At 66.3% G+C, this 56666-nt stretch carries 48 protein-coding genes and 1 pseudogene (1 of these 49 running past the window's edge); 28 read left to right on the top strand and 21 right to left on the bottom strand.

Annotated elements, in window-relative coordinates:
* Both POR01S_RS21810 and POR01S_RS21805 read right to left on the bottom strand, forming a co-directional pair.
* Positions 1-840, bottom strand: partial view of a peptidylprolyl isomerase gene (locus POR01S_RS21810; protein WP_027597518.1) — the 5' portion only. Its footprint begins 456 nt before the window's first position; the window shows 840 of its 1296 coding nt (coding positions 1-840); its start codon is at positions 838-840; the stop codon falls past the left edge of the window.
* Positions 821-3625 (bottom strand): LPS-assembly protein LptD, encoded by a 2805-nt coding sequence (locus POR01S_RS21805; RefSeq protein WP_027597519.1) that lies wholly within the window; start codon positions 3623-3625, stop codon positions 821-823. The genes POR01S_RS21810 and POR01S_RS21805 overlap by 20 nt, the downstream gene beginning before the upstream one ends.
* Positions 3626-3744: 119 nt before the next feature.
* Here POR01S_RS21805 and POR01S_RS21800 point away from each other — a divergent pair, with 119 nt between their 5' ends.
* Genes POR01S_RS21800 through POR01S_RS21790 form a run of 3 tightly spaced genes read left to right on the top strand, consistent with a single transcriptional unit; the run spans position 3745 to position 6190 of the window.
* A complete protein-coding gene (locus POR01S_RS21800; RefSeq protein WP_042138318.1) occupies positions 3745-4767 on the top strand; it encodes an aminoglycoside phosphotransferase family protein in 1023 nt (340 codons plus the stop codon).
* Positions 4764-5429 carry an N-acetylmuramate alpha-1-phosphate uridylyltransferase MurU gene (gene murU, locus POR01S_RS21795; RefSeq protein ID WP_027600732.1) on the top strand — a complete coding sequence of 222 codons (666 nt, stop codon included), beginning with the start codon at positions 4764-4766 and terminating at the stop codon, positions 5427-5429. The genes POR01S_RS21800 and murU overlap by 4 nt, the downstream gene beginning before the upstream one ends.
* Complete coding sequence (locus POR01S_RS21790; protein ID WP_027600733.1) at positions 5426-6190, top strand: DnaJ domain-containing protein; 765 nt, start codon at positions 5426-5428, stop codon at positions 6188-6190. Before murU ends, POR01S_RS21790 begins: the two co-directional genes overlap by 4 nt.
* Here POR01S_RS21790 and POR01S_RS21785 read toward each other — a convergent pair.
* Positions 6165-7175, bottom strand: coding sequence for a DUF3530 family protein (locus POR01S_RS21785; protein WP_042138317.1), 1011 nt, complete (start codon positions 7173-7175; stop codon positions 6165-6167). The two genes, POR01S_RS21790 and POR01S_RS21785, sit on opposite strands and share 26 nt — an antisense overlap.
* A gap of 138 nt (positions 7176-7313) precedes the next feature.
* Between POR01S_RS21785 and rpe the strand changes: the two genes are divergently transcribed.
* The 7 genes and pseudogenes from rpe (at position 7314) to POR01S_RS21750 (ending at position 14917) form a co-directional block, all read left to right on the top strand.
* Positions 7314-7991: a ribulose-phosphate 3-epimerase gene (gene rpe, locus POR01S_RS21780; RefSeq protein ID WP_027600735.1), complete on the top strand. Its 678-nt coding sequence runs from the start codon at positions 7314-7316 to the stop codon at positions 7989-7991.
* A pseudogene (locus POR01S_RS21775) lies at positions 7988-8837 on the top strand (phosphoglycolate phosphatase). Before rpe ends, POR01S_RS21775 begins: the two are co-directional and overlap by 4 nt.
* A gap of 72 nt (positions 8838-8909) precedes the next feature.
* Positions 8910-10388 carry an anthranilate synthase component I gene (gene trpE, locus POR01S_RS21770; protein WP_027600736.1) on the top strand — a complete coding sequence of 493 codons (1479 nt, stop codon included), beginning with the start codon at positions 8910-8912 and terminating at the stop codon, positions 10386-10388.
* Positions 10389-10398: 10 nt separating this feature from the next.
* Positions 10399-10992 (top strand): anthranilate synthase component II, encoded by a 594-nt coding sequence (locus POR01S_RS21765; RefSeq protein ID WP_027597527.1) that lies wholly within the window; start codon positions 10399-10401, stop codon positions 10990-10992.
* The gene (gene trpD / locus POR01S_RS21760; protein WP_027600737.1) at positions 10993-12042 is read left to right on the top strand and encodes an anthranilate phosphoribosyltransferase; all 1050 of its coding nucleotides are present in this window, start codon (positions 10993-10995) and stop codon (positions 12040-12042) included. It abuts the gene before it with no gap.
* Entirely contained in the window at positions 12039-12866 is an 828-nt protein-coding gene (trpC, locus tag POR01S_RS21755) for an indole-3-glycerol phosphate synthase TrpC (protein WP_007159725.1), read from the top strand. Before trpD ends, trpC begins: the two co-directional genes overlap by 4 nt.
* Positions 12867-13135: 269 nt before the next feature.
* Positions 13136-14917, top strand: coding sequence for a BCCT family transporter (locus POR01S_RS21750; protein WP_042138315.1), 1782 nt, complete (start codon positions 13136-13138; stop codon positions 14915-14917).
* 58 nt (positions 14918-14975) lie between these two features.
* Here POR01S_RS21750 and crp read toward each other — a convergent pair whose 3' ends face one another.
* Positions 14976-15620, bottom strand: a complete 645-nt coding sequence (crp, locus tag POR01S_RS21745; RefSeq protein WP_027597530.1) for a cAMP-activated global transcriptional regulator CRP — start codon at positions 15618-15620, stop codon at positions 14976-14978.
* A 209-nt stretch (positions 15621-15829) separates the two neighbouring features.
* On the opposite strand from crp, the gene POR01S_RS21740 reads away from it, so the two are divergent.
* Together POR01S_RS21740 and speD are read left to right on the top strand one after the other, a co-directional pair.
* On the top strand, positions 15830-16252 hold the full coding sequence (locus POR01S_RS21740; protein WP_007159722.1) for an OsmC family protein: 423 nt from the start codon (positions 15830-15832) through the stop codon (positions 16250-16252).
* Positions 16253-16516: 264 nt separating this feature from the next.
* Complete coding sequence (gene speD, locus POR01S_RS21735) at positions 16517-17311, top strand: adenosylmethionine decarboxylase (RefSeq protein WP_007159721.1); 795 nt, start codon at positions 16517-16519, stop codon at positions 17309-17311.
* A gap of 55 nt (positions 17312-17366) precedes the next feature.
* On the opposite strand, the gene POR01S_RS21730 is transcribed toward speD, so the two are convergent.
* The 3 genes from POR01S_RS21730 to POR01S_RS21720 all read right to left on the bottom strand — a co-directional run bounded on the left by POR01S_RS21730 (position 17367) and on the right by POR01S_RS21720 (position 22615).
* Complete coding sequence (locus POR01S_RS21730; protein WP_042138313.1) at positions 17367-18626, bottom strand: cation:proton antiporter; 1260 nt, start codon at positions 18624-18626, stop codon at positions 17367-17369.
* Positions 18627-18828: 202 nt separating this feature from the next.
* Complete coding sequence (locus tag POR01S_RS21725) at positions 18829-19020, bottom strand: hypothetical protein (RefSeq protein ID WP_027597532.1); 192 nt, start codon at positions 19018-19020, stop codon at positions 18829-18831.
* An 88-nt stretch (positions 19021-19108) separates the two neighbouring features.
* Entirely contained in the window at positions 19109-22615 is a 3507-nt protein-coding gene (locus tag POR01S_RS21720) for a bifunctional diguanylate cyclase/phosphodiesterase (protein WP_042138310.1), read from the bottom strand.
* Between the two features lie 368 nt (positions 22616-22983).
* On the opposite strand from POR01S_RS21720, the gene POR01S_RS21715 reads away from it, so the two are divergent.
* Together POR01S_RS21715 and POR01S_RS21710 are read left to right on the top strand one after the other, a co-directional pair.
* Positions 22984-23343: a BON domain-containing protein gene (locus tag POR01S_RS21715; RefSeq protein ID WP_007159717.1), complete on the top strand. Its 360-nt coding sequence runs from the start codon at positions 22984-22986 to the stop codon at positions 23341-23343.
* 78 nt (positions 23344-23421) lie between these two features.
* Positions 23422-23874: a PA2169 family four-helix-bundle protein gene (locus tag POR01S_RS21710; protein ID WP_007159716.1), complete on the top strand. Its 453-nt coding sequence runs from the start codon at positions 23422-23424 to the stop codon at positions 23872-23874.
* A 54-nt stretch (positions 23875-23928) separates the two neighbouring features.
* Here POR01S_RS21710 and acs read toward each other — a convergent pair whose 3' ends face one another.
* From acs to POR01S_RS23750, 9 genes are all read right to left on the bottom strand, one after another.
* Positions 23929-25872, bottom strand: a complete 1944-nt coding sequence (gene acs, locus POR01S_RS21705) for an acetate--CoA ligase (RefSeq protein ID WP_027600742.1) — start codon at positions 25870-25872, stop codon at positions 23929-23931.
* A gap of 125 nt (positions 25873-25997) precedes the next feature.
* Complete coding sequence (gene pgi / locus POR01S_RS21700) at positions 25998-27662, bottom strand: glucose-6-phosphate isomerase (protein ID WP_042138308.1); 1665 nt, start codon at positions 27660-27662, stop codon at positions 25998-26000.
* Positions 27663-27843: 181 nt separating this feature from the next.
* Positions 27844-28701 (bottom strand): pantoate--beta-alanine ligase, encoded by an 858-nt coding sequence (gene panC, locus POR01S_RS21695; RefSeq protein WP_042138306.1) that lies wholly within the window; start codon positions 28699-28701, stop codon positions 27844-27846.
* Entirely contained in the window at positions 28698-29498 is an 801-nt protein-coding gene (panB, locus tag POR01S_RS21690; RefSeq protein WP_007159712.1) for a 3-methyl-2-oxobutanoate hydroxymethyltransferase, read from the bottom strand. The genes panC and panB overlap by 4 nt, the downstream gene beginning before the upstream one ends.
* A 129-nt stretch (positions 29499-29627) precedes the next feature.
* Positions 29628-30128: a 2-amino-4-hydroxy-6-hydroxymethyldihydropteridine diphosphokinase gene (gene folK, locus POR01S_RS21685; RefSeq protein WP_042138304.1), complete on the bottom strand. Its 501-nt coding sequence runs from the start codon at positions 30126-30128 to the stop codon at positions 29628-29630.
* Positions 30128-31519, bottom strand: coding sequence for a polynucleotide adenylyltransferase PcnB (locus POR01S_RS21680; protein WP_027597539.1), 1392 nt, complete (start codon positions 31517-31519; stop codon positions 30128-30130). Before POR01S_RS21680 ends, folK begins: the two co-directional genes overlap by 1 nt.
* Positions 31520-32217: 698 nt before the next feature.
* Complete coding sequence (locus POR01S_RS21675) at positions 32218-33636, bottom strand: sigma-54-dependent transcriptional regulator (RefSeq protein ID WP_042138302.1); 1419 nt, start codon at positions 33634-33636, stop codon at positions 32218-32220.
* Between the two features lie 115 nt (positions 33637-33751).
* Positions 33752-36700 (bottom strand): sensor histidine kinase, encoded by a 2949-nt coding sequence (locus POR01S_RS21670; protein WP_042138300.1) that lies wholly within the window; start codon positions 36698-36700, stop codon positions 33752-33754.
* Positions 36684-36860, bottom strand: a complete 177-nt coding sequence (locus POR01S_RS23750; protein WP_007159707.1) for a hypothetical protein — start codon at positions 36858-36860, stop codon at positions 36684-36686. Before POR01S_RS23750 ends, POR01S_RS21670 begins: the two co-directional genes overlap by 17 nt.
* A gap of 104 nt (positions 36861-36964) precedes the next feature.
* Here POR01S_RS23750 and POR01S_RS21660 point away from each other — a divergent pair, with 104 nt between their 5' ends.
* A complete protein-coding gene (locus POR01S_RS21660) occupies positions 36965-37381 on the top strand; it encodes a VOC family protein (RefSeq protein ID WP_027597541.1) in 417 nt (138 codons plus the stop codon).
* On the opposite strand, the gene gluQRS is transcribed toward POR01S_RS21660, so the two are convergent.
* Together gluQRS and dksA are read right to left on the bottom strand one after the other, a co-directional pair.
* A complete protein-coding gene (gene gluQRS / locus POR01S_RS21655; RefSeq protein ID WP_042138298.1) occupies positions 37378-38268 on the bottom strand; it encodes a tRNA glutamyl-Q(34) synthetase GluQRS in 891 nt (296 codons plus the stop codon). The two genes, POR01S_RS21660 and gluQRS, sit on opposite strands and share 4 nt — an antisense overlap.
* 84 nt (positions 38269-38352) lie before the next feature.
* Positions 38353-38796: an RNA polymerase-binding protein DksA gene (gene dksA, locus POR01S_RS21650; protein ID WP_007159704.1), complete on the bottom strand. Its 444-nt coding sequence runs from the start codon at positions 38794-38796 to the stop codon at positions 38353-38355.
* 291 nt (positions 38797-39087) lie between these two features.
* Between dksA and POR01S_RS21645 the strand changes: the two genes are divergently transcribed.
* From POR01S_RS21645 to deoA, 6 genes are all read left to right on the top strand, one after another.
* The gene (locus POR01S_RS21645; protein ID WP_042138296.1) at positions 39088-40263 is read left to right on the top strand and encodes a pyridoxal phosphate-dependent aminotransferase; all 1176 of its coding nucleotides are present in this window, start codon (positions 39088-39090) and stop codon (positions 40261-40263) included.
* Positions 40260-40985, top strand: a complete 726-nt coding sequence (gene sfsA, locus POR01S_RS21640) for a DNA/RNA nuclease SfsA (RefSeq protein ID WP_042138294.1) — start codon at positions 40260-40262, stop codon at positions 40983-40985. Before POR01S_RS21645 ends, sfsA begins: the two co-directional genes overlap by 4 nt.
* An 87-nt stretch (positions 40986-41072) precedes the next feature.
* On the top strand, positions 41073-42335 hold the full coding sequence (locus POR01S_RS21635) for a NupC/NupG family nucleoside CNT transporter (RefSeq protein WP_007159701.1): 1263 nt from the start codon (positions 41073-41075) through the stop codon (positions 42333-42335).
* 151 nt (positions 42336-42486) lie between these two features.
* Entirely contained in the window at positions 42487-43422 is a 936-nt protein-coding gene (locus POR01S_RS21630; protein ID WP_042138292.1) for a nucleoside-specific channel-forming protein Tsx, read from the top strand.
* 13 nt (positions 43423-43435) lie between these two features.
* Positions 43436-43849, top strand: a complete 414-nt coding sequence (locus POR01S_RS21625; RefSeq protein WP_007159699.1) for a cytidine deaminase — start codon at positions 43436-43438, stop codon at positions 43847-43849.
* Positions 43850-43860: 11 nt separating this feature from the next.
* Positions 43861-45171, top strand: a complete 1311-nt coding sequence (gene deoA / locus POR01S_RS21620; RefSeq protein WP_042138289.1) for a thymidine phosphorylase — start codon at positions 43861-43863, stop codon at positions 45169-45171.
* Between the two features lie 179 nt (positions 45172-45350).
* Here the strand turns inward: deoA and POR01S_RS21615 are convergent, their stop codons facing one another.
* Positions 45351-46163: a cyclic nucleotide-binding domain-containing protein gene (locus tag POR01S_RS21615; protein WP_027597548.1), complete on the bottom strand. Its 813-nt coding sequence runs from the start codon at positions 46161-46163 to the stop codon at positions 45351-45353.
* A gap of 130 nt (positions 46164-46293) precedes the next feature.
* A complete protein-coding gene (locus POR01S_RS21610) occupies positions 46294-47841 on the bottom strand; it encodes a bifunctional aminoglycoside phosphotransferase/ATP-binding protein (protein ID WP_042138288.1) in 1548 nt (515 codons plus the stop codon).
* A 153-nt stretch (positions 47842-47994) separates the two neighbouring features.
* On the opposite strand from POR01S_RS21610, the gene mrcB reads away from it, so the two are divergent.
* From mrcB to POR01S_RS21595, 3 genes are read left to right on the top strand one after another with little or no spacing between them, the layout of a single operon-like run.
* The gene (gene mrcB / locus POR01S_RS21605; RefSeq protein ID WP_027597550.1) at positions 47995-50337 is read left to right on the top strand and encodes a penicillin-binding protein 1B; all 2343 of its coding nucleotides are present in this window, start codon (positions 47995-47997) and stop codon (positions 50335-50337) included.
* Positions 50338-50372: 35 nt separating this feature from the next.
* Positions 50373-51125: a tetratricopeptide repeat protein gene (locus POR01S_RS21600; protein WP_037007511.1), complete on the top strand. Its 753-nt coding sequence runs from the start codon at positions 50373-50375 to the stop codon at positions 51123-51125.
* Positions 51125-51451, top strand: a complete 327-nt coding sequence (locus tag POR01S_RS21595; RefSeq protein WP_042138285.1) for a YqcC family protein — start codon at positions 51125-51127, stop codon at positions 51449-51451. The genes POR01S_RS21600 and POR01S_RS21595 overlap by 1 nt, the downstream gene beginning before the upstream one ends.
* 1 nt (position 51452) lies before the next feature.
* On the opposite strand, the gene POR01S_RS21590 is transcribed toward POR01S_RS21595, so the two are convergent.
* Positions 51453-51917 carry a DUF4124 domain-containing protein gene (locus POR01S_RS21590; RefSeq protein WP_007159692.1) on the bottom strand — a complete coding sequence of 155 codons (465 nt, stop codon included), beginning with the start codon at positions 51915-51917 and terminating at the stop codon, positions 51453-51455.
* A gap of 398 nt (positions 51918-52315) precedes the next feature.
* Here POR01S_RS21590 and POR01S_RS21585 point away from each other — a divergent pair, with 398 nt between their 5' ends.
* The 4 genes from POR01S_RS21585 to pssA all read left to right on the top strand — a co-directional run bounded on the left by POR01S_RS21585 (position 52316) and on the right by pssA (position 56597).
* Positions 52316-54040, top strand: a complete 1725-nt coding sequence (locus tag POR01S_RS21585) for an acetolactate synthase 3 large subunit (protein ID WP_027597553.1) — start codon at positions 52316-52318, stop codon at positions 54038-54040.
* Between the two features lie 2 nt (positions 54041-54042).
* Entirely contained in the window at positions 54043-54534 is a 492-nt protein-coding gene (gene ilvN, locus POR01S_RS21580) for an acetolactate synthase small subunit (RefSeq protein WP_007159690.1), read from the top strand.
* A gap of 26 nt (positions 54535-54560) precedes the next feature.
* Positions 54561-55577 (top strand): ketol-acid reductoisomerase, encoded by a 1017-nt coding sequence (gene ilvC / locus POR01S_RS21575; RefSeq protein ID WP_007159689.1) that lies wholly within the window; start codon positions 54561-54563, stop codon positions 55575-55577.
* A gap of 165 nt (positions 55578-55742) precedes the next feature.
* On the top strand, positions 55743-56597 hold the full coding sequence (pssA, locus tag POR01S_RS21570; RefSeq protein WP_007159688.1) for a CDP-diacylglycerol--serine O-phosphatidyltransferase: 855 nt from the start codon (positions 55743-55745) through the stop codon (positions 56595-56597).
* Positions 56598-56666 lie beyond the last annotated feature (69 nt).

Here is a 56666-nt window from a genome sequence, read left to right as displayed (position 1 = left end):
GCGCTTCTCTTCCACCTTGAGGATCACGAAGCCGCCAGGTACGCGCACGGGCTGGGTGATGCCACCGACGCCGACACTGCCGATCAGGCGGTCGAAGGGCGGGGGCAGTTGGGCAGCCTTGCGCCAGCCGATCTCGCCGCCGTCGAGGGCGTTGTCCCCGGCCGAGCGGGCGATGGCCAGCTGGTTGAAGTCGGCGCCCTGACGCAGCTGGTTGTAGGTGTCCTGGGCCTGGCGCGCGGCGGCGTCGAGACCGGCATTGCCGGCGTTGTCGGCCACCGGGATCAGGATGTTGGCCAGCCGGTATTCTTCGGACAGCTGCAGCTTGCCCAGGTCCGAGGCGAGGAAGTTCTGCACCTCCTGCTGGGTGACCTGCACGCGCTGACCGACCTGGCGCTGGCGCACCCGGCTGATCATCATCTCGCGACGGACCTGCTCGCGCGCGGCATCGTAGGAGAGACCGTCGCGGGCCAGGGCCTGACGGAATTCGGCCACGCTCAGGCCATTGCGCTGGGCGATGGTGGCGACGGCCTGATTGAGTTCCTCGTCGGAGATCTTCACGCCCATGCGGCCGGCCAGCTGCATCTGGATGTCTTCCAGGATCAGCCGCTCGAGCACCTGCTGGCGCAATTCGCTTTCCGGCGGCGCCGCGGCGCCGCGGCGGGTGATGTTCTGCTTGACCTCGTTGAGTCGCTGATCGAGCTGGCTCTGCATGACCACGTCGTTGTCGACGATGGCCACGACCTTGTCCAGCGGTACCACGGCAGCCTGAGCCAGGGGGGTGAGGGCGAGCGCCGCGCCCAGGGCGAGCGGGCGCAGGGCGTTACATAGCTTGGTCTTCACGTTCACGATAGCCTTGAATGCCTCTGTCCAGGAAGCCTTCGGTCTTGCCGCCGAAGACGTTGCCGAGTCCCTTGAGCACGATCTGCAGGAAGATCCCGCGATCGGCTTCGGAGCTCTGGGCGGTGTAGAAGACGTCGTCTTCGCTCTTGAGCCAGTAGCGGCTGATCAGGCGCAGCTTCCAGCAGCAGTTGTCGTACTCGAAGCCACCGAAGGCTTCCAGGGTACGGCTCTTGTTGTAGTCGAACTGCCAGCGGGCGATGGCGGACCACTGGGGCACGATCGGCCAGATGAAGGAGATGTCGTGCTGGTCGACCTTGTAGTCGTCGCTGTTGTAGGTGAAGCGGCCGAAGTTCGGATCGAACACCCGGACGTTGTCACGATAGCGATAGCCGACGTTGAGGATCTTGCCCGGCTCGGCTTCCGGCTGGTAGTGGAACATGACGCTGCCGGAGTCGGTCTGGTGCAGGGTCGGATCCCAGTTGAACTCGCCGTTCACGCGCCAGTCGCGGTTGAAGCGATACATGCCAGCCAGGGCATAGGGCGAACGCGAGGTGGTGGCCTGGGGATTGTCGATGTTCTGACCCAGGCTGCGGGCATAGGCCAGGTCGTCCTTGGTCAGGCCGGGCAGCTGGACATCGCGGTCACGGAAGTAGAACAGCTGGCCGAAGCTGACGTTGGCGCGCTCGAAGCCGTTGGGCTCGATGAAGCGGCTGGTGGCACCCAGGGCCAGCTGGTTGGCGTCGCCGATGCGGTCGCGACCGGTGAAGCGGTTGTCGCGCCACAGCGAGCTGTAGCTGAAGGTGTATTCGCCGGTATCGAACACTGGCAGATCGTCTTGGTCGCGATAGGGTACATAGAGGTACTTGGCGCGGGGTTCCAGGGTCTGCTTGCCGCCTTCGCCGAACAGATTCGAGGTGCGGTCGAAGTAGAGGCCGCTGTCGAGACTGAAGATCGGCACCGAACGGGTCGGGCTGTCGTTGAAGCTGGTCACGCTGGAACCGGCCGAGGCGCGACGACCACCGCCGACCAGCGGCGAATTCAGGTCGTTCTGACCGGTGCTGTCCAGGTCGAGGTCGTAGCGCGTGTAGGCATAGCGCACCGACGGCGTCAGGAAGCCCCAGGACGCGGTCATCGGGCGGGCGATGCCCGGCTCGACATGGTAGCGATTGCCTTCGGCGCGGGTCAGGCCGAAGAGATTGACGTCCGGGCGGTTGCGCACGTTGGTGCGATTGCCGTTGTCGTCCAGGTCGAAGTAGGTGTTGTCGTCGAAGCTGCGGGTGAAGCGCACCGCCTCGGTGTCGTAGGTGAAGTCCAGGCCGCCCGGGTTGTAGGGCAGGGCGCCGGTCAGGGTCAGCTGCGGCAGGCGGTTGTAGGGCGTCACGTCGGAGACCGTGGCCAGCTGGTAGGCCTGGGCGTTGAGGCCGGCGACAAAGGTGTCGCCACGGTAGGTCAGGCGGCCCTGCTGGTTGACGTAGGTCGGCTTGTTGATGCCGAGGTCGGTGTCCAGGTCCTGGAAGTAGTAGGGATCGCTGATGCGGGTGTAGTCGACCTCGGCCATCAGGCGCGAATCCAGGCCGCTGCGGTTCTTCCAGCCGTACAGCCAGCGGTTGTCGGTGGCTTCCGGTTCGCCCTCGTGCTCCGGATCGGTGTCCTTGAGGTAGGAACCGTAGACCTCGCCTTCGCTGCTGCGGGTCAGGTAGCGGAAGTCACCCTCGGTCTGCAGGCCATGCTTGGCCATGTAGCGCGGATAGAGGGTGGCGTCATAGTTGGGCGCCAGGTTGAAGTAGTAGGGCGTGGTGATCGCGAAGCCGGTGTCGCTGGAGGTGCTGATCGAGGGCGCCAGGAAACCGGACTGCCGACGGTCGTCGATCGGGAAGTAGATGAAGGGCGTATAGAGGACCGGAATGTCCTTGACCCGCAGCGTCGCGTTGGTCGCATAACCCAGGCCGGTGGCCGGGTTCAGGGTCACGGTGTTGCCCTTGACCTGCCAGGCGTTGCTGCCCGGTTCGCAGGTGGTGTAGGTGCCATCCTTGAGGCGGATGATGGCGTCGTCGCCACGCTTGGCATAGAGCGCGCTGCCGCGGGCGCGGCTCTGGTGCATGACGAATTCGGCGTTGTCGACCTGGACCTGGCCGTTGTCCAGCTGCAGATCGGCCTTGTCGCCGACCATCAGCAGGCCATTGTCGCGGAATTTGACGTTGCCCTTGAGCTCGCCGCGATTCTCCAGCTGGTGCAGGTTGGCTTCCTGGGATTCCACCTGCATGCCGCCCTGCCGCAGTACCACGTCGCCGGCCAGGGTGGCGACCTGCTGCTCCTGCTCGTAGCGCGAGGCCTTGGCCGAGACGTAGGTCGGGGCCTTGGACGTCGGGGTGTCGTCGTACATGCCCGGGCGCTGCGGCTCGACATAGGCGCCACTGCAGTAGGGGCCGGTCTCGGCCAGCTGGGCCGGGGTCAGCTGATCGCGCGGGACCCAGTCCAGGTGGCTGTAGTCGGCGCTGCGGGACTTGAGGGCACGACCCTTGCTCTCGGTCACCAGCACGGCATCGTCGCCCTTGCGTGCGGCCGGCTCGGCGGCGACGCCCTGGGTCTCGCCCTTGCTGGGACGGGGCGGGATGGCCGCGGTCGGTGCCTGGGTGTTGCACGACCAGCCACCACCGGCGCCGGCACTGCAGCTGAACTGCTCGGCGGGTGCGGCGATAAGGGCGGTGACGGGCTGCATGGCGAGCAGGCTGCCGGTTACCAAGAGGGGGAATTTTCTGCGAAACGCGGGGGTTTTCACGGCCATCCTTAAAGTCGTCCTGCACGCCGGCCATTAAGGGGCCGCGGCCTCTCGATGGGCTCAAAAAGATAGCGGATAATAAAACATGACCTGCGCATCGGCTAGGGCCGGGGGATCCGCTGTAAATGACTGAAGATGTTCGCTTAAACCAGATAGAAGACTGGCTGACCACCGTTCTACCGGAAATTTTCCGGGAGCAGGCCTGGGGTGAGGTGCCCGTGGGCAGCCTGACCGCGGCCAGCAGCGATGCCAGCTTTCGCCGTTATTTCCGCTGGGCGGGCGAGGGCCGCAGCTTGATCGTGATGGATGCGCCGCCGCCACAGGAGGACTGCCGTCCGTTCATCCAGGTGGCCGCGCTGCTGGCCGCCGCCGGGGTCCATGTGCCGCGCATCCTGGCCGAGGATCTGGAGCGGGGATTCCTGCTGCTGAGCGACCTCGGCACCCTGACCTACTTGGAGGTGATCAATGCGGCCAATGCCGACGATTATTTCCAGGCGGCCATCGACGCCTTGCTGGCTTTTCAGGGCAGGCAGCCGACGAACGGCAGCCTGCCGCTCTACGACAGGGCTCTGCTCGCCCGCGAGTTGAGTCTGTTTCCGGAATGGTACGTGGGCCGCGAGCTGGACACGACCTTGAGCGCCAGCCAGCTCGATCGCTGGCAGGCCATCTGCGAGGTGCTGATCGACAACGCCCTGGCGCAACCCCAGGTGCTAGTCCATCGGGACTTCATGCCGCGCAACCTGATGCTCAGCACGCCCAATCCGGGGGTGCTGGACTTCCAGGATGCGGTCATCGGCCCGGTGACCTATGACATCACCAGCCTGTTCAAGGACGCCTTCCTCAGCTGGCCGGAGCCGCTGGTGCAGCGCTGGCTGCTGGGCTACTGGGAGCAGGCCCGCGCCGCCGGCATTCCGGTGCAGGCCGAGTTCGCCGATTTCCAGCGGGCCTCGGACCTGATGGGCGTGCAGCGCCATCTCAAGGTAATGGGCATCTTCGCCCGCATCTGGCACCGCGACGGCAAGCCGCGCTATGTCGCCGACACCCCGCGCTTTATCGCCTATATCCGTACCGTGGTGGCACGCCGCCCCGAGCTGGCCGGCCTCGGCGCCTTGCTCGACGAGCTGCATGCCGAGCGGGCCGAGGCATGAAGGCCATGATCCTGGCGGCGGGCAAGGGCGAGCGGATGCGACCCCTGACGCTGAGCCTGCCCAAGCCGCTGATCGAGGTGAACGGCCGGCCGCTGATCGAGCACCACATCCGGGCCCTGGCGGCGGCGGGCATCACCGAGCTGGTGATCAATCACGCCTGGCTGGGCGCCCAGCTGGAAGCCGCCCTGGGCGATGGCAGTCCGCTGGGGGTCGCCATCCGCTTCTCCCCCGAGGGTGAGCCGCTGGAGACCGGAGGCGGCATCTTCCGTGCGTTACCGCTGTTGGGCAGCGCGCCCTTCGTGCTGGTCAACGGCGACATCCGTACCGACTTCGTCTTTGGCAGCCTGACCCTGCCGGCCGGTTGCCTGGCGCATCTGGTGCTGGTCGACAATCCGCTGCATCACCCGAGCGGCGACTTCGGCCTGGTGGACGGGCGGATCACCCTGGACGCCCCGGAGAAGCTCACCTACAGCGGCATCGCCGTGCTTCATCCGCACCTGTTCGCCAGTTGCACGGCCGGAGCCTTCAAGCTGGTGGACGTGCTGCGGCCGGCCATTGCCGCCGGGCAGGTCTCGGGCCAGCGACTGGACGGTCGCTGGGTGGACGTCGGTACCCTCGAGCGGCTGGCGGAAGCGGAGCGGCTGTTCGAGGCGGCTTCTTGAAGATCTGGTTCTGGCCGCTGACGCTGCTGGGTTTCCTGGCCGGCTGGGCGGTGGCCAGCATTCCCGGTGCGCTGCTGGTGGCGCTGCTCGCTCATGCCGGCGAGCGGCAACTGGGGCTGACCTCCCTGGCGGGCTGGAAGGCGCGCTGGCAGGGGCGCCCCGGGCGCTTCGAGCACCAGGCGCAATTCCAGATGCTCGGCCGGCTGGCCAAGCGCGGCGGGCGGGTGCTGACCGCCCACATCCGCCAGGCCGAAGGCGAGATCGAACGTCTGGGGCTGGGCGCCGACGACCGCAAGAAGGCCATCGCCGCCTTCGAGCAGGGCAAGGGTGGCACCCTGCCGTCGACGGCCGATCTGCAGCGCCTCAGCGAGCGCAGCGAAGGCATCCTGCGCGCCTGCTGGCGCATGGTCTGGATCAGCGGCAGCGTGCGCCCCGGCGATCGCGACGAGATCCTCGGCTGGGGCCAGGCGATGGGCCTGGCCGAAGCCCAGGTGCTTGCCTTGCAGCCGCCGGTACAGACGGCGCCACGCCAGCCCAGCAATGAAGAGAAGTATCGCAAGGCGCTGCAGTTGCTCGGCGTCACCGATGACGCCGACGCCGCTACGGTCAAGCAGGCCTATCGGCGGCTGCTCTCGCGCCATCACCCCGACAAGAAGGCCGGCGCCGGGGCCGGCCAGTCGGCGGTCTATGCCGCTGCCCAGCGCACCGCCGAGCTGCATGCCGCCTACCAGGTGATCAAGACGCGGCGGGGCTTCCGCTAGCGGCCGGTGGCAGCCGATCCAGCCAGGCGCGCAGGCGGCGGACGGTCTGTTCCTGCTCGGCGGCCCGGTCGCCGGGAATCACCGGCAGATCGATCTGCCGATAGCCCTTGTTGGCCTTTTGCGCCGCGCGTTCCTTGCGCCGCTGGGCGGCCGCTCCGGGGGCGTGCACCAGGTCGGCGATCTGCAGGTCGGTCTTGCCCATGGTGGCGTCCAGCCGCGGCGGCATGCCCTGGGGTTCGCGGGCGTCGATGAGCACCAGTTGCTTGACCTCGGCCGGTTCCTTTTCCGCCAGATAGCGCGCCGCCCAGTAGGCGCCGGTGCCGTGACCGACCAGCACGATGGGGCTGGCGCCCTGTTGCAGCGCCAGGTCGATGCCGGCGGCGATGCGCGCCAGTACCCGGGTGGCCTGGGCATTGGCCGCGGCTTCGGGATCCACCGGTGCGACCGCCGCCTGGGCCGGTTCGCCGCTGCCGGCTTCGGCCTGGGTCGGGGCGGCGGGCGCCGTACCGCTGCCGCCGGTCACCGGCGGTGCTGCCTGCTCGCTGTTGGCCTGGGCGTCGGTGTCCGCCGGCGCGGTGTCCCGCTCGATCGCCACCACGGGGTCATAGGGATCGGGCAGGCTCAGGCTGATGGTCTGCCAGCCGAAGGTGGGCAACTGCTGGCGCACGGGCGCCACCACATTGGGCCAGTCGGCCGATTCGCCATCGCCCGGCACCAGCACCACCGTTCCGGCGGCCTTGGCCCGGGCGGCGGGCACTAGCAGGGTGAGAAAGGATTCGTCGCCAGCCTGCAGGGTCTTCTGCTGCTCGGCGGGCAGTTGCCGCATCAGCGCCTGCTGCTGCTCCTGGCTGCGCTCCAACGCCGGGGCCACGGCGGCCGGCGCCGCCGGCGTTTCCGGTGCCGGGGTGGGCGCCTCTTCGGCAGGCACCGGGGCGGCAAGGCCGAGCAGGAGGAGGCAGAGCGGCAGCAGGGCGGGCGACGACATCGACGGGAATCCTCGACAGGGGGACGGTTGACCCTGGCGAGCCTACCGCCGTTCGCCCCGTCGGGGCAGCGGGAACGCCCGAGCCGCAGACGGATCTCCGTTACAATGCCGCCACTTAACCTTCGCCGAGGCTATCCCATGCAACCCTTCGCCATCGCTCCCTCGATCCTGTCCGCCGATTTCGCCCGCCTGGGCGAGGAGGTCGACAAGGTCCTCGCCGCCGGTGCCGACATGGTCCATTTCGACGTGATGGACAACCACTATGTGCCCAATCTCACCATCGGCCCCATGGTCTGCAAGGCGCTGCGCAACTACGGGGTGACCGCGCCCATCGACGTGCACCTGATGGTCAAGCCGGTGGATCGCATCATCGGCGATTTCATCGAGGCCGGCGCCACCGACATCACCTTCCACCCCGAGGCCTCCGAGCACATCGATCGCTCGCTGCAGCTGATCAAGGACGGCGGTTGCCGGGCCGGCCTGGTGTTCAATCCGGCCACCTCGCTGGATGCCCTGAAGTACGTCATGGACAAGATCGACATGGTGCTGCTGATGAGCGTCAACCCCGGCTTCGGCGGCCAGAAATTCATTCCCGGCACCCTCGACAAGCTGCGCGAGGCACGCGCCCTGATCGACGCCTCGGGCCGGCCGATCCGCCTGGAGATCGATGGCGGGGTCAACGTCAAGAACATCGGCGAGATCGCCCGTGCCGGGGCCGATACCTTCGTCGCCGGCTCGGCCATCTTCGGCCAGCCCGACTATGCCGCGGTGATCCAGGCGATGCGCGCCGAACTGGCCAAGGCCCGCTCGGTATGAGCGCCCTGGTACGCCTCGGTGGCGGGCATCCGCCCGCCCTGGTGATGTTCGACCTCGACGGCACCCTGCTGGATTCGGCGCCGGACCTGGCCGCCGCGGTGGATGCCATGCTTGAACGCCTGGGCCGCGCGCCGGCGGGACTGGACAAGGTGCGGCTGTGGATCGGCAATGGCGCCCGGGTACTGGTACGCCGGGCACTGGCGGATGACATGCGGCATGACGCGGTGGACGATGCCGCCGCCGACGAGGCCCTGGCGCTGTTCATGGCGCTCTATGGCGGCAGTCACGCCCTGACCCGCGTCTATCCCGGCGTGCTGGACAGCCTGGCGCTGCTGCGCACCCTGGGCGTGCGCCTGGCGGTGATCACCAACAAGCCGGAACGCTTCGTCGCGCCGCTCTTGGCCGACATGGGGCTGGGCGACTTCGACTGGATCGTCGGCGGCGATACCCTGCCGCAGCAGAAGCCCGATCCGGCGGGCCTGCTGTGGGTCATGCAGCAGGCGGGGGTAGCGGCCGGCCAGGCCCTGTTCATCGGCGATTCGCGCAACGACATCCGCGCCGCCCGGGCCGCCGGGGTGCGCTGCGTGGCCCTGAGCTACGGCTACAACCATGGCGAGCCCATCGCCAGCGAGCAGCCGGATCTGGTCGTCGACGATCTGCGCGAACTGTTCATCTAGCCGCCGAAGTGGCCGGCCGGTTGCCATGCCGCGCCGGCTAGGCTAACGTGGCCCTTCAACCCCCGCCCCAAGAGCAAGAGATCGCATCGTGGTGGTCACCCGCACAGGCTCCTCGCGAGCATGGATGAAAGTCATCAAGGCCCTGGCCCGTTGGCGCTGGCGCGCCTGATTTCGTCCCTGCCGGTATCAGACCGGCACGCTGTGCACCCGACCTTTCGTTTTCCTCGCCACGAGGCTGATCATGACCCGCGACGACTTCCTGCGCCTGGCCGCTCAAGGCTATAACCGCATTCCCCTGGCCTTCGAAACCCTGGCCGACTTCGACACCCCGCTGTCCCTCTATCTCAAGCTGGCCGATGCGCCCAACTCCTATCTGCTGGAGTCGGTGCAGGGCGGTGAGAAATGGGGCCGCTATTCGATCATCGGCTTGCCCTGCCGGACCCTGCTGCGTGCCCGCGGGTACGAGGTCACGGTGCACGAGGGCGAGCGAGAGCTCGAGGCGGCCACCGTCGAGGATCCGCTGGCCTTCGTCGAGGCCTTCAAGGCCCGCTATCGCGTGCCGGTGGTGCCCAATCTGCCCAAGTTCGATGGCGGCTTGGTGGGCTACTTCGGCTATGACTGCGTGCGCTATGTCGAGAAGCGCCTGGGCGCCAGTCCCAATCCCGATCCGCTGGGCACCCCGGACATCCTGCTGATGGTCTCGGACGAAGTTGTGGTCTTCGACAACCTGGCCGGCAAGCTGCACTGCATCGTGCTCGTCGATCCGAGCCAGCCGAACGCCTATGAGCAGGGCCAGGCCCGACTCGCGGCGCTGCGCGAGCGCATTCGCCAGCCCATCGCCCCGCGCCTGGGCCTGGACTTCGCCGCGGTAGGCAGCGGCAGCGAACCGGCCTTCCGCTCCAGCTACAGCCGTGCCGACTATGAAAACGCCGTAGAGCGGATCAAGGACTACATCCTGGCCGGCGACTGCATGCAGGTGGTGCCCTCGCAGCGCATGACCATCGATTTCCAGGCTGCGCCCATCGACCTCTATCGGGCGCTGCGCTGCTTCAACCCCACGCCCTACATGTATTTCTTCAACTTCGGCGACTTCCATGTGGTGGGCAGTTCGCCCGAGGTTCTGGTGCGGGTGGAAGACGGCGAGATCACCGTGCGCCCCATCGCCGGGACCCGTCCACGTGGTGCCACCGAAGAAGCCGATCTGGCGCTCGAGCGCGACCTGCTGGCCGATGCCAAGGAGCTGGCCGAGCACCTGATGCTGATCGACCTGGGCCGCAACGACGTGGGCCGGGTCTCCACCACCGGCAGCGTGACCCTGACCGAGAAGATGGTCATCGAGCGTTATTCCAACGTGATGCACATCGTCAGCAACGTCACCGGCCGGCTCAAGCCCGAGCTCTCCGCCATGGACGCCCTGCGCGCCATCCTGCCGGCCGGCACCCTTTCCGGGGCGCCGAAGATCCGCGCCATGGAGATCATCGACGAACTGGAACCGGTCAAGCGCGGCATCTACGGCGGCGCCGTGGGTTACCTGGCCTGGAACGGCAACATGGACACCGCCATCGCCATCCGCACCGCGGTGATCAAGGACGGCGAACTGCACGTGCAGGCGGGCGGCGGCATCGTCGCCGACTCCCAGCCGGCGGCGGAGTGGGAAGAGACCCTCAACAAGCGTCGCGCGATGTTCCGCGCCGTCACCCTTGCCGAACAGTCCGTCTGAGGAATCCACCATGCTGCTGATGCTCGATAACTACGATTCCTTTACCTACAACCTGGTGCAGTACCTGGGCGAGCTGGGCGCCGAGGTCAAGGTGGTGCGCAACGACGAGGTGCCGGTCGAGGCGCTGGACGACCTGGCGCCGGAGCGCATCGTCGTCTCCCCCGGTCCCTGCACGCCCAACGAGGCGGGCATCTCCCTGGCCACCCTGGAGCGCTTCGCCGGCAAGCTGCCGGTGCTGGGCGTCTGCCTGGGCCATCAGAGCCTGGGCCAGGCCTTTGGCGGCGAGGTGGTGCGGGCGCGCGAGCCGATGCACGGCAAGACCAGCCCGGTCTACCACAACGGCGAAGGCGTCTTCGCCGGCCTGCCCAATCCCTTCACCGTGACCCGCTACCACTCGCTGGTGGTCAAGCGCGAGACCCTGCCCGAGTGCCTGGAGATCACCGCCTGGACCCAGCATCCGGACGGCAGCATGGACGAGATCATGGGCCTGCGGCACCGCGAGTTCATGATCGAGGGGGTGCAGTTCCACCCCGAGTCCATCCTCACCGAGCATGGGCACGACCTGCTGGCCAACTTTCTCCAGCAGCAGGGAGGACGGCGCTAGATGGACATCAAGCAGGCCCTGAACCGCATCAGCGGACAACTCGACCTCAATGTGGCGGAAATGCAGGCGGTGATGCGCCAGATCATGACCGGTGGCGCCGACGAGGCGCAGATCGGTGCCTTCCTCATGGGCATGCGCATCAAGAGCGAGACCATCGACGAGATCTGTGGCGCGGTCAGCGTGATGCGCGAACTGGCCACCCCTGTGGTGCTGCCGAGCCTCGATCACGTGGTCGACGTGGTGGGCACCGGTGGCGATGGCGCCAACATCTTCAACGTCTCCTCGGCCTCGGTGTTCGTGGTCGCGGCGGCCGGCGGCAAGGTGGCCAAGCACGGCAATCGCGCGGTGTCCGGCAAGAGCGGCAGCGCCGATCTGCTGGAGGCCGCGGGCATCTACCTGGAGCTGACGCCCGAGCAGATCGCTCGCTGCGTCGAGCAGGTGGGCGTCGGCTTCATGTTCGCCCAGTCACACCACAGCGCCATGCGCCATGCCGCCGGGCCGCGTCGCTCCCTGGGGCTGCGCACCCTGTTCAACATGCTCGGCCCTCTGACCAACCCGGCCGGCGTGCGCCACCAGGTGGTCGGGGTGTTCAGCGCCGCGCTGTGCCGGCCGCTGGCCGAGGTGCTGCAGCGCCTGGGCAGCCACCACGTGCTGGTGGTGCACTCCCGCGACGGCCTGGACGAATTCAGCCTGGCCGCGGCGACCCAGGTGGCCGAACTCAAGGACGGCAGCATCAGCGAATACCAGGTGCTGCCGGAGGATCTGGGCATCAAGAGCCAGACCCTGGTCGGCCTGACGGTGGACGGCCCCGAGGCCTCCCTGGCGCTGATCCGCGACGCCCTCGGCCGACGCAAGACCGAAGCCGGGCAAAAGGCCGCCGACATGATCGTGCTCAACGCCGGCGCGGCGCTCTACGCCGCGGATCTCGCCCATAGCCTGCATGAAGGGGTACTCTTGGCCCACGACGCGCTCTACAGCGGCCTGGCCCGGGAAAAGCTGGACGAGCTCGCCCATTTCACATCCGTCTATCGCGAGGAGGGTCGCCCGTGAGTGTGCCAACCGTGTTGCAGAAGATCCTGGCCCGCAAGGCCGAGGAAATCGCCCAGCTCAAGGCCCGGACCAGCCTGGCCGAACTCGAGGCCCAGGCCCGTGCCGCCGACGCCCCGCGCGGCTTCGCCCGCGCCCTGCAGGCCCAGGTGGCGCGCAAGGAGGCGGCGATCATCGCCGAGGTGAAGAAGGCCTCGCCGAGCAAGGGCGTGATCCGTGAACACTTCGTGCCGGCCGAGATCGCCCACAGCTATGCCCTGGGCGGGGCCACCTGCCTGAGCGTGCTCACCGACGTGGACTTCTTCCAGGGTGGCAACGCCTATCTGCAGCAGGCGCGCGCCGCCTGCCAGCTGCCGGTGATCCGCAAGGACTTCCTCGTCGATCCCATCCAGGTGGTGGAAGCCCGGGCCATCGGCGCCGACTGCATCCTGCTGATCGTCGCCGCGCTGGACGACGGCCTGATGGGCGAGCTGGCCGCCACGGCCAAGGACGTCGGTCTGGACGTGCTGGTCGAGGTGCATGACGGCGCCGAGCTGGAACGCGCCCTGACGGTGCTGGACACCCCGCTGGTGGGGGTCAACAACCGCAACCTGCACACCTTCGAGGTCAGCCTGGAAGCCACCCTCGATCTCTTGCCGCGCATCCCCCAGGATCGCCTGGTGATCACCGAGAGCGGCATTCTCAATCGCGCCGACGTGGAGCTGATGGAAACCAACGAGGTGCGCGCCTTCCTGGTCGGCGAAGCCTTCATGCGCGCCGACGAACCAGGCCAGGAGCTGCAGCGTCTGTTCTTCCCGGATCGCCGCTTCCCGCTCAGAGACGCCTGAGACCAAGGTCGTCCGCACGAGGCCCCGGGACCACCCCGGGGCCTTTTTCTTTCCACAGGGTGATCCAGGTCGACTCGCGCCCACCCCGGGCGGCGGGAACGACCTCCGTGTGCCCGCTGCCGACGCAGGGCTTTGTTTCTGTAGGGATAAACCCGGTTAATGGCCTCCGACTCGTTGCACCGTGGCGAGTCGCGGAGGCGGCTGGCCGTCGCAGGACGAGCCAGGACTCCGCCGCACCAGGCCATCCATAACCAGGGCATGCGAGAACCATGGCAACGGAAGAAAAAAGCGAAACACTTGATATCAGCGTCACCGATCCCTCCCGGACCGAGGAGGCGCGACGGGATCGGCGACTCGCCGGCACCACCGACTGGGTGGTCTTCGGCGTCACCAGCATCGCCGCGCTGGCCTTCGTGATCTGGGGCTTCGTCAGCCAGGCCAGTCTGGCCAGCAGCGCCTCGACCGCCCAGGGCTGGGTGATCACCCATTTCGGCTGGCTGTTCGTGCTCACCTCCACCGGCTTCGTGGTCTTCGTCATCTGGCTGGCCGCCAGTCGCTATGGGCGGATCCCCCTGGGGCGCGACGACGAGCAACCGGAATTCCGCACCCTCTCCTGGGTGGCGATGATGTTCAGCGCCGGCATGGGCATCGGCCTGATGTTCTTTGGCGTCGCCGAGCCGCTGTCGCACTATCTCAATCCGCCGCCCGGCGGCGCCGCGGGACAGAGCAGCGCCGCCCTGCAGGTGGCCATGGCGACCACGCTGTTCCACTGGACCCTGCACCCCTGGGCCATCTACGCCGTGGTCGGCCTGGCCATCGCCTATGGCACCTATCGCCGCGGCCGCTGCCAGCTGATCTCGGTGGCCTTCCGCCCGCTGATCGGCGAGCACGCCAACGGCCCCCTCGGCCGCGTCATCGACATGATGGCGATCTTCGCCACCCTGTTCGGCTCGGCCGCCTCCCTGGGCCTGGGCGCCCTGCAGATCGCCGGCGGCCTGGAGCACAACGGCTGGATCGAGCAACCGGGAAAGATGCTCTACATCAGCATCATCACGGTTCTGACGGTGGCCTTCGTCATCTCCGCCGTATCCGGGGTCGAGAAGGGCATCCAGTGGCTGTCCAACACCAACATGGTGCTGGCGGTGGCCCTGGCCGTGTTCGTCTTCGTCGTCGGTCCGACCCTGCTGATGCTCAACCTGCTGCCCACCGCCATCGGCGACTACATCGACCTGTTGCCGGAGATGATGGCGCGCACCAGTGCCAGCGGAGGCGAGGCCATGGGCAACTGGCTGTCCAGCTGGACGGTGTTCTACTGGGCCTGGTGGATCTCCTGGACACCCTTCGTCGGCATGTTCATCGCCCGCATCAGTCGCGGCCGCACCATCCGCCAGTTCGTCACCGGGGTCCTGCTGGTGCCGAGTCTGGTCAGCGTGGTCTGGTTCGTCATCTTTGGCGGCGCGGCCATCGATGCCATGCGCCAGGGCGCCTTCACCCTGGTCGACGGCGCGGTGAACAGCAACTTCGCCCTCTATGACCTGCTGGCCAGCTATCCCTGGGTCTCGGTGACCTCGGTGCTGGTCATGGTGCTGGTGGCGATCTTCTTCGTCTCCGGCGCCGACGCCGCCTCCCTGGTGATGGGGACCCTGTCCGAGCGCGGTACCACCGAGCCCTCGCGGCGCACGGTGATCTTCTGGGGCGCCCTCACCGGCGCGGTGGCGGCGATCATGCTGGCCATCGGCGACCCGGGCAATCCGGGCGCGGCGCTCAACGGCCTGCAGAATCTGACTATTGTGGTCTCGCTGCCCTTCGTGGTGGTGATGGCGCTGCTGTGCCTGGCGCTCTATCGCGATCTGCGCAGCGATCCGCTGATGCTGCGGCATCTGCGCGGTACCGAGCTGATCGAGAAGGCGGTGCTCTATGGCGCGGTCAAGCACGGCGAAGAATTCCATTTCGTCGTGGGTGAGCCCAAGGCCAAGGGGAGCGAAGAGAAGACCGTCGACGGGAAGGCCACGGTGCGGGTGGAAAAGGTGTCGCGCAAGGTCGAGAGCTGACGCTCTGGACGGGCGGGGGCCGTGGCCCCCGCCTGCAGGCAGGGGCTAGCGGACGGGCTCAGCGGGTGCCGAACACCACCATGGTCTTGCCCTTGACGTGGACCAGACCCTGTTCTTCGAGGGACTTAAGGACCCGACCGACCATCTCGCGGGAGCAACCGACGATGCGGCCGATCTCCTGGCGGGTGATCTTGATCTGCATGCCGTCCGGGTGGGTCATGGCATCGGGCTGCTTGCACAGGTCGAGCAGAGTGCGGGCCACGCGACCGGTGACGTCGAGGAAGGCCAGGTCGCCGACCTTGCGGGTGGTCTGGCGCAGGCGCTCGGCCATCTGGCGACCCAGGGAGAACAGCATGTCCGGATCCTGCTGACTCAGTTCGCGGAACTGGCTGTAGCTGATCTCGGCGACTTCGCACTCGGTGCGGGCGCGGACCCAGGCGCTGCGCTCGGGCTCGCTGCCTTCCTTGGAGAACAGCCCCATCTCGCCGAAGAAGTCTCCGGCGTTGAGATAGGCGATGATCATTTCGCGGCCTTCATCGTCTTCGATGAGGATGGTCACCGAACCCTTGAGGATGAAGAACAGGCTTTCGCTGTTGTCGCCAGCGTAGATGATGGTGGTTTTTGCCGTGTAACGGCGACGCGAGCAATGCGCTAGCAGCTTGTCGATGTGCTGTAACTTCGCGGGTGGGATGATAGCGGCCATGCTGATTCCTGAGGTTGAAAGCTAACCTGAGTCGGGGGCACCGATGTCCGAACCGGTGCATGCACAGGCTGCGCCGGTTCCAATTCAAAGACCGGATAAGAACATGCGCAGCTTAAATGCGAGCTGAATAACCCTTCACTGCTTACCAGTTTACGCCATCCAGCATGTTAAGCTGATCACCATTTGTATATATAAGTAGGACGAAAGCGATGAAAGCGCGCATCCAGTGGGCAGGCGAGGCCATGTTCCTCGGTGAATCCGGCAGCGGCCATGTGGTGGTCATGGATGGCCCGCCGGAAAGCGGCGGGCGCAACCTCGGCGTACGGCCGATGGAAACCGTGCTGATCGGCCTGGGCGGTTGCGCCAGCTACGACGTGGTCAGCATCCTGCGCAAGGCGCGGCAACCGGTGGAGAGCTGCGAGGCCTTTCTCGAAGCCGACCGCGCCGACACCGAGCCCAAGGTGTTCACCCGCATCCACCTGAAGTTCGTGGTCAAGGGCCGCGGCCTCAAGGAAGCCCAGGTCAAGCGCGCCATCGAGCTGTCGGCGGAAAAGTACTGCTCGGCCTCCATAATGCTCGGCCGCGCCGGCGTCGAGATCAGCCACAGCTACGAACTCGTCGACCTCGCCTGACCCCCGCCCGCGACGCCCGCCCGGGCGTCGCTGTCCGCCTCGTCTCCCTCCCGCCGACATCAATTCATCACCTGGGCCCGGCAGACTCTGGCCCCAACCGCTGCCGATCTGCATAATGCGCCGCTCTTAAGGGGCAAGGGCCCCGAAAGCACAGCCAATCGCCATCGCGAAGAGGTGTTCGCCGCCCTACGCAGCTTGCGCAATCCGCAACTGACGGGCATTCAGGACCGCGGTCAGAGACCGCACGACGGGAGCTTTACCACCGTGAAAAGCAAACTCAGGCTCCATGGTTTCAATAACCTGACCAAGACCTTGAGCTTCAACATCTACGACATCTGCTACGCCGAGACGTCGGAAGATCAACAGGCCTATGTCCAGTACATCGACGAGGAATACGACGCCGAGCGTCTGACCCAGATCCTGACCGACGTGGTCGACATCATCGGGGCCAACATCCTCAACATCGCCCGCCAGGATTACGATCCCCAGGGTGCCAGCGTGACCATCCTGATCTCCGAGCAACCGGTCGAGCCGACCGAGAGCCAGATCGAGGAGTCGCCCGGTCCGCTGCGCGAGACCATTCTCGGCCACCTGGACAAGAGCCACATCACGGTGCACACCTATCCGGAGATCCATCCGGACGACGGCATCGCCACCTTCCGCGTCGATATCGACGTCTCCACCTGTGGCGTGATCTCTCCGCTCAAGGCCCTGAATTACCTGATCCACCAGTTCGACTCGGACATCGTCACCGTGGACTACCGGGTGCGCGGCTTCACCCGCGACATCGAAGGGCGCAAGCACTTCATCGACCACGAGATCAATTCGATCCAGAACTACCTGTCCGAAGACACCCGCGCGGCCTACCAGATGACCGACGTGAACGTGTACCAGGACAACCTGTTCCACACCAAGATGCTGCTCAAGGAATTCGAACTGGACAACTATCTGTTCGGCGACGCCTCCCGCAGCCTCTCGTCCGAGCAGCGTCAGCAGATCACCCAGCGTCTCAAGCACGAGATGCGCGAGATCTTCTCCGGCCGCAACCTGCCGCGCTGATCGCTCGGCTGTTGCGCAGAGAACCCCGCCACGGCGGGGTTCTTTCGTTTTGGGGTCAGTGGTGTTCGTCGCGCGCGACCGGGGCGCCGCCGGTGACGCTCTTGACCACCCGGCCGATGGTCAGGCCCTGGCCGAGGATGGAGACCAGCACCACGATGTAGGTGAGAGCCAGGATCAGATCCCGCTCCGGACCGGCCGGCAGACTCAGCGCCAGGGCCACCGAGACACCGCCACGCAGCGCGCCCCAGGTGAGGATGCGCGCCGTGCCCCGGGTCATGTTGCGCCAGTGCGGGCTGAGCAGCACCACCGGCGCCACGCTGATCCAGCGGGCGAAGAGGATCGCCAGGGTCACCAGCAGCGCCGCGCCCAGGTGGGTCCAGCTGAAGGGCAACACCAGCAGCTCCATGCCGATCAGGGCGAACAGCAGGGCGTTGAGGATCTCGTCGATCAACTCCCAGAAGCCGTCCAGGTAGCGCCGGGTGAAGTCGTTCATGGCCTTGGTCCGGCCCAGGTTGCCGATGATCAGACCGGCCACCACCATGGCGATGGGACCCGAGACGTGCAGGTGGCTGGCCAGGGTCGAGCCGCCGATCACCAGGGCCAGGGATAGCATCACCTCGATCTGGTGCTGCTCGATGCTCAGCATCAGCCAGTAGCAGACGAAGCCGATCAGCAGGCCGAACAGGATGCCGCCGCCGGCTTCCTCGACAAACAGCCAGAGCGCCGCGTTGACCGTAGGCGTCTCGCCCAGCTGGATCACCCCCAGCAGCACCGAATAGACCACCACGGCCACGCCGTCATTGAACAGCGCCTCGCCGACGATGGTGGTCTCCAGCGACTTGGGCGCCCCGGCCGAGCGCAGGATGCCGAGTACGGCGATGGGATCGGTCGGTGAGATCAGGGCGCCGAAGATCAGGCAGTAGAGAAGGTCGACGTGCCAGCCCAGCCAGCCGAAGATCCAGTGGCTGAGATAGCCGATCAGCACCGTCGAGATGATCACCCCGAGGGTGGCCAGACCGCCGATGGCCCATTTGTAGTCGCGCAGGTCCTTGAGATTGACGTGCAGGGCGCCAGCGAACAGCAGGAAGCCGAGCATCCAGTTCATCAGCAGATCGTTGAAGTCGATCTGCCCGAGGAGTTCGCCGATGCGGTGTTCCAGACCGGGAAAGCCCAGCCAGGACAGACTCTGCAGACCGACCGAAAAGATCAGGGCGATGACCATGACGCCGATGGTCGGCGGCAGGCCGATGAAGCGGTAATTGAGGTAGGTGAGCAGGGAGGTGAAGCAGATGAAGGCAGCAGCGAGTTCAAGCATGGGCGTTCCAGATCCATCAGACAGCGAGTCCCTGCGAACGCAGGGCCTAGAGGTAGGATGGGGCGGACGCCGCAAAAGTTACATGTTCGATAGCTGCCTAGCCAATCGTTCGCGCAAGCGGCGCCGTGAATCGCCCTGGCCCGCCGCTGAACGGGCGGTGCCAGGATGATCCGCAAGACCAGCGGTCAGGGCGGGGTGAGGCCTAGAGCGGCGCGGCCAGGCCTGTCGCCGCTTCGCGCAGGGGCAACGGATGGGGTGCGGCGATGCGCGCCTCCAGTGTCGCGACATAGCTGCGGGCATCGGCTTCGCTGAGAAAGGTGATGGCCTGCTTGTCGATGCAGACCTGCCAGGCACTGGTGGTGGACTTGCGCAGGGGACGAACCACGATCTTCATGCTGATACCCTCGGGGACAGACGAAAAGTGGAAGCCCGAGTCTAGAGCGGTTTTGATTACAGTGCAGTGACATTCGTCGGTCAGGGCGCTAGGCGCGCGCCTTCTGCCGTTCGGCGTACCAGACCTCGAACTCCTCCGGCGGCAGCGGTGGGCTGAACAGGAAGCCCTGGCATTGCTGACAGCCCAGCTTGCGCAGGATGTCCCACTGTTCGGTGGTCTCCACCCCTTCGGCCAGGACGTCCAGGTCCAGACCCTGGCCCAGGGCGACGATGGCCGCGGCGATGGCCTGGCTGCTGTGGGTACCGCTGTCACTGCGCAATTCGTGCATGAAGCTCTGGTCGATCTTGAGCTTGTCCAGCGGAAAGCGGCGCAGATAGGCCAGCGAGGAATAGCCGGTGCCGAAGTCGTCCACGGCGATGCGCACCCCCAGGGTCTTGAGGGTCGCCAGGGACAGCAGCGCCTCCTCGACATTGCCCATCAGGGTGCCTTCGGTGATCTCCAGTTCCAAGTGCTCGGCCGGCAGGCGACTGCGCGCCAGGGCGCGGGAAATGGTGCTGGCCAGGTCGCGCTTGGCGAATTGCCGGGGCGAGATGTTGATGGCCAGGGTTTCCAGTTCCAGTCCCTGGGCCAGCCAGCTGTGCATCTGCTGGCAGGCGCTCTCGATGATCCAGTCGCCCAGGGGCACGATGAGCCCGGTTTCCTCGGCCAGCGGAATGAATTCGGTGGGCGGGATGAGACCCAGCTCCGGATCCCGCCAGCGCACCAGGGCTTCCACGCCAATGGTCTGGGCGGTGCTGACGCTCATCAGCGGCTGGTAGTAGAGGACGAAGTCGCCGCGCTTGAGCGCCGTACGCAGCCGCGACTCCAGATTCAGCCGCCGGCGCGACTGCTCGGTAAGGGCCTGGGTATAGAAGCGGAAGGTGTCGCGGCCCTGATCCTTGGCCTGGTGCATGGCCGTGTCGGCATTGCGGATGAGGTCATCGGCGGTGGCGCCATCGTCGGGAAAGAGGCTGATGCCGATGCTGGCGTTGAGATAGATGTCGTGTTCGCCGAGGTGGAAGGGCTGTTCCAGCTTGCCGAGCATGGCTTGGGCGATCTGGGCGGCGAATTCGGGTCGATCCAGCCGCTCGATGATGACCAGGTACTCGTCGCCACCGATGCGCGCCAGGGTGATGTCCTCGCTGAGCAGGGCGCGTAGCCGGGCGGCGAATTCCACCAGCAGTTCATCGCCCAAGGCATGGCCATGGCTTTCGTTGACCGTGCGGAAGTAATCGAAGTCGAGGATCAGCACGGCGACCAGGTATTCCTGGGGCTCGGCCAGGGCCAGGGCGTGTTCCAGGTGGGTGCGCGCCAGCAGGCGATTGGGCAGGTCGGTCAGCGGATCATGATGCGCCAGATGACTCAGGCGCGCCTCGCTCTCGCGCAGGCGGGTGGTGTCGCTGACGGTGACCGTGTACTGCCGGGTCTCCCGGGGGTAGAGGGTGTCGATGGCGGTCCAGGCCGGAAAGGTGCTGCCGTCGAGGCGCGGCCAGAGCAATTCGCCTTCCCAGCGGCCCTCGCGGCGCACGGTGCGCCAGAGATCGCGATAAAAGCGCTGGTCCTGGCGACCGCCACCGGGCAGTCCCAGGCGCTGGCCGAGCAGGATGCCTTCCTGGGTGCCCAGCAGGCGGGCGAAGGCCGGATTCACCGCCAGGATCCAGCGGCGCTCGTCGAGCAGCAGCAGGCCGTCGCGACTGTTCTGGAACATGGCCGCGGCCTGGCGCAGGCTTGACTCCTGCTGCTTGCGCAGGGTGATGTTCTGGGCGGTGCTGATGAAGTACTGGGGCACTCCTTGATCGTCGCGGATCAGGCGGGTGGTGACGTTGGTCCACACTGGCGTGCCGTTGCGGTGCAGATAGCGTTTTTCCAGGGTGTAGCGGTCCTGGCCGGTGTCGACCAGCTGCTTGCGCAGGGCGGCGCCCAGGGCCCGCTCTTCCGGATGCGTCACCGAGGCGGTGTCCTTCTGCAGCAACTCCGGTTGCGAGTAGCCGAGCATCTGGCAGAAGTGGTGGTTGACGCTCAGCCAGCGGCCCTCCAGATCGCTGAGCATGATGCCGGTATAGGCCTGCTCGAAGATGCCGCGGTAGCGCGCCTCGCTGGCGCGTTGCGCCTGGACCACGCGCTGTTGCCGGATGGCCAGCACCGCCAGGCGGGTGAATTCGGTGATCAGCGCCTGGGTCTCCGCTTCGGGCAGTCGCGCCTCGCCGTAGTAGATGCCCAGGGCGCCCACGGCGCGCTGCTGCTCGTCCTGCAGCGGCAGGGCCCAGGCGCCGCGAATGCCGGCTGCCTGGGCGACCGGCAACAGCGGCTGCCAGGCCGGATCCAGTTCGACATCGATGGTGAACACCGGGGCATTCGCGGCGACGGCGCTGCAGCAGCCCTGGTCGTGGCGACTGCGCGGCACGCTTTCCAGCGCTGCCTGGAAGGCGGGGGGCAGACTGGGCGCCGCGGCGACCCGCAGATGCTCGCCTTGGTCGTCCAGCAGCAGGGCGACGCGCATCTCCGGGTAGATACGCTCCAGCCGCAGGGCGATGCCCTGCTGGATTTCCGCCAGCGGCAGGCCGGTGAGCAGGTCGTCGAGGACATCGCTGCGGGCCTGCTGCAGTTGCTGCGCCTGGTAGTCGTGGTGGATGTCGGTCAGGGTACCCTGGATCTCGCCATCGAGGCCGGCGCGTAGCTCCATCTGCATCCAGCGATGACTCTCCACCGACAGCCGCAACCGCACCACGCCGTTCCAGTGCAGGCGCTGACCCGCGGCGAATTTCGCCACCAGCTGGCGCAGTCGGGCGCCGTCCTGGGGATGGAAGGCCTGATCCAAGGGATGGTTTAGGGGTTGGGTGGCGGGTTGGCCGGTCAGGGCTTCCCAGGCCGGATTGAGAAATTGCCAGCGACCACGGTGGTCGCTGGCGAACACCACCAGTGGCAGGTGCTGGACCAGCTCGCGATAGCGTCGCTGGCTGTCCTGCAGTGCCTGTTCGGCCAGCTTGTAGCTGGTGATGTCGACCAGGGCGCCACGAGTGATGCCGGCTTCGTCGAAGTCGCTCTGCCAGTTGAGCCAGCGCCAGCTGCCCTGGCCGTCGTCGAAGTGCGCGGAAAAATTCAGCGGGCCCTGCATGTGCTGCAGACGCTCCAGCATGCTGCGCACATGGTCACGGTCGTCGACGCGAGCGCAGGCGGCGATGGTGGCGAAATCCAGCGGATCGCTGCCCTTGGGCTGGTGCAGCATCACCAGGGTGCGTTCGGAGCAGAGCAGACGGCCATCGTCCAGCAGCTGCCAGTCACCGGTATTGGTCAGCCGCTGGACGAAATCCTGGGTGGCGCGCTGGTTCTGCAGCTCGCCGATGAAGCCTTCGCGATAGCTGGCCTCGCGCCGCAGCAGGCCATAGAGCACTAGCGACAGCAGGCTCATGAAGGCCAGGCCCTTCAGGGTGTGCCACAGATAGGCATTGTCCCGATCGCTGAGCAGCAGATACAGCAGCCCATCGCTGCCGATCACCCAGACGGCGCTCAGCAACAGATAAACCAGGGCAATGCGCGCGGGAGAAAGAGGCCGCATCCCGGATCCTCAAGGCCCGATCGCAGGTGTCGGGTTCAATTCAGCATTGACCGGATAAAGGTACGGCAGTTCGGGTCGGGTCACCTGGAAACCTACTTCTTTCGTCCGCCTTTATCGGCTTTGGCACCCTGGACGAAAACGCGTCCAGGCTCGGGCTCAAGAGTCGTCTGACTTCGTGCAAATTACCAGGGCTATTCGCCAGGAAGTTGCATTTTGCCCGCCCTTCACTCGCGTCGAATTTATATAAGTCATTGATTTTTAAAGTCTTTAACAAGTCTTGGAATTCGGCGCAGCCGTTGCGCTCTACATCTAGGTCGCTGCTGCCAGGACCTGGGCGCAGTACAACCAAGGAAAACAGGAGTCATCTCATGAAAAAGACTTTCGGTACCTTTGCCCTCGCTGCCGTCACCGCTTCCGTACTGAGCCTGCCGCTGGCCGGCGGTGCCTTTGCTGCCACCAGCCAGAACATGACCCTGGCCGCCAACAACACCGTGGACAAGACCGAAGAAGCCGCGTCCGACACCTGGATCACCAGCAAGGTGAAGGCGTCCTTCCTGGCCGACGAACACATCAAGGGCACCGCCATCAAGGTCGAGACCAACAAGGGCGTCGTGTCCCTGTCCGGCACCGTGGCGACCGAAGCCCAGCGCGACCTGGCGATCAAAGAAGCCAAGGCCATCAAGGGCGTGAAGGCCGTATCGGCTGACGCCCTGAAAGCGGCTCAGTAACGACGCCCGCTAATACCCGGCACGATGGCGGCGCCCGACGCCGCCATCACGCCTTGCCCTTCGCCCCGGAGAACTGCCATGACCAGCACGACCGAAACCCTCAACGATCTGATCGAGATCGCCCGTGACGGCAAGAATTTCTACGAGCACGCCCTCACCGAAGTGAAGAACCCCGAATTGAAGGCCCTGTTCACCGAGATCGCCCAGAGCAAGGCCGAGATCATCAGCGCCCTGAGCAGCCAGGTGTCGGCTGCCGGTGAGAAGCCCGCCGAGCAAGGCACCTTTGCCGGCAGCTTCCGCAAGTACTACACCGACGTCAAAACCTCCTTTGCCAGCAAGGAAAAGGAAGAGGTCACCTACGTCAGCGAACTGGAAGAGCAGGAAGACCGCCTGCTGCACGCGCTGGAGCGTGCCGTCAACGAACACGCCACGCCGGATGCCCAGGCCAACCTGCGCAGCCAGCTGGAAAAGGCCCGTGCGACCCACGATCGCATGCGTGACCTGAAGCACCGCATGCAAGCCGCCCACTAAGGTCGGCAGCAGCAAAAAGCCCCGCCTAGGCGGGGCTTTTCTTTGGGTCCCCGGCTAGCCGTGCGGGGCGCGATTGAGGCGGGCGTCGATCAGGCTGTCGACCACCGACGGATCGGCGAGGGTCGAGGTATCGCCCAGGCTGTCCAGCTCGTCGCAGGCGATCTTGCGCAGGATGCGTCTCATGATCTTGCCGGAGCGGGTCTTGGGCAGCGCCGGCGCCCATTGCAGGAATTCCGGCTTGGCGAAGCTGCCGATCTGGTCGGCCACCTGCTGGCGCAGTTGCGCCTTGAGTTCGTCGCTCGGCGTCACCCCGCCCTTGGTGGTGACGAAGGCATAGACCGCTTGGCCCTTGACCTCGTGGGGGCAGCCCACCACCGCCGCCTCGGCCACGTCCGCATGCTCGGTGAGCACGCTTTCCACCTCGGCGGTACCGATGCGGTGGCCGGAGACGTTGAGCACGTCATCCACCCGCCCGGTGATCCAGTAATAGCCGTCTTCGTCCCGGCGCGCCCCGTCACCGGTGAAGTAGTAACCCGGGTAGGCGCTGAAATAGGTGTCGATCAGGCGCTGGTGATCGCCATAGACGGTGCGGATCTGGCTTGGCCAGCTGGATTTGATCGCCAGCACGCCACTGCCGGGTCCGTCGATTTCCTGGCCCTGCTCGTCCAGCAGCACCGGCTGGACGCCAAAGAAGGGCAGGGTGGCCGAACCCGGCTTCAGCGCCAGGGCGCCGGGTGGCGGGGCGATGAGGATGCTGCCGGTCTCGGTCTGCCACCAGGTGTCGACGATGGGGCAGCGCCCTTCGCCCACCACCCGGTGATACCACTCCCAGGCCTCGGGATTGATCGGCTCGCCGACGCTGCCCAGCAGCTGCAGACTCTTGCGCGAAGTGCGCTGTACCGGGCCGTCGCCTTCGCGCATCAGGGCGCGCAGGGCGGTGGGGGCGGTATAGAAGATGTTGACCTGGTGCTTGTCCACCACCTGCCAGAAGCGACTGGCATCGGGATAGCTCGGTACCCCTTCGAACATCAGGGTGGTGGCGCCATTGGCCAGGGGGCCGTAGACGATGTAGCTGTGGCCGGTGACCCAGCCGACATCGGCGGTGCACCAGAAGACCTGACCCTCGTGATAGTCGAACAGGTACTTGAAGCTCAGGGTGGCCCCCAGCAGGTAGCCGCCGGTGGTGTGCAGCACGCCCTTGGGTTTGCCGGTGGAGCCGGAGGTGTAGAGGATGAACAGCGGATCCTCGGCGTCCATGGGCTCCGGCGGGCAGTCGGGCGAAGCCGCGGCCACCGCCTGGGCATAGGGCAGGTCGCGCCCCTCCTGGCGGGCCACGGCGGTGCCGGTGCGCTCGACCATGACCACGGTATGGACCTCCGGGCACTTGGCCAGGGCCTTGTCGACATTGGCCTTGAGCGGGACGCGCTTGCCACCGCGCACGCCTTCGTCGGCGGTGATCACCACCCGGCAGTCGGAATCGAGGATGCGGTCGCGCAGCGCCTCGGGCGAGAAGCCGCCGAACACCACCGAATGCACCGCGCCGATGCGGGCGCAGGCGAGCATGGCGTAGGCCGCCTCGGGGATCATCGGCATGTAGAGGCAGACGCGGTCGCCCTTCCTGACCCCACGCTCCTTGAGCACGTTGGCCAGGCGGCTGACGTGCTCGTGCAGCTGGCGATAGCTGATGGCCTGGCTGTCGGCGGGATCGTCGCCTTCCCAGAGGATGGCGGTCCGCTCGGCCCGGGCCCCCAGGTGGCGATCGATGCAGTTGTAGGCGACGTTGAGCTGGCCGCCGCTGAACCAGCGGGTCTGGCCCTTGCGCATATCGCCGCTATGGACTTCGTCCCAGGTGCGCGACCAGTCGAGCAGGGCGCTGGCCTGTTCGCTCCAGAAGCGTTCCGGCTGCTCCACCGAGCGCTGGTAGAGCTCGCGATAGCGGGCTTCGTCGAGGTGGGTACGGGCACTCAGGCTCTCGGGCACGGGGTAGCGTTGGCTCATGGCCGGCTCCTTCTTGGTGTTGTTGTGCTCCCAGTTTAGGCCGCGGATGCCCTGCCGGGGTTCAGCGAGGCGACAAAACGAAAAAGCGCCGCAGAGCGGCGCCTTTCGGAACGGACCGGAGACGATCAGCCGCGATGACGACCGCGGAAGTAGTCGATCAGGCCCTGGGTGGAACCGTCGTCGGCCTTGCCTTCGCTGCGGCCGATGATGTGCTGGTAGACGTCCTTGCCCAGCTCCTTGCCCAGCTCGACGCCCCACTGGTCGAAGCAGTTGATGCCCCAGATGACGCTCTGCACGAACACCTTGTGCTCGTACAGGGCCACCAGCGCACCCAGGCGCCGCGGCGAGATGCGCTCCAGCACCAGGGTGTTGCTCGGGCGGTTGCCCGGGATCACCTTGTGCGGCGCCAACTTGGCGATCTCGGCTTCGCCCAGGCCCTTCTCGCGCAGCTCGGCCTCGGCTTCTTCGCGGGTCTTGCCCAGCATCAGTGCCTGGCTCTGCGACAGGCAGTTGGCATACAGCCACTGCTGGTGATCGGCCACCGGGTTGTGGCTCACCACCGGCACGATGAAGTCGCCGGGGATCAGCTGGGTGCCCTGGTGCAGCAGCTGGTGGTAGGCGTGCTGACCGTTGCAGCCGACGCCGCCCCAGATCACCGGGCCGGTCTCCAGGCTCACCGGCGAGCCGTCCTGACGCACGCTCTTGCCATTGGACTCCATGTCCAGCTGCTGCAGGTGCTTCACGAAGTTACGCAGGTGGTGGTCGTAGGGCAGGATGGCATGACTGGTCGCGCCCCAGAAGTTGCCGTACCAGACCCCGAGCAGGCCCAGCAGCACCGGCATGTTCTCTTCGAAGGGAGCGCTGGTGAAGTGCTGGTCCATGGCATAGGCACCGGCCAGCAGGTCCTTGAAGTTGGACATGCCGATGGCCAGGGCGATGGGCAGGCCGATGGCCGACCACAGCGAATAGCGACCGCCGACCCAGTCCCACATCGGGAAGATGTTCTCTTCGGCGATGCCGAATTCCACCGCCACCTTGACGTTGCTGGAGACGGCGATGAAGTGCTTGTGCAGCTCCGGCTCCGGGCAGCCCTGGGCCAGGCACCAGGCACGGGCGGCCTGGGCGTTCTTCAGGGTCTCCAGGGTGCCGAAGGACTTGGAGGAGACGATGAACAGGGTGGTGTCGGCGGCGAGCTTGGAGGTCACCTCGCGGAATTCGCTGCCGTCGATGTTGGCCAGGTAGTGGCAGCGCACGCCGCGCTGGGTGAAGGGCACCAGCGCCTCGGAGACCAGCTGCGGACCGAGGAAGGAGCCACCGATGCCGATGTTGACCACGTCGGTGATCGGCTTCTCGGTGTAGCCGCGCCAGAGGCCGTTGTGGATGCGGGTGACCAGCTGGGTCATCTGGTTCAGGACCCGGTGCACCTCGGGCATGATGTCCTGGCCATCGATCCGGACGCTGTCGCCCACCGGGCGGCGCAGCGCGGTGTGCAGGGCGGGGCGGTGTTCGGAGGAGTTGACGTAGGCGCCATCGAACAGGGTGCGGATGGCCCCTTCCAGCCCCGCTTCCCGGGCCAGATTCACCAGCAGGTCACGGGTCTGCTCGGTGATGAGGTTCTTGGAGTAGTCGAGGAACAGACCACTGCTGCTCAGGGAGAACTGCGAGAAGCGCTGCGGATCGGCGGCGAAGGCATCGCGCATGCGGAAGTTCTGCATGGCCTTGCGGTGTTCCTGCAGGGCTTTCCAGGAGGCGAGCTGGGTCACGTCGAGGGGGTGTTGATAGTACTCCATGGCTAGGCTTTTCCTTGGTGGCTCTTGTTTGCTGTTGTGCCCCACAAGCCGCTGGCTTGCAAGAGAAAGTCGGTGACCGCGAGACGCCGGTCGTGGCGCCGCGCTTCGAGCATGAAAAAGCCCGGTATGTTCCGGGCTTCCAGGGTTCAGGCAGGGTCGGGTGAGCTAACCTTCGGTTGCGTCACACTCGGGCCCTGCGGCGAAAGCTCAGATTGTCGATCAGGCGGGTCTGGCCGAGGTAGGCCGCCACCAGCAGGACCAGCGCGGTGGTGTCCGGCCCGGCCGGTTGCAGACTCAGCTGCTCGCGCAATTCCAGATAGTCGACCTTGAGCCCCTGAGCGTGCAATTCGGCGACACCGGCGGCGAGGGTCGGCTCGACCGCGGCGCCGGCGGCGAGCTGATCGGCGAGGCGCCTGAGCAGGCTGTACAGGCAAGGCGCACTGGCCCGCTGGTGGTCATCGAGATAGCCATTGCGCGACGACAGCGCCAGGCCGTCGGTGGCCCGTACCGTGGGCTGGGCGACGATCTCGATGGGCATGTCCAGGTCCTGGACCAGCTTGCGGATCACCGCCAGCTGCTGATAGTCCTTTTCGCCAAACACCGCCACGTCCGGTTGCGCCATCTGGAACAGCTTGGTGACCACCGTCGCCACGCCTTCGAAATGCCCGGGCCGGCGCGCACCGCACAGGCCTTCGGACACCACGGGGACATTCACCCGGGTCAGGCCGTCCATGCCATTGGGATACATCTCGGCCACCGCCGGCGCGAACAGCAGGTCGCAGTGGGCCTCGTTCAGCTGGCGACTGTCTTCCGCCAGGGTGCGCGGATAGGTGTCCAGATCCTCGGTGGGACCGAATTGCAGCGGATTGACGAAGATGCTCGCCACCACGAAGTCGGCGTGACGCCGCGCGGTGTCGACCAGGGCGATATGCCCGGCGTGCAGATTGCCCATGGTGGGCACCAGGCCGATGCGCAGGCCCTGGCGGCGCGCGGCGGCGACGGCGGCGCGCAGTTCGCGGACGCTATGGACCGTTTTCATGCGGAGAATCCGTGTTCGGGAGCGGGAAAGCTGCCGTCCTTGACGGCAGCGACATAGGCCGCCAGGGCAGCCTGGATGCTGTCCTGACCGGCCATGAAGTTGCGCACGAATTTCGGCGTGCGCCCGCGCAGGGCCAGGCCGAGCATGTCGTGCAGCACCAGTACCTGGCCATCGGTGGCAGCCCCGGCGCCGATGCCGATCACCGGCACCCGGGCGGCCCGGGTGATTTCCTCGGCCAGCGCCGAAGGCACGCATTCCAGCAGCAGCATGGCCGCGCCGGCTTCCTCCAGCTCACGCGCCGCCTCGCGCAACTGCTGCGCCCGGGCCGGATCGCGCCCCTGTACCTTGAAGCCGCCGAAGACGTTGACCGACTGGGGCGTCAGGCCCAGGTGGGCGCAGACCGGCACGCCATTGGCGGCCAGGCGGCGAATGGGTTCGGCCAGCCAGGCATCGCCCTCAAGCTTGACCATCTGCGCGCCCGCCTGCATCAGGCGACCGGCGCTGGTCAGGGTCTGCTCCAGGGTGGCATAGGTCATGAACGACAGGTCGGCGACGATGAAGGCACCCGCGTGGCCGCGCTTGACGCAGGCGGTGTGGTAGACCATGTCGTCGAGGGTCACCGGCAGGGTGCTGTCGTGACCCTGCAGCACCATGCCGAGGGAATCGCCGATGAGCAGCATCTCGACGCCGGCCTGACTGGCGGCCTGGGCGAAAGTGGCATCGTAGGCGGTCAGCATGGCGATCTTTTCGCCGCGCTGCTTGAGCCCCTGAAGGGTCGTGAGGCTGATATCAGGCATGCAAGGGGTCCTCGTGGGACGGCGCTATGGTTATTGTCTGGGCGCCGCGGGCGCGGGGTGGCCGCGCGCAAACGGCTGCTATAGTCCCGGCGCATCCGGCACAAGTCAATGCTCGGTGTTACGGCTGTGTTACCGCGTGGATGACGACGGTAGCAGCCGCTCCAGGCCTTCGAAAGGGCAGGCGGACAGCAGGTCCGGCAAGCGGCGGCCATTGGGCAGGTGCAGCGCGGGGGCGAGATCGGCCAGCGGATAGAGGACGAAGGCACGGGCCTGGAGGTGGTAGTGCGGCACCTGCAGGCGTGGCTCGTCGATCAGTCGTTCGCCGAATAGCAGGATGTCGATGTCCAGGGTCCGCGGACCCCAGCGTTCATCCTTGCGTACGCGGCCCTGCTGCTGCTCTATGGCCTGGGTGGCGTCGAGCAGCGCCAGGGGCTCGAGCCCGGTGTCCAGGGCGGCGACGGCGTTGACGTAGCGCGGCTGATCGGGTGGTCCCAGGGGATCGCTGGCATAGAAGGCGGAGACCGCCACCAGCTCACTGTGGGGCAGCTGGGCCAGGGCCTCGAGGGCCGCGTCCAGCTGGCGCCGCGGCTCGGCCAGGTTACTGCCCAGGCCGAGATAGACCCTTTCCATCATTCGTCGCCGGCGGTGGGCGCATCCGAGGTGCGCCGCTTGCGATTGCTGCCGCCGCGGCGGCGCCGCTTGGCCGGTGCGCCTTCGTCGCGGCTGAGGTTCTTGATCATCTCGCGCCGCTGGCTGTCGCCGACCTCCTGGTAGCGGGTCCACCAGTCGCCCAGGCCACCGGTTTCCTCGCCGGCGCTCTCGCGCAGCAGCAGGAAGTCGTAGCCGGCGCGAAAGCGCGGATTCTCCAGCAACTGATCGGCGCGCTTGCCCTGGCGGCGTGGCAGGCGTTCCTGCATGTCCCAGATCTCGCGCATGGGCATGGTGAAACGCTTGGGGACGGCGGTGCGCTGGCACTGCTGCTGGGTGAGGTCGTGGGCGGCTTCCTGCATGGCCGGAATCGGCGGCAGGCCGAGGTCCTGATGATGACGGACGCGCTCGGGCAAGGCCGGCCAGAGCAGGGCGGCGAAGAGGAAGGCCGGGGTGACCGGCTTGCCTTCGCGGATGCGGGCATCGGTGTTGGCCAGGGCCTGGCGGATCAGGCTGCCGGCGTAGTCGGGATCGCGTTCCAGGGCTTCGCCACTGGCCGGAAACAGCGGGGCGAACAGCCCGTACTGGCAGAGCAGCTCGAAGGTGCGCTCGGCCTTGCCACCCAGCAGCAGCTTGATGACCTCGTCGAACAGCCGCGGTGCCGGAATGTCCCGCAGCAGCGGCGCCAGGCGGCTGATGGGTTCGGCGGTGGCGGCCTCGATCTCGAAATCCAGCTTGGCGGCGAAGCGCACGGCGCGCAGCATCCGCACCGGATCTTCCAGGTAGCGCTGCTCCGGATCGCCGATCAGCCGGATCTGCCGCAGGCGAATGTCCTGGGTGCCGTTGGCGTAGTCGAGGATGCGTTCGCCGCTGGCGTCGTAGTAGAGCGCGTTGATGGTGAAGTCGCGCCGCTGGGCATCCTGTTCCTGGTTGCCATAGATGTTGTCGCGCAGGATCCGGCCGCTTTCATGGCGCGAGCCCTGGGTCTCGTCCTCGGCATCCCCGGTGGGGTGATTGGCGCGGAAGGTCGCGACCTCGATGATCTCGCGGCCGAAATGCACATGGACCAGCTTGAAGCGCCGCCCGATGACCCGCGCATTGCGGAATTCGGCCCGCACCTGCTCGGGCGTGGCGCTGGTGGCGACGTCGAAGTCCTTGGGCTCGAAGCCCAGCAGCAGGTCCCGGACGCAACCGCCCACCAGGTAGGCCTGATAACCCGCCTTTTCCAGCCGGTCGACGACACTCAGGGCGTAGCGACTGATGCGCTCTCGTTCCAGAGCATGCTGACTGCGGGGCAGTTCGATGGGCAAGGCAGGCGCGGGCGGAGTACGCCGCAGGGGCGAGCGCAGAGTCTGGATCAGCTTCTTCAGCATGCGAGTTTCTGTTCGGAGAGACGGCTATACGCAATCTGGACCACAGCGGGAGCCGTTGCGCAATAGATAAGGAGGGGATCTTGAACGAGGGAGGGGAGGCTGTCAAAGGCACTGGGGGAGCCGAAGCTCCCCCCCAAAGTGGTACGTGCTTTGTTTTTATTGTCTATCCAGACCTCTTGTTTTTCTTGTGTGGTCTGTCCCGTGCGGTTACCGGCCGCCGGAAAGGCTCTGAAGTCTAGAGCCAAGAGCAAACGGATTACTTTGGAAGCTGATGTCGTCAGGATCATTCCTGCTCTGCCTGGTACGGGTGCTGCCTCGGGGCAGTTTTATTGTTCTCTGGCCTGACATCGCGGGACCATCCCGCAAGACGACTCTTCTCCAAAATGATCAGTTAGCTACGCCTCCGCCTGCTTGTTCTTGTTGTGCTGGAGTCGCTACGTCTTGTTTTTGTTATGGAGGGGGTACGTTTTTATTGTTCTTGTGCCAGAACATAAAGCAGATGCCGTGCCAGTTTTGAAAAATCCTTTTATTTCAGTGGCTTAAGAAAAATGTAGCCTTTTTGCCTGGTGGCTACAGGGAGATTTTCGTTACCGCTGAACCCGCCTCCTGTTACGGCGGTAACACATTGCAAAGGATGGGGAGGCGAGGCGGGAGGGTGTTACCGCGGGACGTGCAGGGCTGCCGCGTCCCGGCGTGGATCAGCTGGCGTCGCTGCTGGCGCTGGCCTTGCGTCGCGGAATGCCCAGGCGCTGGCGACGTTCCCACAGGCACTTGCGGCTGACGCCGAGCTTGCGCGCCAGTTCGGTCTCGGTCATGTGATCCTGGTGCTCGAGCACGAAGTGCTGGAAGTAGTCCTCCAGCGAGAGGTCCTCGGTGGGCTCGTGGGCGCCGTTGCCGTTCCCCAGGCCCGCGCTGGGCAGCGGATCCAGGTAGCTGTCGGCCAGCTCCAGCTCGCCGAGCTCGACGTCGATGCCCAGCTGGTCGGCATTGATCTCCTGGCCTTCGCTGAGGATCACCGAGCGCTCGATGGCGTTCTCCAGCTCGCGCACGTTACCCGGCCAGCTGTAGTGGCGGATGGCGGCCTCGGCTTCGGCGCCGAACTTGAGCCCCGGGCGACTCATGCGCGCGGACTGACGGGCGAGAAATACCCGGGCGATCTCCATGACGTCGCCACCGCGCTCGCGCAGGGCCGGCAGGCGCAGGGAGATGACGTTGAGGCGATAGAAGAGGTCTTCGCGGAACTGACCGATCTTGGCCAGGCCCTTGAGATCCCGGTGGGTCGCGGCGATCAGGCGCACATCGACCTTTTGCAACTGCACCGAGCCGACCCGGCGGATCTCGCCTTCCTGCAGCACGCGCAAGAGGCGCGCCTGGGCTTCCAGCGGCAATTCGCCGATCTCGTCGAGAAACAGGGTGCCGCCGTCGGCCGCTTCCACCAGGCCGGTACGGCTGGCGCTGGCGCCGGTGAAGGCGCCCTTCTCGTGGCCGAAGAGTTCGGATTCGATCAGGGTTTCGGGAATGGCCGCGCAGTTGACCGAGATCAGCGGTGCCTTGGCCCGGCGCGACAGGTTGTGCAGCGCCCGCGCCACCAGTTCCTTGCCGGTGCCCGACTCGCCCTGGATCAGCACGGTTGAGTCGGTGGGGGCGACCTTGCGGATCTTGCCGAAGAGGTCCTGCATTGGGGCGCAGTTGCCGATGATGCCGATCTCGCCGGTGGCCGGCGGCGGCGCGACGCTTTCCTCGACGGCGGCAGCCGGCTGGCGCTGTTCACGCTCGACCAGGATGCGCGCCACGGCCTGCAGCATCTCGTCGTGATCGAAGGGCTTGGCGATGTAGTCCACCGCGCCCTGCTTCATGGAATCGACCGCCGATCTCAGGCTGGCGTAGCTGGTCATGATCAGCACCGGCTTGCCCTTGGCGAGATCGATCATCTCGGTACCGGGGGCGCCGGGCAGACGCAGATCGCTGATGACGAGATCGAAGCTCGAGACATCGTAGAGATCCTGGGCTTCCTGCACGGAGCCGGCTTCGCTGACGCGGAACTGGTTGCGCTCCAGCAGACGGCGCAGCGCCGAACGGATGATCTTCTCGTCTTCGACAATCAGGATATGGGCCATCAAGTGCGCTCTCTTACGGGAAGGCAAGACGACCCACGCCAGGCAGCGTGTCTTGTCGCGGTCGTCTGGACTTCCGAATGCTTTAGCAGATCCATCCAGCAGGCGGATGGGTCCGTCACGGCGCCTCCGGCAACCCGAGATAGCGCGGCAGCAGTACCCGGATGCGGGTGCCCTGGCCGGTCACGGGGTCGGTAGGACTATCGATCATTATCTGACCATAATGCTCTTCTACGATGGAATAGACCAGCGCCAAGCCAAGCCCCGTCCCCTTGCCCGGATCCTTGGTGGTGAAGAAGGGTTCGAACAGCCGGCTGACGATGGCCTTGGGAATGCCGCTGCCCTCGTCCTCGACGCTCAGGGTCACGGTCTGGCCCTGGGCCTCGCTGCGCACCCGGATCGGCGCACCGGGTGGCGAGGCGTCCCGGGCGTTGGACAGCAGGTTGATCATCACCTGCACCAGCCGCTGGGGATCGCCCTGCACCAGGTGTTCGGGATCGCAGAGATTGAAGAAGTCGACGTCCACGCTCTGGCGGTTGAGGGAGAGCAGGGCGATGGCCTCCTGGGCCGCCTCGGCCACGCACACCGGTTCGTGGGCCTGCTGGCGACCGCCGGCATGGGCGAAACTCATCAGCGACTGGACGATGCGGGTGATGCGCCGGGTCTGCTCGATGATCTGGCTGCTGATCTCGTCGATCTCTTCGTCCGCCTCGCGCTCCTCGCGCAGGTTCTGCGCCAGGCAGGCGATGCCGGTGACCGGATTGCCGATCTCGTGGGCGACGCCCGCGGCCAGCCGGCCGATGGAGGCCAGGCGCTCGGAGTGGATCAGGCGGTCTTCCAGCAGCTGGGTCTCGCTGATGTCTTCCACCACCAGCACCGTGCCGTTGCTGCCCACCGCCAAGGGTTCGTCGATGGTCGCCTTGTGCAGGTTGAGCCAGCGCTGCTCGTGTTCCTGGGGCAGCCGCTGCTTGTAGAGGTGCTGTTGCGCCGGTTCGGCGAGAAAGCGCTCGAACAGGTCCTGCCAGGGATCGGGCAAGGCGCTCAGGCGCGAACCCACCACCCGGGCGCCGTCGATGCCGGTGAGTTCTTCCATGGCGCGGTTCCACATGAGGATCTCGCGGTCACGCGCCAGGGAGCAGACGCCCATGGGCAACTCCTGCAGGGTCTGGCGGTGATAGCGGCGCAGGGCGTCCAGCTCGGCGGCCAGGCCGGTCAGGCGCGACTGGTAGTCTTCCAGGCGATTCTCGATGAAGTGGATGTCTTCGGTGGCATAGGCCTCGCTTTCCGCCTTGAACGGCAGAAAGGTCTCGACGATGTCCTGGGCGACCCGCGGACCCATCAGGCCGGAGAGGTTGGCCTCGATGCGATCGCGCAACCGGCGCAGGGCATAGGGGCGGCGTTCGTCATAGGGCAGCAGCAGATCGGCCAGGGCGCGCTCGACTTCCTTCTGCGCGGTCTTGGCGCCCAGCGGCTTGGCCAGCTGGGCGGCGAAGTCCTGGGGCGAGCTGGCCGCCAGTTCGCGGCGCTGCGGACGGCGGACGTTGTCCACGGCGCAGGCCTCGGCGGCGCTCTTCTCTTCTTCGCTGGCCTCGGTGAAGAGCGAGACCAGGGCGAACACCAGCACGTTGACGGTCAGCGAGGCCACGGCGGCGAGGTGCCAGTTGCTGGCGCTGATGCGATAGCTGAAGACGCCGATGTGCAGCGGATTGATGTCGGCCACCAGCGGCATGAGCATGCTCAGGAACCACAGGCCCAGGCCGCACAGCAGGCCGGCGATGAAGCCCTTGCGATTGGCCGTCTGCCAGTAGAGCACCGACAGCGCGCCGGGCAGGAATTGCACGGTGGCGACAAAGGAGACGATGCCCAGGCTGGAGAGATCGCCATGGCCCTGCAGCAGGCGATAGAAGCCATAGCTGCCGAGGATGATGGCGGCGATCAGCATGCGCCGGGTCATGCGCAGCCAGCGATAGATGTTGCCGTCGGTGGGCGACTGGTAGAGCGGCAGCACGATGTGGTTGAGCAGCATGCCCGACAGCGCCATGGTCACCACGATGATCAGGCCGCTGGCCGCCGACAGCCCGCCGACGAAGGCCACCAGCGCCAGCAGCGGATTGTCCAGCGCCAGGCCCACGCCCAGGGTGAAGTACTCCGGCGGCGTCGGCGAACCCAGCGCCAGGCCACCCCAGAGAATCGGCGGCACCGCCAGGCTGATCAGCAGCAGGAACAGCGGCAGGCCCCAGCTGGCACTGACCAGCGCCTGGGGACTGAGATTCTCGGTGAAGGCCATGTGGTACATGTGCGGGGTGACGATGGCCGCGGCAAAGAACACCAGCAGCAGGATCCGCCAGGGACCTTCCTGCAGCGGGGTGTGCAGGGTGGAGAGGGCGCTCTGGTTCTGCTGCAGCCAGGTCTCCAGGCCGTTGGGTCCGCCGAACACGCTATAGAGGGTGACGCCGCCGACGATGCCCAGGGCCAGCAACTTGACCAGGGACTCGAAGGCGATGGCCACCACCAGGCCTTCATGGCGCTCCTTGGAATTGATCTGGCGTGCGCCGAAGAGCATGGCGAACAGGGTGATCAGCAGGCAGAAGCCCAGCGCCGGGGCGTCCTGGGCGCGGGCCTGCACCAGGATGCCGGTGCTGGTGGCCACCGCCTGGATCTGCAGCGCCAGCAGCGGCAGCACGGCGATCAGCATGCCCAGGCTGGTGAGGGCGCCGGCCCAGGTGCTGCGGAAACGGAAGGCGAAAAGATCGGCCAGGGACGCCAGCTGGTAGGCACGGGTCAGGCGCAGGATGGGATAGAGCAGCACCGGCGCCAGCAGGAAGGCGCCGCACAGGCCCAGGTAGTAGGCGAGAAAGCCGTAGCCGTAGTCGTAGGCCAGGCCCACGGTGCCATAGAAGGCCCAGGCGCTGGCGTAGACGCCCAGCGACAGGGTGTAGATCAGCGGATGGCGCACCAGCCGGCGCGGCACCCAGCCCTTCTCGGTCATCCAGGCGACGCCAAAGAAGATCAGCAGGTAACCGGCGCTGATCAGCACCAGTTGGGACAGACTAAAGCTCGTCGGCATCGCGCTGGCTCTGCAGGATAAAGGTCACCACGATGAGGATGAGCCACAGCAGGTAGGGGCGATACCAGGCGCCGCTGGGAGCGATCCACCAATCCATGATGGCGGGGGAGAACAGATAGATGCCTACCACGAGGAGCAGGACCAGCCGGTAGATGTACATGCGCGGTTCCCGAACGGCGATGGCGCCATGGTAATGCAAAAGCGCTGTACCCCGGAGAGGGAGGCCTCTACCGTGAAGGCTTCTTTCCCCGCCGGAGTTCGTCGATGACCAGGCCCCGTCTCGCCGCCGTGCTGGAAACCGCGCTCTATGTCGCCGATCTGCCCCGGGCCCGGCGCTTCTATGAAGAGCTGCTGGGGCTCACGCCGATGTTCGCCGACGAGCGCCTGGCCGCCTATGCGGTGGGCGCCAGCGTCCTGTTGCTGTTCCAGCGGGGCACTACCGAACAGCCCGTCAGGCTGCCGGGCGGCTGCATTCCGCCCCATGGCGCCCAGGGCTGTCAGCACCTGGCCCTGGCCGTCGCGGCGGATGAACTGGAAGCCTGGGCCGCACACCTGGTGGCTGCCGGGGTCGCCATCGAAGAACGCACCCGCTGGCCGCGTGGCGCGATCAGCCTGTATTTCCGCGATCCGGACGGACATCTGCTGGAACTGGCCACGCCCGGCCTCTGGCCCAACTACTAGTCCGGTAATCGGGCTTCGGCCAGGTGCGGCACCCGCGGGATCAGCGCGGCATCCCAGTGGGCGACGCCCCAGGCCAGCACCCTGGCCGGGGTTTCCCGGGCCAGCTCCGCATGCGTCGGCTGGCCCAGGGTGCGCAGGGCGCGCACCAGCAGGGCGCCGGCCTGCTCGGGTGGCAGCGGCGGCGAGCGGTAGCTCTTGCCCAGCTTGTGGCCATCGGGCTGGATCAGCAGTGGCACGTGCAGATAGCCCGGCGCCGGATGACCGAGCAATTCCTGCAGATAGAGCTGGCGGGGCGTCGAGTCCAGCAGGTCGGCGCCCCGCACCACGTCGGTCATGCCCTGCAGGGCATCGTCCATCACCACCGCCAACTGGTAGGCGATCAGGCCGTCGCGGCGCTGGATGACGAAGTCGCCCACCTCGCGGCCCAGGTGCTGGCGGAATTCGCCCTGCACCCGGTCGACGAAGCGGTAGTCCAGCTCAGGGACACGGATGCGGATGGCGGCGTCCGTCGCCGGCAGGCCGCAATTGCGGCAGTATCCGGGGTAGAGGCCGCCACTGCCTTCGAGCTGCTTGCGCGAGCAGTCGCAGGCATAGGCCAGGCCGCTGGCCAGCCACTGCGCGATGACCGCGCGATAGGCGTCCAGGCGCTCGCTCTGGCGCAGCACCGGGCCGTCCCATTCGAAGCCGTAGGCCTCCAGAGTGGTGAGGATGGCCGCCTGAGCGCCGGGGACCTCGCGCGGGGGGTCCAGGTCTTCCATGCGCACCAGCCACTGCCCGCCCGCGGCGCGGGCATCCAGGTAGGAAGCGAGGGCGGCAACCAGCGAGCCGAAGTGCAGATAGCCGCTGGGCGTGGGGGCGAAACGGCCGACATAGGGGCGCCTGGACATAGCTCATCCTGTGAATGCCGGAAAATCCGAAGTCTGGAAAGAACAAAGGGCGCCGTAGCGCCCTCGTCGGTGAGGCAGCAGGACTCAGGTCCCGGTCTGCTTCTCGCGGATCTCGGCCAGGGTCTTGCAGTCGATGCACAGGCTGGCGGTCGGACGGGCTTCCAGGCGACGGATACCGATTTCCACGCCGCAGGAGTCGCACCAGCCATATTCGTTGTCTTCGATCAGCTGCAGCGTCTCGTCGATCTTCTTGATCAGCTTGCGCTCGCGGTCGCGGGCACGCAGTTCCAGGCTGAATTCCTCTTCCTGGGTCGCGCGGTCGGCCGGGTCGGCGAAGTTGGCCGCTTCTTCCTTCATGTGGTGCACGGTGCGATCGACTTCTTCGCGCAGTTCCTGCTTCCACTTGTTCAGAATGCCGGTGAAGTGGGCGCGCATGCGCTCACTCATGTATTCCTCACCCTTGGCAGGCTGGTAGGGTTCGTAGCCACGGGCCAGATGATTGTTCTGCTGATTTGCTTCGCTGGGCATGATTGACCCTCTCACTTTCGCTGATCCTGTCCACAGGCTGGATGCGTTTCCAGGCCTCTCCATGTTGGAACGCCCGGGGTCTGTGGCTGCCGATGGCGTCCCGCGCAATGCCGACGCCAGGCTGAATATGTTCTCGACTGGCCAGTCGCCCTGCGGATGCAAGCCGGCGAACTTACCAGAAGCTTCCAGGGGGCGCTACTACTGGCCTCCCGCTCCTTGCCGACGCGGCGGATGCCGGTCTGCGAAGCCTTGGTTAGAATCCCGCCTTCGCCACAAGTTCGGACCCCCTCCATGTCCAATTCCTACAGCGCGCGCAGCCAGGCCATCGAGCCCTTCCATGTGATGGCCCTGCTGGAGCGCGCCAACCAGCTCCAGGCCGCCGGGCATGACGTCATCCACCTGGAGATCGGCGAGCCCGATTTCACCACCGCCGCCCCGGTGGTCGCGGCCGGCCAGGCCGCGCTGGCGGCCGGTCAGACCCGCTACACCGCGGCCCGCGGCCTGCCGGAGTTGCGCCGCGCCATCGCCGCCTTCTATGGCGAGCGCTACGGCGTCGACCTGGATCCGGAACGGGTGCTGATCACCCCCGGCGGTTCGGGTGCCCTGCTGCTGGCCAGCGCCCTGCTGGTGGATCCCGGGCGTCACTGGTTGCTGGCCGATCCCGGCTATCCCTGCAATAGACACTTCCTGCGCCTGGTGGAAGGCGCGGCCCAGCTGATCCCGGTCGGCGCCGAGACCCGCTACCAGCTCACCCCCGAGCTGGTCGCGCGGCACTGGCAGGCGGACAGCGTCGGCGCCCTGGTGGCCTCGCCGGCCAATCCGACCGGCACCCTGCTGGATCGCGACGAACTCGCCGGGCTGTCGGCCGCCCTAAGGGCGCGCGGTGGTCACCTGGTGGTGGACGAGATCTACCACGGCCTGACCTACGGCCTGGACGCCCCCAGCGTGCTGGAGGTGGACGACTCGGCCTTCGTGCTCAACAGCTTCTCCAAGTATTTCGGCATGACCGGCTGGCGCCTCGGCTGGCTGGTGGCGCCGCGCGCCGCGGTGCCGGAGCTGGAGAAGCTGGCGCAGAATCTCTACATCAGTGCCTCCACCGTGGCCCAGCAGGCGGCCCTGGCCTGTTTCACCCCCGAGGCCATGGCCATCTTCGAGGAGCGTCGCGCCGAATTCGCCCGCCGTCGCGACTACCTGTTGCCGGCGTTGCGCAACCTGGGCTTTGAGATCGCCGTCGAGCCCCAGGGCGCCTTCTACCTCTATGCCGACATCGCCGCCTTTGGCGGCGACGCCTATGCCTTCTGCCAGTTCCTGCTGGAGACCGAGCACGTCGCCATCACCCCCGGCCTGGATTTCGGGCGCCACCGCGCCGACACCCATGTGCGCTTCGCCTACACCCAGTCGCTGCCGCGCCTGGAAGAGGCCGTCGCCCGCATCGCCCAGGGATTGCAGCGCTGGAGCGCCCGGTGAGATTCGAGCCGCCCTTGGAAGAGGGTCGCCTGCTGCGCCGCTACAAGCGATTTCTCGCCGACATCGAGACCGCCAGCGGCGAGGTGCTGACCCTGCACTGCCCCAATACCGGCTCCATGCTCCACTGCCAGCCGGCGGGCGCCCGCGTCTGGTTCAGCCGCGCCAATGGTCCCAAGCGCAAGCTGCCCGGCACCTGGGAGTTGGTCGAGACGGATCACGGCCGGCTGGCCTGCATCAATACCGCCCGTGCCAATCGCCTGGTGGAGGAGGCCTTGCTGGCCGGTGGCATTCCCGAGCTGGCCGGCTTCACCGCCCTGCGCCGGGAGGTGGCGTACGGGCTGGAGAACAGTCGCGCCGATTTCCGCCTGGAGTATCCCGCGGGGCCGCTGTACCTGGAGGTCAAGAGCGTCACCCTGGGCTTTGCCGACACCGCGATCGCTGCCTTTCCCGACGCCGTGACCACCCGTGGGGCCCGTCATCTGCGCGAGCTGGCGGCCCTGGCCGCGGCCGGTGAGCGGGCCGTGCTGCTTTATTGCGTCTTGCTCGACGGCATCGAGGCGGTACGCCCGGCCGCGGAAATCGATGCCGCCTATGCCCTGGCCCTGGGCGAAGCCCGTCGCCAGGGTGTGCAGGTGCTGGCTTATGGGGCACGGCTCTCGCCCGCGGGCCTGCAGCTGGACCGACCGCTGCGCCTCGCTGACCAGGCAGTCACAAAAAGCTGATCGCCCGGACAGGATCTGGCAGGCGCCTTGCTTACGGATATCGCCCATCGATCGCCGCTATCGGGCGATCCTGTCAGGAGTCTCTTGATGATCTCTGTGTTGGGCATGCTGTTGCTGGTGGCCATCGCCATCCTCTTTTCCCGCCAGCGGCGCGCCATTCGCGTGCGTACCGTGCTCGCGGCCTTTCTGTTGCAGGCGGGGCTCGGCCTGTTCGTCCTCTACATTCCCTGGGGCCAGCAGGTGCTTGGCAGCGTCTCCGGCGCCGTCTCTTCGCTGCAGCTCTATGCCGACAAGGGCATCGAGTTTCTCTTCGGCGGTCTCGCCGGACCGAAGATGTTCGAGTACTTCGGTAACGGTGGCTTCGTCTTCGCCGTGCGGGTGCTGCCCCTGATCGTCTTCTTCGGCAGCCTGATCGCGGTGCTCTACTACCTGGGCATCATGGGCTGGATCATCCGCCTGGTGGGCGGCGCGCTGCACGCCCTGCTCGGCACCAGTCGGGTGGAATCCACCACGGTCACCGCGACCCTGTTTCTCGGCCAGTCGGAAATGCCGCTGGTGGTGCGGCCCTTCATCGCCGATCTCACCCGCTCTGAGCTGTTCGCCATCATGGTTGGCGGTTTCGCCGCGGTGGCCGGTTCGGTGCTGCTGGGCTACGCCGGCATGGGCGTGGAACTCAAGTACCTGATCGCCGCCAGCTTCATGGCCGCTCCGGGCGGACTGCTGATGGCCAAGCTGATGGAGCCGGAGACCGAACAGCCGCGCGACCAGGCCATGAAGACCCTGGGGGAAGGGGAGGAGCGCCCGGCCAACGTCATAGACGCAGCCGCCGAAGGCGCCCAGGTCGGGCTGCGCATCGCCCTGGCGGTCGGTGCCATGCTGCTGGCCTTCATCGCCCTGATCGCCCTGCTCAACGGCATCCTCGGCTGGTGCGGCGCCTGGTTCGGCGTGCCGCAACTGAGCATGCAGCTGGTGCTGGGCTATCTGCTGGCGCCGGTGGCCTTCCTTATCGGGGTGCCCTGGAACGAGGCGGTACAGGCCGGTGGCTTCATCGGTCAGAAGCTGGTGCTCAACGAATTCGTCGCCTATGCCGACCTCTCGACCTATCTGGACCCGGTCAAGTCGGCAGCGGCGGGCGTCCAGCCGCTCTCGGCGCATACCCAGGTCATCGTCACCTTCGCCCTCTGCGGCTTCGCCAATCTCTCTTCCATCGCCATCCAGCTCGGCGGCCTGGGCGGCATCGCGCCCCAGCGGCGTCACGAACTGGCTCAGCTGGGCCTGCGCGCCATGCTCGGCGGCACCCTGGCCAACCTGATGAGCGCGGCCCTGGCCGGCTTCTTCATCGGCCTCTAGCTCGATGTCGATTGGACCATCCGGTCCACTTTATGGTGCACCGCTGGCCTGGGTGCGCCAAAACGTAACAGCGGATGACCGTGGCGTGCGCCTGCTTCGCCGCCACGGGTTGTCCGCGGCTTCTCAAGGCTTTCGCTCAGGAACCCTCCTCATGACGTTTTCCCGCCTCCGTCGCGTGCGCTTCGGCGCGCTACCGCTCCTGTTCTGCTGCAGCGCCCAGCTGTTGGCCGCTCCCGCCGTCGCCACTGACAGCGCCCAGGGCGAGACCGCCAGTCCCGCCGCGCAACAGACGGACAGTCGCTCGCCCTATCTGTCGTCCTGGTACAACCAGGATCTGACCCTGATCGGCAGCAAGGACATCAGCTTCGGCCCGCAGCCCGTGGACGACGTCTATCTGGAGTACGAGTACTTCGGCCGCAAGGGGCCCTTCGAACTCTATGGCTACATCGACGTGCCCAGGGTACTGGGCATCGGCAACAGCCATGACTCCGGCGTCTGGGACCGCGGCTCGCCCCTGTTCATGGAGCACGAACCGCGTATCTCCATCGATCAGCTCAGTGGTCGCTCGCTGGCCTTCGGGCCGTTCAAGGAGTGGTACCTGGCCTTCGACTGGATCTATGACCACGGCAGCAGCCGGGCCAGTCGACAGAACACCCTCTACGCCGGCTTCGGTACCGATATCGAGACCCATACCCCGGTGCTGCTGTCCGCCAACCTCTACGGCCGCCGCCAGTGGGAAAACTATGGCGCCGCCAACGAGAATTCCTGGGACGGCTATCGGGCCCAGCTCAAGTACATCTGGCCGCTGGCCAAGTTCGACAACGGCGCTTCCCTGACCTATGTCGGCTTCACCAACTTCGATTTCGGCTCGAAGCTGGGCGACGAGCCGGGACGTACGGCCAATGCCACCGTGTCCACCAACGTGCTGCTCTATGCCTTCACCCACCTGCGCTTCATGTTCGCTGCGCGGCATTTCCACAATGGCGGCAACTGGCGCGACGGCACCGAGCTGAACTTTGGCGAGGGCGATTTCGAGGGCCGCTCCAACGGCTGGGGCTACTATGCGGGGGTGGGTTATCAATTCTGATCTGGAGACTGTCATGAGCACCAACCTGCCTGCGCACCTGGCCGCACTGCTTCCGCAAGCGGTCGCTGCGGCCGAGCGCGCCTACTGTCCGCATTCGGAATTTCCCGTGGGCGCCGCCCTGCTGACCGCCGAGGGCGAAGTCATCCATGGCTGCAACGTGGAAAACATCTCCTATGGCCTGACCAACTGCGCCGAGCGCAGCGCCCTGTTCGCCGCCATCAGCCGGGGCCTGCCGCCGCGCAGCTTCACCGCCATGGCCATCCATGCGCCGGGCGTTCCCCTGATCAGTCCCTGTGGTGCCTGTCGCCAGGTGCTGCTGGAGCTGATGGCGCCCGACGCGACCATCGTCTGCAGCGGCAGCGAACCCGGCCGTACCCGCACCTGGACCCTGGCCGAGCTGCTGCCCGGCGCCTTCGACGACTTCTAAGGAGTCCGCCCATGTGGCTTGCCCAGGAGGTGATCCGCCAGAAGCGCGATGGCCTGGAACTCACGGCTGCGGATCTCCAGCGACTGGTCCGCGGCATCGTCGACGACAGCCTTAGCGAAGGCCAGATCGCCGCCTTCGCCATGGCCACCCTGCTGCGCGGCATGACCGCCGCCGAGCGCACCGCCCTGACCCTGGCCATGCGCGACAGCGGCCAGGTGCTGCACTGGGAGCTGCCGGGGCCGGTGGTGGACAAGCATTCCACCGGCGGCGTGGGCGATCTCACCAGCCTGGTACTGGCGCCGCTGCTCGCCGCCTGTGGCTGCCACGTGCCGATGATCTCCGGGCGCGGCCTGGGCCACACCGGCGGCACCCTGGACAAGCTGGAGAGCATCCCCGGCTATTGCATCCGGCCTGGCCTGGCGCGCTTTCGCCAGGTGGTGGCCGAGGTGGGGTGCGCCATCGTCGGTCCGGACGCCGATCTGGCCCCGGCCGATCGCCGCCTCTATGCCATCCGCGATGTCACCGCCACGGTGGAATCGGTGGACCTGATCACTGCCTCCATCCTGGCCAAGAAACTGGCCGCCGGCCTGGACGTGCTAGTCATGGACGTCAAGACCGGCGGCGGCGCCTTCATGGCCGAGCGCGACGCGGCTCTGCGCCTGGCCGACAGCATCGTCGAGGTCGCCGAAGCCGCCGGGGTCCGGACCCGCGCCCTGGTCACCGACATGGGCCAGCCGCTGGCGCGCAGCGCCGGCAATGCCCTGGAGGTGGAGGAGGCCATCGCCCTGCTGACCGGCGAGGTGCGCAGCGAGCGCCTCTGGCAGGTGATCCAGGCGTTGGCCGGGGAAGCGCTGCAACTGGCCGGACTCGCCAGCGATGCCATGGCGGCCGAGCGCCTGGTGCTGGAGGCCTGGCAGAGCGGCGCCGCCCTGGCGCGTTTCGCGGCGATGAACCTGGCCCTGGGCGGTCCGTCCGACCTGACCGGGCGGCCCTGGCAGCATCTGCCTCGGGCCCCGGTCGTGCGTGCCGTTTATCCGGCCGGCCCGGGCTGGGTGCAGCAGGTCGATACCCGCGCCCTCGGTCTGCTGGTGGTCGAACTGGGTGGCGGTCGGCAACGTCCGGAAGATGAGGTGGATCCCGCCGTAGGCCTGGCTGATCTGGCTTTGCCAGGCGAGCGGGTGGCTCAGGATCGGCCGCTGGGCCTGGTCCATGCCCGCGATACCGCCAGCGCAGCGCGGGCCGTCGCCCAGCTGCAGGCGGCCTATGTCCTGGGTGAGGAACGACTGGCAGAGCGTGCACCGCCCGTGCTGGACCGGCGCTAGCGCCAGATTTCAGGCAAAAAAAGACCCGGCAGAGCCGGGTCCAAAACCGTGATTAGCCTGATGAGGAGATAACCCGAAAGACCAACTGCTGGACCTTCAGTTATCGACCGGTCTCGCGACCGGCTGAGTTGAATAATAACAATTCTCATTCCATCGTCAAGCGTATTCGAGAATATTTCTTAATTACCGCTGGAAGGTCGCTCTTGGGCACCGCGCAGGCGGGTGACCTCCTTGTTCAGGGTGTCGATATGGCGCGCCATGTTTTCGATCAGACTGTGGGCGATGCGCGGGGTGGTCTCCATCAGGGAAACGAACTGATCCTGGGGGATCACCAGCACGGTGCAGACGGTCTTGGCGATGACGCTGGCGGTACGAGGCGTATGGGTGAACACCGCCAGGGCGCCGACGATCTCGTCCTGGCAGACCTCGCCGACCTTGCAGCCATCGACCCAGGCCTCGGCATGGCCTTCGGTGATGACGAAGACATGCTCGGCGGAATCGCCCTGACGGATGATGACCTCGCCGGCGGCATAGCGACGAAAGCCGGTGGCCGGCTGGGTGACCGGCGGCTTGAGCCGGATCAGCGCCTGGGCCAGCAGCGATTGTTGACCCAGCATGTACCTCAGCAGGGCATCGCGCTGGACCGGCGTGGCGGTGGCCGCCGCGAGAAAGGTCTCGCGGTCGTAGGGCAGCACCCGCACGTCGGCCTCGCTCTCGTAATTGAGGATCGGCAGATCCAGGGTGCGCCCCAGGCCGATCAGGTCGCCCTCGCCGAGCTGGAACAGCGCCCGCTGATCCAGGACCACCCGCAGCGGGCCACGCTGGATCAGATAGACCTCGTCATTGCGCATCCAGTCCTGTAGCAGGGCGGCAGGACTCAGCTGCAGGGGCTGCCGACTCGGCGCCACACCACTGACCAGTCGCGCCGGAATGGCCTGCAGCGCCTGACGCAACTGATCGACATAGGGAGGCTGATCGCCGATGAGGTACATGGTGCCAATTCCTTCTTGTTACGCAGAGGTTGTGACGTGGGTCGCACGATAAGCCGCTCGTCGGCGACCGTAAATCCACAACTCCACGAGCTGTGACGGAACGCTTGTTCTGCCCCCCAGGAGGTCGTGGTCAGGCCGGGGCGCGACCCAGGCGGCGCAGCAGGCGAGCCGGCAGGGCCTCCAGCTGTCCGGCGCGACCCAGCTCCACCACCAGCGCCCGATCCTGCTCGGCGGGTTCGAGCGGATCCTGGGCCTGGCGCTGGGCTGCCACCACCGCGAGGGTGGCTTCGGAAGGATCGGTCCCCTCGGCCTGGCGCTCCTGCAGCCAGCGGGCGATGAGTTCGTCGTCCGCCTGGCAGTCGATGATCAGCAGGGGCGCGGCCTGGGCTTCGGCCAGGGCCTGGGCCGCGGCGCGCTGGGCCTGCTTGAGGTAGGTGGCGTCGAGTACCAGCGGATAACCGGCCGCCAGTACCTGGGCGCCGATCTCGTGCAGGCGCGCATAGGTAGCTTCGCCGGCTGCGGCGCTGTAGCGGGTGGCCTCGTCGCTGTCGGCATAGAGGCGCTGGCGCTCGACATCGGATCTCAGGCGAATGGCGCCGAGCGCCTCGACCAGGGCCAGGGCCACGGTGCTCTTGCCGATCCCCGACACCCCGTGCATCACCGCCGCGAAGGGCTGGGGCACCTGGGTATAGCCTTCGGCCAGGGCCGTGTAGCTGCGATAACTGGCAAGGATCTCGGCCCGCAGCGCCGGCTCCTCGGCCTGGCCGAGGCGGAAGAGGGCGATCTTGGCGCGCACCATGGCGCGATAGGCCTTGTAGAAGTCGAGCAGGGCGAGGCCGCTGTAGTCGCCGGTGGCCTCGAAGTAGGCATTGACGAATCTGTTGCTCAGGGTCTTGAGGCCGCGGTCTTCCAGGTCCATGGCCAGGAAGCCGGCATCGCCCATGGTGTCGGTCAGGCGGAAGGGCTCGTTGAATTCGATGCAGTCGAACAGCACCACCTCGCCGTCGAGCAGGGTGGCGTTGGCCAGGTGGATGTCGCCATGGCATTCGCGGATGAAGCCGTCACGGCAACGCGCCTCGAACAGCGGCAGCAGGCGCGCGTAGCTGGCTTCGGCCCAGGCTTCCAGCTGGTCGAGCTGTCGGAGATCGGCCGCTTCGCCGAGCATGGCGCGGATCTGCTCGAAATTCTGCCGCACCGGCGCCATGGCGGCGTCCGGGGTGCACAGCGGATGCTCGGTCCCTACCTGGGGTGCGGCCAGGTGGAAGCGGGCGATCTGTGCAGCCAGGGCGTCGATGTGCGCCTCGGTCAGCTCGCCGCGCTGCTGCACCTCGCTGAGCAGCTGGCTCTGGGGGAATTCGCGCATGCGCAGGGCGTATTCGATCACCGGACCGCTGCCGCCCAGCTCGGGAGCGCTTTCGCTGCCGGTGATGGCCACCACGTCCTGGTAGAGATCGCGGGTCAGGCGCTGGTTGAGGCGCAGCTCCTCGCGGCAGAAGTGGCCACGGGCCTCCAGGTCGGTGAAGTCGAGGAAACCGAAATTCACCGGCTTCTTGATCTTGTAGGCGACCTCGCCAGTCAGCACGACCCAGGAAATATGGGTTTCGATGACCCGGAACGCCGAGGTGGGATGGGGATAGAGCGCCGGGTTCTGCAGGGCGGAAATCAGGAGCTGGCTCACGGGCGGTCCTTGTAGGGAATGGATGGCGGCATTATCGCTGCCAGGGCGGTCCACGCAAGCCGCGACACCGGGAAGGGGCGTCCTTGAACCCCAGCTGACGAAGCGCTGGCAGGCCGCTGTCGGCCACCGGGCAAGTGCGTATAATGCGCCGCCATGAAGCGACCCCGATCCTCTCGTTCCCGCAAGCGCAAGACCTTTGACTGGCGCCGCCTGTCCGGCTGGGCAGTCAAGCTTGGTCTGGTCGCGCTGGTAGCCCTGGCTGGCGTATGCATCTATCTGGATGCCGTGGTCCAGGAAAAATTCTCCGGCAAGCGCTGGACCATTCCGGCCAAGGTCTATGCCCGGCCGCTGGAATTGTTCAATGGCGTCAAGCTCAGCCGTGACGACTTCCTCACCGAACTCGATGCCCTCGGCTATCGCCGCGAGAAAACCGTGGACGGCCCCGGCAGCGTCTCCGTGGGCGCCTCCACGGTCGAGCTGAACACCCGCGGCTTCCAGTTCTACGAAGGCGTCGAGCCGGCGCGGGCGATCCGCGTGCGCTTCGCCGGCGGCACCGTCTCCGGCGTCAGCGCCCTGGATGGCAGCAATCTGGCCGTGGCCCGCCTGGAACCGCTGATGATCGGCGGCATCTATCCGGCACATAACGAGGATCGCATCCTCATCAAGCTCGACCAGGCGCCGCCGCACCTGGTCGATGGCCTGGTGGCCGTCGAGGACCGCGAGTTCTGGCATCACCACGGCGTCTCGCCCAAGTCCATCGCCCGGGCGGTCTGGGTCAACGCCACCAGCGGCCAGGTGCGTCAGGGTGGCAGCACCCTGACCCAGCAGCTGGTCAAGAACTTCTACCTCACCAACGAGCGCAGCATCACCCGCAAGGGCACCGAAGCCCTGATGGCGCTGCTGCTGGAGCTGCACTACAGCAAGCAGGAGATCCTCGAGGCCTACCTCAACGAGGTGTTCCTCGGTCAGGACGGCTCGCGCGCCATCCACGGCTTCGGTCTGGCCGCCCAGTACTTCTTCGGCCAGCCCTTCAGCGAGCTGAAACTGCACCAGGTCGCCCTGCTGGTCGGTCTGGTGAAGGGCCCGTCCTACTACAACCCGCGCCGTTACCCCGAGCGCGCCATGACCCGCCGCAACCTGGTGCTCGACCTCATGGCCGAGCAGGGAGTGGTCAGCGCCACCGAGGCGGAAGCGGCCAAGGCTCGGCCGCTGGGCATCACCAAGGCCGGCAGCCTGACCAACAGTTCCTTCCCGGCCTTCGTCGACCTGGTCAAGCGCCAGCTCAAGCAGGACTACCGCGACGAAGACCTCACCGAAGAAGGGCTGCGCATCTTCACCAGCTTCGACCCCATCCTGCAGACCAAGGCCGAAGCCGCCATGGGCGAGACCATGAAGCGCATCGACGGCCGCAAGGGTGCGGAAAACGTCGAGTCGGCCATGGTGGTGACCAATCCGGAAACCGGTGAGGTCCAGGCGCTGCTGGGTGGCCGCGATCCACGCTTCGCCGGCTACAACCGCGCCCTCGACGCGGTGCGCCAGGTCGGCTCGCTGATCAAGCCGGCGGTCTATCTCACCGCCCTCGAGCGCCCCAGCAAGTACACCCTGACCACCCTGATCCAGGACGAGCCCTTCTCGGTGAAGGGCGCCGATGGCCAGGTCTGGCGGCCGCAGAACTACGAGCACAAGGCGCACGGCACCATCTTCCTCTATCAGGGGCTGGCGCATTCCTACAACCTGTCCACCGCGCGCCTGGGCCTGGACCTCGGGGTCCCCGAGGTGCTCAAGACCGTCGCGCGCCTGGGCGTGAGTCGCGCCCTGCCGCCCTATCCGGCGACCCTGCTCGGCGCCGGTGCCCTGACGCCCATGGAAGTGGCGACCATGTACCAGACGCTGGCCAACGGTGGCTTCAACACGCCGCTGCGCAGCATCCGCAGCGTGCTCGACGCCAATGGCGAGCCGCTCAAGCGCTATCCCTTCCAGATCGAGCAGCGCTTCGATACCGGCGCCATCTACCTGGTGCAGTACGCCATGCAGCGCGTCATGCGCGAAGGCACCGGGCGCTCGGTCTACAACCAGATCCCCACCAGCGTGAACCTGGCGGGCAAGACCGGCACCACCAACGATTCCCGCGACAGCTGGTTCTCCGGCTTCAGCCAGGATCTGCTGGCGGTGGTCTGGCTGGGTCGCGACGACAACGGCAAGACGCCCCTGACAGGTGCCACCGGCGCCCTGCAGGTCTGGAGCAACTTCATGCGTCGCGCCGATCCGGTCTCCCTGGACATGCCGGTGCCGGACAACATCACCCAGGCCTGGGTCGATGCCACCACCGGGCGCGGCACGGATCCCTCGTGTCCCAACGCCGTGCAGATGCCTTATATTCGCGGCAGTGAGCCGCCACCGGGCGCCTCCTGTGGCGCGCCGGCCGCACCCGCCGCCGGCGGCAACGGCAACGGCGGCAATCCGGTCATGGATTGGGTCAAGGGTTGGTTGAATTGAGAGGTCCCAAGGTGACGAAAGCAGTCTGGCCGGTGATGATCGCCGGTGTTCTCCTCGCCGGTTGCGCCGCGCCGCAGCGTGGCGCCATCCCCGTGGTCGATTCCGGCGGTCCGGTGTCCAACGGCGAACTCTATCGCCAGGGCAACAACCGGCCCCTGCCGGCGCAACGTCAGGCCCCCGTGGCCGCCGCGCCCAGCGCGCCGGCCGATTCCGGGGTGACCGTCATGGTGCCGGGCGGTAGCTCCGCGCCGCTGGAAACCTATGCCGCACCGGCGGCCTCGGCGCCGCTGATCACCTCGTCCAGCCCCAGCGCACCGCCTGCCCAGGCGCCGGTGCAGCCGAGCTATTCGCAGCCGGTCTATCCGCCCGCCACCCCGGGCGGCTCCGCGGCTGCCAGTACGGCGCCGACCGGCATTCCCGCCACCAGCAATTCCAGTGGTGGTGGCCTGGCTGCCGACGAACAACTCGACGGTCCGGTGCTGGCCCTGCTGACCACCGCCCAGCAACAGCAGAGCGGCGGCGATCTCAACGGCGCCTCCTCGAGCCTGGAACGCGCCCAGCGCATCGCCCCGCGCGAGCCCCAGGTGCTCTATCGCCTGGCCCAGGTGCGCCTGGCGCAGAACGATCCGGCCCAGGGCGAGCAACTGGCCCGGCGCGCCCTGACCTACGCCAATGGCCGCCCGGCCCTGCAGGCCAGTCTCTGGCAACTGATCGCCCAGGCCCGCGAGGCCCAGGGCGATGCCTCCGGCGCCGCCCTGGCCCGGCAGAAGGCGCAGGTGGGTACCTGATGGACGAGCGCCTGCCCGCCCTGGCCGATCAGCTGCTGCAGATCGAGCGTGAATTGCGCCTGCTCGGCTGGTGGTCGGCGCAGGCGCCCAGCGCAGAAGCCCTGGCCAGCCAGGAGCCCTTCTGCGTTGATACCCTGAGTTTCGCCCAGTGGCTGCAGTGGATCTTCGTGCCGCGGATGAAGCTGATCATCGAGAGCGATGCGGCCCTGCCGGCGCGCTCGGGCATCCGGCCGATGGCCGAGATGGTCTACCAGGGCAATCTCGACCCCGTCCTGCACCTGCTTGCGTCCCTGGCCGAATTCGACCGCATCATCGAAAGCGCCTGAGTTACTTGCCGCAGTTCTGCTCGATGGACAGCTGGGTCTCGGCCAGCCGCTGCTGACGTTCCTCTTCACTCAGCCGCCGCGTCTCGCCCCGCCCGGACTGCACCAGGATGCGCGGATTGTTGCGCAGTTGCGCCAGATTCTGGCGCGCCTGATCGCACTGCTCCTTGAGCTTGTTCTGCTCCTCGCGCACCTGCGCCTTCACCCGGCGATCCAGTTCCTGCTGCTGGGCATCATTGGACACCGATGGCTGCTGGGCACCGTTGGGCATCTTGTAGGTGGGTGCAGTGCCACTGCCATTGATCTGCGGCGCCGTCTTCACGTCCACCTCGTTGGCCTTCTGGCCCTCGGGCGGCTGGGCACTGAAGTGGGTGACACCCTTGTCATCGGTCCACTTGTAGACCTGCGCGGCCTGGGCGGACAGGCTGCAGGCGAAAGCCAGGGCGGAAAGCCAGAAGATCGAGCGCATGGGAATCCTGGAAGGGGAGAGGACAGGACTTCACTATAAGAGGAGACGTCGACCTTTTCATCACGACTGATCGCCGACGACCGATTGCGCCCGGTTGCACCTTTCGGCTTGACTTGCACGGGTCGAATGCGAACAATCCAAAGTTCGCTGTAGCGAGTCGGCCCAAAGCTGACTGCTCGGCAGACCATGAGGTGCCTACCCGCGCCGCCACAGTCAAATACCCTGCACCGCGTTACCTCGCGTCGGGTGGAAGCTCCAGCATTCATCGGAATCTTCCAACAAGGCTTTCTAGGCAGCTGAATCGTCGGTGACCACCGTCGCCCATGCTCTGCCTTGCAGTCAACCGAACCTTGAGCGTCCACCGATGGGCGCTCGCCATGCGTGGAATGAGGTGATACGTGGAGCTATTAACTGGCGCTGAGATGGTCGTCCGCTTCTTGCGCGACGAGGGCGTGAAACACATCTACGGGTACCCGGGCGGTGCCCTGCTGCACATCTACGACGCCCTGTTCAAGGAACCGGCGCTCAACCACATCCTGGTTCGTCACGAGCAGGCCGCCACCCACATGGCCGACGGCTATGCCCGCGCCACCGGCAAGGCCGGCGTGGTCCTGGTGACCTCCGGCCCCGGCGCGACCAATGCCATCACCGGCATCGCCACCGCCTACATGGACTCCATCCCCATGGTGGTCCTGTCCGGCCAGGTGCCGAGCAACATGGTGGGCACCGACGCCTTCCAGGAAACCGACATGGTCGGCATCTCCCGGCCGATCGTGAAGCACAGCTTCATCATCAAGCACCCCTCCGAGATCCCCGAAGTCCTCAAGAAGGCCTTCTACCTCGCCGAGTCCGGGCGTCCTGGTCCGGTGGTGGTCGACATCCCCAAGGACATGGGCGATCCGACCAAGAAATACGAATACGTCTATCCGAAGAAGATCAAGCTGCGCTCCTACAATCCGGCTCAGCGCGGTCATTCCGGGCAGATCCGCAAGGCCGTCGAGATGCTGGTGGCGGCCAAGCGCCCCATCCTCTATGCCGGTGGTGGCGTCATCCTCGGCGGTGCCTCCGCGGCCCTCACCGAGCTGGCGCGCCTGCTCAACCTGCCGGTCACCAATACCCTGATGGGTCTGGGCGCCTACCCGGGCAGCGATCGCCAGTTCCTCGGCATGCTCGGCATGCACGGCAGCTACCAGGCCAACCTGGCCATGCACCACAGCGACGTCATCCTCGCCGTGGGTGCGCGCTTCGATGACCGCGTCATCAACGGTGCCACGCGCTTCTGCCCGAACGCCAAGATCATTCACGTCGACATCGACCCGGCCTCGATCTCCAAGACCATCAAGGCCGACGTGCCCATCGTCGGTCCGGTCGACAGCGTCCTCGCCGAGATGGTCGCCGTGGTCCGCGAACTGAGCGAGAAGCCCCGTGCCGAAAACCAGGCCGCCTGGTGGAAGCAGATCGAGGAATGGCGCGGCGGTCGCGAGATGTTCCCCTACGACAAGGGCGACGGCAGCATCATCAAGCCGCAGACCGTCATCGAGACCCTGTACGACGTCACCGCGGGCGATGCCTACATCACCTCCGACGTGGGTCAGCACCAGATGTTCGCTGCCCAGTACTACCGCTACGACAAGCCCAATCGCTGGATCAACTCCGGCGGCCTCGGCACCATGGGCTTCGGCTTCCCGGCGGCCATGGGCGTCAAGCTCAACTTCCCGGACGCCGACGTCGCCTGCGTCACCGGTGAAGGCAGCGTGCAGATGAACATCCAGGAGCTCTCCACCTGCATGCAGTACGACCTGCCGGTGAAGATCGTCTGCCTCAACAACGGTGCCCTGGGCATGGTCCGCCAGTGGCAGGACATGCAGTACAGCAGCCGCTACTCCCACTCCTACATGGAATCCCTGCCGGACTTCGTCAAGCTGGCCGAGGCCTATGGCCACGTCGGCATGCGCATCGAGCGTCTGGAAGACCTCAAGCCGATGATGGCTGAGGCCTTCGCCATGAAGAATCGCCTGGTCTTCCTCGACATCGCCGTGGACAACACCGAACACGTCTACCCGATGCAGATCAAGGATGGCGCGATGCGCGACATGTGGCTGAGCAAGACGGAGCGGACCTGAACATGAGACACATCATCTCCCTGCTGCTGGAAAACGAGCCCGGCGCCCTGTCCCGCGTGGTCGGCCTGTTTTCCCAGCGCAACTACAACATCGAAAGCCTCACGGTCGCCGCGACCGAGGACCCGACCCTGTCGCGCCTGACCCTGACCACCATCGGCCAGGAAGAGACGGTCGAGCAGATCACCAAGAACCTCAACAAGCTCATCGAGGTGGTGAAACTGGTCAACCTGTCCGAGAGTGCCCACATCGAGCGCGAACTCCTGCTGATCAAGGTCAAGGCCACCGGCGCCCAGCGCGCCGAGGTCAAGCGCACCACCGATATCTTTCGCGGCCAGATCGTCGATGTCGGCAGCAGCGTGTATACCATTCAGCTGGCGGGCACCAGCGAGAAGATCGACAGCTTCATCCAGGCGATCGGCGCCGCGTCCATCCTCGAGGTGGTGCGTAGCGGCGTGACCGGAATTTCCCGTGGCGACAAAGCCCTGAGCATCTGATACCCCCTTTTCCAGGAGAACCTGCAATGCGCGTTTACTACGACAAAGACTGTGACCTTTCCATCATCCAGGGCAAGAAGGTCGCCATCATCGGCTACGGCTCCCAGGGCCACGCCCACGCCTGCAACCTGAAGGACTCCGGCGTCGACGTCGTCGTCGGTCTGCGCAGTGGCTCGGCCACCGTGGCCAAGGCCGAAGCCCATGGCCTGACCGTCAAGCCGGTCAAGGACGCTGTCGCCTCCGCCGACGTGGTCATGATCCTGACCCCCGACGAATTCCAGTCCAAGCTGTACAAGGACGAGATCGAGCCGAACCTGAAGCAGGGCGCCACCCTGGCCTTCGCCCACGGTTTCGCCATCCACTACAACCAGGTCGTGCCCCGCGCTGACCTGGACGTCATCATGATCGCTCCCAAGGCCCCGGGTCACACCGTGCGCTCCGAGTTCGTCAAGGGCGGCGGCATCCCTGATCTGGTCGCCGTCCACCAGGACGCTTCCGGCAATGCCAAGAACGTCGCCCTGTCCTACGCCTGCGGCGTCGGCGGCGGCCGTACCGGCATCATCGAAACCACCTTCAAGGACGAGACCGAAACCGACCTGTTCGGCGAGCAGGCCGTGCTGTGCGGTGGTGCGGTCGAGCTGGTCAAGGCCGGTTTCGAAACCCTGGTCGAAGCCGGCTACGCGCCGGAAATGGCCTACTTCGAGTGCCTGCACGAACTCAAGCTGATCGTCGACCTCATGTACGAAGGCGGTATCGCCAACATGAACTACTCGATCTCCAACAACGCCGAGTACGGCGAGTACGTGACCGGCCCCGAGGTCATCAACGCCGAGTCGCGCGCAGCCATGAAGAATGCGCTCAAGCGCATCCAGAACGGCGAATACGCCAAGATGTTCGTGGCCGAGGGCGCGTCCAACTACGCTTCCATGACCGCCTACCGTCGCAACAACGCGGCTCACCCGATCGAGCAGGTCGGCGAGAAGCTGCGGGCGATGATGCCCTGGATCGCGTCGAACAAGATCGTCGACAAGACCAAGAACTGATCGGACAGGGCGCCAGCCCTGTAACGAGCGGTAAAGGACGCGGCCTCGGCCGCGTTTTTTATTGCACTGCCCACGACCCCGGCAATGCCTTAGCATGGGAGGTTAGGCTGAACCCTATCCTCAAGAGGTCAGTCCAATCCGTCAGGTAATGCCCAAGGAAAATCCATGAGCGAGCGTCCCGAAGAAACCCCGTCCAACACAGCCACCGACGGCCTCATCCCCGTGGATGAACACATCGAGGAGACGCAGGACGCCCAGGGGCGCAAAATCAGACGCCGTGGCGTGTACCTGCTACCCAACCTCTTCACCACCGCGGCGCTCTTTGCCGGCCTCTATTCGATCATCAAGGGTGTCGCGGCTCAGACCGCCTTCATCCAGGGGCAATACGACATCGCCTCCGCCGGCTTCTCGGCCGCGGCCGCCGCCATCTTCATCGCCATGGTGCTCGATGGCCTGGATGGTCGCGTCGCCCGCATGACCAATACCCAGAGCGCCTTCGGCGAGCAGTACGACTCGCTCTCCGACATGGTCGCCTTCGGCGTCGCACCGGCGATCCTGGCCTTCCAGTGGGCCCTGAGTGGTCTGGGTAATGTCGGCTGGGCCGTTGCTTTCATCTATGTGGCCGGCGCCGCCTTGCGTCTGGCCCGCTTCAACACCCAGATCGGCTCGGTGGACAAGCGCTACTTCATCGGCCTGGCCAGTCCTTCCGCGGCGGCCCTGGTGGCCGGTACCGTCTGGTGCTTCAGTGACTTCGGCATCCAGGGCTCCAAGCTGTCGCTGCTGGTCGCCCTGATGGTCGCTGCAGCCGGCATGCTCATGGTCAGCAACTTCAAGTACTGGAGCTTCAAGACCCTGGGCCTGAAAGGACGCGTCCCCTTCGTGGTCATCCTGATCGCCGTGCTGGTCTTCGCCGTGGTCTTTACCGACCCGCCGCGCGTCCTGCTGCTGGGCTTCCTGGCCTATGCGGTCTCCGGACCCTTCACCACCCTCTGGCGCAATCGCCGTATCGGCCGTGCCTAGCGGCATCGAGAGGGCTATAAGAAAGGGGCTGCGCGAGCAGCCCCTTTCTTTTTTTGGCCTTTCTGAAAA

It is taken from the genome of Pseudomonas oryzihabitans NBRC 102199, from assembly GCF_000730625.1.
GTDB classification, from domain to species: domain Bacteria; phylum Pseudomonadota; class Gammaproteobacteria; order Pseudomonadales; family Pseudomonadaceae; genus Chryseomonas; species Chryseomonas oryzihabitans.
The sequence above is the reverse complement of the archived record's forward strand: the minus strand, read 5'-3'. Positions and strand labels throughout refer to the sequence as shown.

Excerpts from the sequence above, each read along its gene's own strand:
- rpe (WP_027600735.1), top strand. The coding sequence starts at position 7,314 with ATGCAACCCTTCGCCATCGCTCCCTCGATCCTGTCCGCCGATTTCGCC.
- POR01S_RS21660 (WP_027597541.1), top strand. The coding sequence starts at position 36,965 with ATGACCAGGCCCCGTCTCGCCGCCGTGCTGGAAACCGCGCTCTATGTC.
- deoA (WP_042138289.1), top strand. The coding sequence starts at position 43,861 with ATGTGGCTTGCCCAGGAGGTGATCCGCCAGAAGCGCGATGGCCTGGAA.
- mrcB (WP_027597550.1), top strand. The coding sequence starts at position 47,995 with ATGAAGCGACCCCGATCCTCTCGTTCCCGCAAGCGCAAGACCTTTGAC.
- trpD (WP_027600737.1), top strand. The coding sequence starts at position 10,993 with ATGGACATCAAGCAGGCCCTGAACCGCATCAGCGGACAACTCGACCTC.
- POR01S_RS21785 (WP_042138317.1), bottom strand. The coding sequence starts at position 7,175 with ATGTCGTCGCCCGCCCTGCTGCCGCTCTGCCTCCTCCTGCTCGGCCTT.
- murU (WP_027600732.1), top strand. The coding sequence starts at position 4,764 with ATGAAGGCCATGATCCTGGCGGCGGGCAAGGGCGAGCGGATGCGACCC.
- crp (WP_027597530.1), bottom strand. The coding sequence starts at position 15,620 with ATGGCCGCTATCATCCCACCCGCGAAGTTACAGCACATCGACAAGCTG.
- POR01S_RS21720 (WP_042138310.1), bottom strand. The coding sequence starts at position 22,615 with ATGCGGCCTCTTTCTCCCGCGCGCATTGCCCTGGTTTATCTGTTGCTG.
- acs (WP_027600742.1), bottom strand. The coding sequence starts at position 25,872 with ATGAGCCAACGCTACCCCGTGCCCGAGAGCCTGAGTGCCCGTACCCAC.
- POR01S_RS21600 (WP_037007511.1), top strand. The coding sequence starts at position 50,373 with ATGATCGCCGGTGTTCTCCTCGCCGGTTGCGCCGCGCCGCAGCGTGGC.
- dksA (WP_007159704.1), bottom strand. The coding sequence starts at position 38,796 with ATGCCCAGCGAAGCAAATCAGCAGAACAATCATCTGGCCCGTGGCTAC.
- POR01S_RS21740 (WP_007159722.1), top strand. The coding sequence starts at position 15,830 with ATGAAAGCGCGCATCCAGTGGGCAGGCGAGGCCATGTTCCTCGGTGAA.
- POR01S_RS21675 (WP_042138302.1), bottom strand. The coding sequence starts at position 33,636 with ATGGCCCATATCCTGATTGTCGAAGACGAGAAGATCATCCGTTCGGCG.
- POR01S_RS21725 (WP_027597532.1), bottom strand. The coding sequence starts at position 19,020 with ATGAAGATCGTGGTTCGTCCCCTGCGCAAGTCCACCACCAGTGCCTGG.
- POR01S_RS21680 (WP_027597539.1), bottom strand. The coding sequence starts at position 31,519 with ATGCTGAAGAAGCTGATCCAGACTCTGCGCTCGCCCCTGCGGCGTACT.
- panB (WP_007159712.1), bottom strand. The coding sequence starts at position 29,498 with ATGCCTGATATCAGCCTCACGACCCTTCAGGGGCTCAAGCAGCGCGGC.
- POR01S_RS21595 (WP_042138285.1), top strand. The coding sequence starts at position 51,125 with ATGGACGAGCGCCTGCCCGCCCTGGCCGATCAGCTGCTGCAGATCGAG.
- POR01S_RS21670 (WP_042138300.1), bottom strand. The coding sequence starts at position 36,700 with ATGCCGACGAGCTTTAGTCTGTCCCAACTGGTGCTGATCAGCGCCGGT.
- panC (WP_042138306.1), bottom strand. The coding sequence starts at position 28,701 with ATGAAAACGGTCCATAGCGTCCGCGAACTGCGCGCCGCCGTCGCCGCC.
- POR01S_RS21630 (WP_042138292.1), top strand. The coding sequence starts at position 42,487 with ATGACGTTTTCCCGCCTCCGTCGCGTGCGCTTCGGCGCGCTACCGCTC.
- POR01S_RS21635 (WP_007159701.1), top strand. The coding sequence starts at position 41,073 with ATGATCTCTGTGTTGGGCATGCTGTTGCTGGTGGCCATCGCCATCCTC.
- POR01S_RS21615 (WP_027597548.1), bottom strand. The coding sequence starts at position 46,163 with ATGTACCTCATCGGCGATCAGCCTCCCTATGTCGATCAGTTGCGTCAG.
- ilvN (WP_007159690.1), top strand. The coding sequence starts at position 54,043 with ATGAGACACATCATCTCCCTGCTGCTGGAAAACGAGCCCGGCGCCCTG.
- POR01S_RS23750 (WP_007159707.1), bottom strand. The coding sequence starts at position 36,860 with ATGTACATCTACCGGCTGGTCCTGCTCCTCGTGGTAGGCATCTATCTG.
- folK (WP_042138304.1), bottom strand. The coding sequence starts at position 30,128 with ATGGAAAGGGTCTATCTCGGCCTGGGCAGTAACCTGGCCGAGCCGCGG.
- trpE (WP_027600736.1), top strand. The coding sequence starts at position 8,910 with ATGACCCGCGACGACTTCCTGCGCCTGGCCGCTCAAGGCTATAACCGC.
- pssA (WP_007159688.1), top strand. The coding sequence starts at position 55,743 with ATGAGCGAGCGTCCCGAAGAAACCCCGTCCAACACAGCCACCGACGGC.
- pgi (WP_042138308.1), bottom strand. The coding sequence starts at position 27,662 with ATGGAGTACTATCAACACCCCCTCGACGTGACCCAGCTCGCCTCCTGG.
- POR01S_RS21750 (WP_042138315.1), top strand. The coding sequence starts at position 13,136 with ATGGCAACGGAAGAAAAAAGCGAAACACTTGATATCAGCGTCACCGAT.
- POR01S_RS21715 (WP_007159717.1), top strand. The coding sequence starts at position 22,984 with ATGAAAAAGACTTTCGGTACCTTTGCCCTCGCTGCCGTCACCGCTTCC.
- ilvC (WP_007159689.1), top strand. The coding sequence starts at position 54,561 with ATGCGCGTTTACTACGACAAAGACTGTGACCTTTCCATCATCCAGGGC.
- POR01S_RS21765 (WP_027597527.1), top strand. The coding sequence starts at position 10,399 with ATGCTGCTGATGCTCGATAACTACGATTCCTTTACCTACAACCTGGTG.
- POR01S_RS21800 (WP_042138318.1), top strand. The coding sequence starts at position 3,745 with ATGACTGAAGATGTTCGCTTAAACCAGATAGAAGACTGGCTGACCACC.
- POR01S_RS21805 (WP_027597519.1), bottom strand. The coding sequence starts at position 3,625 with ATGGCCGTGAAAACCCCCGCGTTTCGCAGAAAATTCCCCCTCTTGGTA.
- POR01S_RS21710 (WP_007159716.1), top strand. The coding sequence starts at position 23,422 with ATGACCAGCACGACCGAAACCCTCAACGATCTGATCGAGATCGCCCGT.
- POR01S_RS21625 (WP_007159699.1), top strand. The coding sequence starts at position 43,436 with ATGAGCACCAACCTGCCTGCGCACCTGGCCGCACTGCTTCCGCAAGCG.
- POR01S_RS21590 (WP_007159692.1), bottom strand. The coding sequence starts at position 51,917 with ATGCGCTCGATCTTCTGGCTTTCCGCCCTGGCTTTCGCCTGCAGCCTG.
- POR01S_RS21730 (WP_042138313.1), bottom strand. The coding sequence starts at position 18,626 with ATGCTTGAACTCGCTGCTGCCTTCATCTGCTTCACCTCCCTGCTCACC.
- POR01S_RS21645 (WP_042138296.1), top strand. The coding sequence starts at position 39,088 with ATGTCCAATTCCTACAGCGCGCGCAGCCAGGCCATCGAGCCCTTCCAT.
- gluQRS (WP_042138298.1), bottom strand. The coding sequence starts at position 38,268 with ATGTCCAGGCGCCCCTATGTCGGCCGTTTCGCCCCCACGCCCAGCGGC.